Source organism: Franzmannia qiaohouensis, assembly GCF_031451695.1.
GTDB lineage: Bacteria > Pseudomonadota > Gammaproteobacteria > Pseudomonadales > Halomonadaceae > Franzmannia > Franzmannia qiaohouensis.
This window is the reverse complement of the sequence record NZ_JARWAM010000016.1, coordinates 57,672-109,496: the sequence shown is the minus strand read 5'-3', so window position 1 is coordinate 109,496 and position 51,825 is coordinate 57,672. Positions and strand designations below refer to the sequence as shown.

The window sequence follows — 51,825 nt, the reverse complement described above, 5'->3', positions numbered from 1 at the left end:
CTCACCCCGGCCATGGCGAATCGGGCTTGCACAACGGGACGGGTCCATATAAGCGAATTCATTCGCGATTGCAGCGCGCAGCGCTGCCGGGCAAGGCCAAGCCACCATGGCTTGCCCGTTCGTAGCGCCGAAAAAATCGCAGGCACACCCTAAAGTTCACTCTCCCCCCGCCGATGGCCCTACTCATAGAGAGGAAATACACGCGCTTCGGGAGTTGTTGTATGTCGAGTATCACCTCACTAGGGATTGGCTCAGGGCTCGACCTGAATGGCTTGCTCGGGCAGTTGGAAGAGGCCGAGCAGGCTAAGCTAGCGCCCATTGCACAGCAGGTCGAAGATCAGCAGGTAAAGATATCCGCCTATGGCGAGATGCAGAGCACGCTCTCGGCGTTCGATGACAGCGTTGCCGCACTCAATGACCCGGCGCTTTTTCAGAGCGTGACCTCCAACGTCACAGGCAGTGCCGTGCAGGCGGCGGCCGGCGCCGAGGCAAGTCCCGGGCGTTACGATGTGGAAGTCGGCCAGATTGCCACGGCGGGTAACCTGGCCACCGAGCGGGTAAGCGACCTGGAGACTGTCGTTTCCGAAGATGGCGGTACGCTCGAGCTCAGCTTCGCTAACGGCGAGCTGAATCATAACGTGGCGATCGAGGCGGATAGCACGCTGGAAGATGTGCGTGATGCCATCAACGCCGATCCTGAGGCTGCGGTAAATGCCTCGATCATCTTCGACGGCGAAGGTCATCGCCTGGCTCTGATGTCCGAAGAGACCGGCGAGCAGGCGTCGATCATCGGTACCAATTTTGACCAGCTGGCGGCGGGCAACCTTGCCGGCGATCCGGGTGGCACGGTGTCTCAGGCAGGCCAGGATGCCGAGCTGATGGTCAACGGCATCGATATCAATAGTGCCACCAACCAGATCGAAGATGCCATTCAAGGCGTTACCCTCGATCTGCAGGAGCCAGGCAGCAGTACCGTTGTAGTCGAGCGCGATAACGCTACCATTCGTGACAGCATCGTCGGTTTTGTCGACGCCTACAATGAGATGAAGAGCACCACCGGACAGCTGACCGCCTTCAACGGTGAAGAGGGTGAGGCTGGACCGCTGATTGGTGACAGCACGGTTCGCGCCATCGAGTCCAGCCTTCGTAACGACCTCGCTTCCGGTGTCACCCAGAATGGTGAGCTCGCGCTGCTCTCCGACATGGGCCTTTCACTTAGCGTGGACGGCACCCTCGAGCTTGACGAGCAGCAGCTGGATAGCGCCCTGGCCAATGACCCCGATGGTGTGGCCAGCTTCTTTGCAGGCGACGAGGCCACACCCGGCCTGGCCGGCCGCTTGGCGAGCACCACCGAGCAGCTGCTAAGCAGTAATGGCGCTCTCGAAGGATCCATCAATAGCGCCGAGACCCGCATTGGTAGCCTCGAGGATCGTTTCGAGCGCACTGAGCAGAGCATCGACCGGACACTTGACCGTTATCGTACCCAGTTTGCTCAGCTCGACGGCATGCTGGGCCAGATGCAGCAGACCAGTAACTATCTAACCGAGCAGCTCAATGGCCTGGGTGGCGGTCAGGGCGGGGGTGGCATGGGCGGCATGATGTAGTGCCACGTATGTCGCCAAGCTCGACCTTCTATACCCCGGCCCGCGCCGGGGTTTTTTGCGCCAGCGAAAAAATGGCATAAAGTTATCTGCCAAGCGGCCGATAATACCGCTATCAGTGTGAGGACTGCTCAAAGGGAGCTGATCGGTATGTCTACTATTACGTCGTTGGGAGTAGGGTCAGGGCTGGATCTGTCGGGGCTGCTCGACCAGCTGCGCGATGCCGAGCGCGGTAAGCTCGAGCCTATCAAACTGCAGCAAACCCAGCAGAAGGCCAAGATTTCTGCCTATGGACAGCTACAGTCGGCATTGACCAAGTTCCAGGACGCGGTAGCCAAGGTCAACGACCCCAAGCTGTTCGAGAGTCTCTCCACCAACGTTAGTGGAGGCGAGGGGGTAAAAGCATCCGCGTCTGCCGAGGCCAACCCTGGCCGCTATGAGGTGGAAGTGGTCAATGCCGCTCGGGCGGGCAGCCTGGCCACTAGCAGCGTGGCCGCCAACGACCAGGCACTGACCGGCGCCGATGCCACGCTCACCCTGACCTTTGGTAAAATCGACCCTGACACCGGCGAGCCCATCGCGCTTACCCTGGATCTCGAGGAAGGCGCCACGCTGATCGATATCCGTAACGCCATCAATGCATCCGAAGACGCTGGAGTCAGCGCCTCAATCGTCAACGATGGTACCGGCTTTCGCCTGGCGCTAAGTTCCAAGGAGACCGGTCAGGATGCCTCTATCCAGGGCCTGGAATTCACCGGCCTGGCCGGGGGCGTGACCCTGGATGCCGACCCGGCGACCCAGCGCGACGGGATCGATGCCGAGATCAACGTCAACGGCATTCGAATCACCAGCCCCAGCAATAGCATCGAAGGCGCTATTCAGGGCGTGACCCTGAACCTCGAGCAAGGCACCGAAGGCTCTACCTCCACCGTGGTGGTGGAGCAGAACACTCGCGCGGTGCGCGAAGCGGTTACCGGCTTCGTCGATGCCTTTAATGCTCTGAAGGGGTCTATTAGCAAGCTGACCGCCTACAACGCCGAGACCAACACGGCCGGCAATCTCAACGGCGACAGTATGGTGCGCACCATCGAGTCGCGCATGCGCAGTGTACTCAGTGGCGGCGTGGCCGGCGGTGAATTTGCCACACTCAACCAGGTCGGCATCTCGCTGCAGCGCGATGGCACCCTGAAGCTGGACAACGACCGTCTCGATGAGCTGGTCAGGTCTAATATGGCGGGTCTCAGCGACTTCTTTGCCGGCGACAAGAAAGACGCTGGCATGGCCGGGCAGCTCAACCAGACGCTTGGACAGATGCTCGGCACGAACGGCATCGTCAAGAACACCATTAGTGGCGCCGAGAGCCGCGTCGAGAGCCTCAACGAGCGCTATGCCCGCATGGAGCGCAGTATCGAGGGCACCATCTCGCGCTACCGCGTACAGTTCGGCCAGCTCGATGCCATGATCGCGCAGATGAACCAGACAAGCAGCTACCTTACCCAGCAGTTCGATGCACTGGATGCTCAGTTAGGCCGCGGGAGCAGGTAACGTTTAGTGTTGGTAACACCTGGCAAGGCGGCCCTGATGGCCGCCTTGCTTGTTTAAAATCCCCGTAAGTCAATTACTCCCCTAAAGTATCCTCGGAGGTTGCCGATAATCCTATCGTGCCGGCACGCAGAGCCCATGGTGGGCAACGACAGGGAGCCGGTGGTTACCTTACGAGGAACCTATCATGTCAGTGATCAACACCAACATCACGGCAATGATCGGTCAGGCTAATCTGACCAAATCGCAGAATGCACTACAAACCTCCATGGAGCGTCTCTCTTCTGGCCTGCGTATCAACAGTGCCAAGGACGATGCTGCTGGCCAGGCCATCGCCAATCGTATGACTGCGCAGATCACTGGTCTGTCCCAAGCGCAGCGTAACGCCAACGATGGTATCTCCGTGGCACAGACTGCTGAGGGGGCGTTGAATCAGATCAACGACAACCTGCAGCGTGTACGCGAGCTGAGCGTTCAGGCCGCCAACGGCACCAATAGCCAGAATGATCTGCAGTCCATACAGGATGAGATCGATCAGCGGCTAAACGAGATCGACCGTATCTCCAGCGAGACCAACTTCAACGGTGTTAGTGTCCTGGCCAGTGAGCGCGGCCTGCAGATTCAGGTTGGAGCGAACGACGGCGAAACCATTACCGTCAACCTCAAGGAGATCACGTCCGCGACGCTCAAGCTTGACGATTTTAACGTCAATGGCTACGTAGATGTGCCGGATGGTGCCACCGGAACCCTCGAAGAGGCACTGGGGCTGGAAGATGCCAGTTTCGCAACCGGTGATTTTGCCACAGCACTGGCTGCAGCTGATGTCAACGGCATTGATTTGCCGGACGGTTTCTCCACCACGGGTAACAGTCTGACCGTAGACAGCGAGGGTAACTACTTCATCCAGGGTACTCTGGATGGAGAAACGGCTTACGTCTCAGCTTCTGTCAATGTGACCAAGAACAGCGATGGAGAAGTGACCGGGCTGGACGTGACAGCAGGAAGCTTGGTCAAGGGGCAGCGTTCGGAAGGGCCTCTGGCCGCGCTCGATAGCGCCTTGAACCAGGTCGATAGCCTGCGCTCCGAGTTGGGTGCGGTGCAGAATCGCTTCGAGGATGCCATCACCAACCTCAATACCAATGCCACTAACCTGGCGGCGGCTCGCTCACGCATCGAAGATGCCGACTACGCAGTCGAAGTCAGCAACATGACGCGTGCTCAGATCCTGCAGCAAGCCGGTACCTCGGTGTTGGCCCAGGCCAACCAGATCCCGCAGAACGTCTTGTCGCTACTTGGCTGATGACACCTCGAGCTGCCACAGCAGGCCTCCTACGGGAGGCCTGCTGCGTTATGAGGCATCAGCTACACCGCTACAACTGCTGTTTCTGAGATAGTTTTACAGCCTTTTACAAAAAAAACGCTTATGGCCCTAAAGAACCGAGCAGGCCCGCCGTTAAAGAGTATAACGGCACACGAGGCCGTCGGGACGGCTCCAGTAGGGGTCATTAGACGAGAGCAAGGAGACATTACGATGTCAGTGATCAATACCAACATCACGGCCATGATCGGCCAGTCAAACCTCAACAAGAGCCAGAACAGCCTCCAGACATCCATGGAGCGTCTGTCCTCCGGCCTGCGTATCAACAGCGCCAAGGACGATGCCGCCGGTCAGGCCATCGCCAACCGCATGAGCAGCCAGATCACTGGCTTGGCTCAGGCGCAGCGGAATGCCAACGACGGCATCTCCATTGCCCAGACCGCCGAAGGCTCGCTGAACCAGGTTAACGATAACCTGCAGCGTATTCGTGAGCTGAGCGTGCAGGCTTCCAACGGCACTAACAGCCAGAACGACCTGCAGTCCATCCAGGACGAAATCACCCAGCGCCTCAACGAGATCGACCGTATCTCCGAAGAGACCAACTTCAACGGCGTCAGTGTGCTGGCCGATGAACAAGCGCTGCAGATCCAGGTTGGTGCCAACGACGGTGAAACCATTACCGTCAACTTACAAGAGATCAATGCCGAGACCCTGGGCCTGGATGACTTTAACGTCAATGGTTATGTGGGTGATCTGGATACCACTGACACCGCTAACTCTGGTGCCATGGCGACGGCTCTGGGGCTTGATGATAGTGACTTTTCTACCGCTGGTGCCGACTTTGGCGCAGCCTATGACGCAGTAGATGTCGATGGTTTGGATGGTCTGCCTGATGGGTTTACAGGCGGTGCGCTGGGCGTAGATGATAATGGCAACTTCTTCATCGAAGGTGATCTCAACGGCGAGACAGTGGTCTTCTCTGCGACCGTGGGAGTCGAGTTTAATGACGATGGTGAAGTAACAGCTCTTGGTGTAACTGCGGGTAGCCAGATCCCAGGCGATGGTTCTCGCTCCGAAGGCCCCATGGCGGCACTGGATAGTGCCCTGAACCAGGTCGATAGCCTGCGCTCCGAGCTGGGTGCGGTGCAGAACCGCTTCGAGGATGCCATCACCAACCTCAACACCAATGAGACCAATCTGGCTGCGGCTCGCTCGCGTATCGAAGATGCCGACTACGCTGTCGAAGTCTCCGACATGACCCGCGCGCAGATCCTGCAGCAAGCCGGTACCTCGGTACTGGCACAGGCCAACCAGATTCCCCAGAACGTGCTGTCTCTGCTGGGCTGATAATAACTGATCCATCGAGCGTTCTCGCTCGTTACCTAACGGGCCCTTCGGGGCCCGTTTTCATTCGTTTGCGTTGAATCACTCAATAGCCAGCCAAAATCCGGTTTCCTCGTTCCTTTGGTTCGACGCCACTAGCCGTAGGCTGACAGCATTGCCCACTACACCAAGTTGTCAGCCATGTCACGTAAGAAGCCTTCATCCTCACACCCTCAAGCCAAACAGGCACCGCTTACCCTGGCTCAGGCACGAAGCCTGACCCGTAAACGCCCCGACGATGCTGTCGCCTGGCAAACCCTGGGTAGGCTATTGGCCAGGGAGGCACAGTACGCCGAAGCCGGGGAGGCCCTCGAGCGCGCTATCGAACTAGCGCCGCAAGAGCCGAGCCACCATGACTGGCTTGGCTATATCGCCTATAAACGCCACGATACGCGCCAGGCGCTGTCGCATCTCGACCGAGCCGAGGAGCTGGCGCCCGCAAGTGTGCGCGCCCTGGTGACACGGGCCAAGATCTATTCCGACCATGCGGCATATCAGAGAGCCTTGGAGTATGCCCAGAGGGCCGAGCAATTGGCGCCACAGGATGTGCGCGTGCTCGACACCCTTGGCACCGTCTATAACGGGCTTTATCGCTATGAAGAGGCGCTGGCGATCTATGATCGGCTGACCCAGCTCGACCCTGGTAATTACGTCCACTGGAACAATGCTGGAAACGTGCGGCGTGATCTAGCGCTGCTGGAAGATGCTTACCGCTGCTACGAACGTGCCGAGACATGCGCCAAGGATAGCTCGGTAGCCTACTCCAACCGACTGACTGCGATGCATTACGATCCCGCCGCTACTCGTGCGGATATCGCCGAGCTGGCTCAGGCTTGGGAAGCCCGCTATGCACCAGACGTTGTCGCGTCGCGGCCGCAGCCGACCACTCGTCAACCGGGAAAGCGTCTGCGTCTCGGCATGTTTTCGGATGGTTTCCGCAAGCATCCCGTCGGCAAGATGATCGTACGCTGTTTGGAGAATCTGGATCCTGCTCAGTTCGAGCTGTTTGCATACACTTCCAGCGAAGTCACCGATGACCTGACGCGACGCATAAAGGCCACGACGCACCATTGGCGTTCCATGCGTCATCTGACCGACGCAGCCTTCGCACAGCAGGTACGGGATGATGGCATCGATATCCTGATCGATTTATCCGGCCATAATTCCGGCAACCGCATGCGCGCCGTCGCAATGCAGCCCGCCCCTTTACTGGTCAAATGGGTCGGCGGGTTGATCAACACCACTGGTGTGGCTGCCATGGATTATCTGATCAGCGATGCCATCGAGTCTCCCGAAGGCGAAGACGCTTACTATACCGAGAAGTTGATTCGCATGCCGGAGGACTACATCGTCTTCGATCCGCCTGCCAAGCTTCCGGAAGTGGGAGAGCTACCTGCCACTCGGAATGGCTATATTACTCTAGCCTGCTTCAATAACCCGACGAAGCTCAATAGCGCCACTTTAGCCCAATGGGCCGCGATAATGCACCAGTTGCCGGACTCACGGCTGCTTCTCAAGGGGCGCCCATATACCAGCGAAACCTTCTGCGAGCGGCTATATGCGATGCTGGAGGCAGAAGGCATCAAGCGCGAGCGTCTGATGATAGAAGGGCCGGGCACGAACTATGAGCTGCTGGAAGCCTACAACCGAGTCGATATTGCGCTTGACCCATGGCCCTACTCGGGCGGCTTGACGACCTGTGAGGCATTCCTGATGGGGGTGCCGGTCGTCACTATGCCAGGGCCTACCTTTGCGGGACGTCATAGCGCGACCCACCTGGCTCATGCCGGGATGCCGGAACTGGTGACCCATAGCTGGGAAGAGTATCACGCCCGGGTGCTCGAACTAGCCAGTGATTTGGATAGCCTGGCTACTATTCGCAGCCACCTCCGGGAAGTGCTGGTTCAGTCCCCGGTATGTGATGGCCCATGTTTTGCACGGCACTTCACTACCGCGATGCGCGCTATTTGGCAACGCTACTGCGCCGACGAGCTGCCGGCGGCATTGAGCATCGACAAAGAGGGTGGCGCCTACTTCGAAGGCGCTACGTTGCCAGTGCAATTGGTGGAACCTCAGCCGTTGATCGACGAGAATGACGAGCGTCAGGGAGGTTTTAACTGGGAGCTCGAAGGCAAGTTGATCGCCATCGACAATGGTGGGCAACTGCTGCACAACAAGGCCGTGCAGCAGCTACTGAAAAGTCGGGCCATGGAAGTCGTGATTTTCGACCCTGCCGGGGATGCCATCAACGACCCTGTCAAGAATCAAGAAGGCATTCACTACTATTCAGGTGCACTCTTGGGTGATGGCCAACCGACAACTCTCTACGCCTGCCTGGACCCTAAGCAGAGCGCTACCCTGAAACCGTTGCAGGAGCCTTGGCTACCGGAAGATGTCGCCAAGGGGAATCGGGTATTGACCGAACTGCCAGTCAATACGATCCCCTTGAACAAAATAGAAGGCCTACCATCCATTGATTGGTTGGTGTTGGATGCATCTCATGACAACAGCGCTATCCTCGAGCACGGAGCTGAAGCGCTAGAAAACACCCTGCTTATTCAGGTCAAAGTCGCTTTCCAGCCAACCCATGAAGGGCAGGCGAAACTTGGTGAGTTAGAAAACTGGGCGAATAATCATGGTTTTCGTTTGCATAATATTTATGAGATCCAGTGCCGGAGTCAAGTTTTAAATTCCATCTCGGTAAGCAGCGATAAGCACAATGATATTTTTATGGCCGATTTTATCTTTTTGCCTGATTATGTGATTCTTGAAAAGATGGATTATAAAGAAAAGGCAAAGTTATCTTTTTTGCTGCATACAATATTTAAATTTTATGATCTCTCCTTTTTCTTGATTGATTCAGTCGATAAGTATTTGGGTGGAAAATATTTTCGTTATTTTTTAAATAGCACTCCTGAACTATCTGAGGGGTTTGAGAATAAGCTTTCTTTTCTTAAGGCGGAGATATCTGAAAGTCAGGCTGAAAAATTAAACGCGCTGATTACTTCTTTCGTAAATTGCGACGAGCGAATTATTAACGAGTGGACTAAGGCTAGTGAACTCGTTCTTTATGAAGAAGAAAGGAATAATGCTGCTTTTTTTGTTCTTTCACACTCACTATGCAGTAGTGTAGATGTAGATAGCGACTATGAGCTAGGCTATAGGCTAAGGAAGTTTGGTTGGGAAAAAAAAGAAAGGCTATATAATCACTGGTTTGATTATGCTGTAAATAATTATGAGCATGAGTGCTGCAATGCTTCTGTAATCGTTATATCTAATGGTTTTAAAGAAAAGCTGTTTCATAACTTAAAGGAGATAAGAAGGCAGGGTGGAGATTTAGTGCAGATTATATTTGTTAACAATGGAAGAGATGATGGCGACTTTGAGTCAATTAATGATTATGTTGATACATGGGTGAGGTTGAAAAGTAATTCTGGTGCTTATTTGGCCAGAAATGTGGGTTTTTTGTTCTCACGCGCACCATTAAGTATTTTTATAGACGATGACGGCTATCCCGATGCTGGTTTTATAGATAGCCATTTAATAGCCCATAGTGTTAACAAAGTCATATGTGCCCGGGGTGTGTGCAAAAGTGATACAATTGAACAGCCAAAGCATTACTATCTCGGGAGTGAGATGATCTCATCTCCCCCAACACTGGAAGGTAATGTGTCAGTCAATAGCTCGGCGTTTGCTAAAGTCGGTGGATGGGGAGACTATATTTTATTTGGGCATGGCGGTTTTGACTTGTCTGTTAGATTTATGAATATGGGGTATGATGCGGGCAGCCAAATATATATACCTGATGCGGTATTGTTTCACGACTATGTGAGAAGCAAGGATCATGCGAAAGTGAAAACCTCTTTGCAAAAGGGATCTTGGCTAATCCTCGATAAGATGCATGGTGGTATCTCGGCTAAGATTAGAAACGGCTTTTTTAGTGGTGAAAGTGCTTCTGAAAAAATTAACTCTGTTGCAGAGAAGGAGTTGGAGCTTCCAGAGCACTCCTTTAGTGCTGAGTGTGAGAAATATTTACTTAGGTGTTATGAAAACGCTAGCGTTATTTTGGAATATGGTACAGGGGCTTCTACATTACTTGCTTCTCGTATGCTTGGAAAACATATTTATGGTGTGGAGAATGACTTTAATTGGGCAGAGCGAATGAAAGTTATTTTTAATCATCCGTCTTTCTGCTGTAGCTCTTCCCCTCATATATACCATGTTGATATTGGTAAGACGGGAGCATGGGCAAAGCCATTAGATAAAAAATTATGGGAGAGCTTTCCTGATTATCCAATGAGGATCTGGGATGAACCATGGTTTGAGGATCCTGATGTGGTGTTAATTGATGGCCGATTAAGGACTGCCTGTTTTCTGACAATCTTGCTTAAAGCGAGAAAAAAGACAACGGTTTTGTTTGATGATTATCGTGACAGGACCTATTATCATGTTGTTGAGAAGCTGCTAAAGCCTGTCGATTTTATCGATAGAATGGCGGTGTTCGAAATCTTCCCCGATAATGTAGAAATCAAGAAATCTGACTGGAGTTGGATAATACCTGAGTTTTATAAAGTAACTTTATCAGGTAGAGACGGGCGTTGAGGATTTAGAAAAAGTGTACAGTGATGGTTATCACCTGACACATGCCCCCGTTGTAATGACCCCCTGGTTTCTGCACACCCCGCATTAGCATCGAAGGGTGTGCAGAAACCGGGAGGCATTACAATGCGGGCGTTTTGTTTTGTAGGTGGCCAGATGCTCGATTGAGCTGTACCGGCTTTCACGGATCCCTGTGGTCTGAGTCGGATTGTTCTCTTGCCTGATCGTCTGCGGAGCCCTTCTTAAGTCACGATCTCCTGCATCGGTAGCTTAGATGAGGGCTCAAGTTTTCCTCCTACATGCCGATATGCTTATGAATATAACAAAAAGCTGGCACAACAACGTAGAGGGGATATCAGCACATGACCCATTTCGAGACCCTTCCCGCCGCCCTGGAAGTGGATGTCATTGATGGCCTGGAGCAGGCATTGAAGCGCTTGCAGGAACGCGATGCGGCGCTACTGGAAGCCCAGGCCAATGAGCGCAGTATCACTGCTCGACTGGGGTGCCATCTACAGGCAGTATTTCCCGACTGGGACGTCGATTGCGAGTTCAACTGCTGGCGCGGGCCACTGCAGAGCAGAGGCCATATCGTGGTGTCGACCACCAGTGCCACCACCGAGGCGCCGACCATCTTTCCCGACCTGCTGATTCATCGCCGTGGCAGCGGTGAAACCCTGGCGGTGATCGAAGTGCTGAAGAGCGATGCCCAGAGCGCACGGCACCGAGAAAGGCGAAAACTTCAACACTGTCTGAAAAGGCTCGGTTGTCCGCATGCGGCGATGATCGAGATCGGTGTCGGGGAGCGGCGTGGTCGACACCACTTGGAGATGCTGGCGACGCCGCTGCATGACGAGCAGAGCTTATAACCATCTGCACAGGTAGCGCTTTGCTCGATTATGCCCGCAAACGCCGTTTCTCTACGCTTTTCAGCAAATCGACGGTGTGGCCGGGCTTCTACAATGCAGCTATACCCTGCCATGCCGAGGCTTTTTTACCGTGACGCTCGACGAGTACCATCGGATCATCGAGGAGTTCGATAGCCTGATCCGCGACACCCGTGCGCTGATGCTGCGCTTTGAAGCCTCGGGTATGGATGAATCCCACGAGGCCGAGTACCTCGAGGTGCATGATATCTACGCCAAGGCGGTGGCCGATCAGCGTGCCTACACGCTGTCGATGCTCGATGAGGTCGCCTGAGAGGTGATCGCCTCTTGATCTGCGAATAAACGAGAGCTAAAGCTTTTTCCGCGCCGGCCGATACTCTGAGTAACCACCCCTGCGCGCCGCCCGGCGCGCCCTTGAGGGCTTGCCACGGTGCTGGTGCTCAATACTTCTATCATGTCGATGCTGGCGCGCCAGCATCTCCATAGCAGTCAGTCAGAGATGCAGACGGCGATGCAGCGGCTGTCGTCCGGTCTGCGTATCAACAGTGCCAAGGACGATGCCGCCGGTCAGGCGATTGCCAATCGCATGACCGCGCAGATCCGTGGCCTGGCCCAGGCACAGCGCAATGCCAATGACGGCATCTCGCTGGTGCAGACCGCTGAGGGTGCGCTTAATCAGGTCAACGACAATCTGCAGCGTATCCGCGAGCTCTCGGTTCAGGCGGCCAACGGCACGCTGAATGAGCGCGATCTGGCGTCGATTCAGAGTGAGATTGATGAGCGCCTCGACGAGATCAATCGCCTTACCGGCCAGACCGATTTCAACGGCGTCAAACCGCTGGGGCAGACTCGCTCGCTGTCGATTCAGGTGGGAGCCTACGACGGCCAGACGATCGATATCGCCTTGACAGCACTCAACCTCGACGGGCTGGGCCTTGAGGGCTTCAGCGTCGAGGAAGTGGACGAGGACCGCCTGGCGCGGCTCGATGAGGCACTAAAGCGAGTCGACCGCCAGCGTAGCTATCTGGGGGCGACGCATAATCGCCTCGAAGGGGTGGTCGATAATCTGGCTACCACTCAGATCAACCTGGCGGCCTCACGCTCGCGGATCATGGATGCCGACTACGCGGTCGAGGTGTCGCGGATGATCCGCGCGCAGATCCTGCAGCAGGCCAGCATCGCGGTGCTGGCTCAGGCCAATCAGCTGCCCAATATGATTCTCACACTGCTGCAGCGCTGATATCCCTCTGATTAGGTTGCTTTATTAAAGTTAGGCGAGTGCCTGCCGATAGCACTTTTGCGGGGTATGAAGCCCGCATCGGATCATTACGCAAGGGATATTCACAATGTACAAGTTGATGACTGCCGGTATGGCGGCACTGCTGTTGGGCGCTGGCGCAAGTAGCGTTCAGGCGTTCGAGGATCGCTACAGTGTTGGCGTGCTGGCGGGCACCACCGGGGTAGGGGCCGAGGTGTCATGGCGCTTTCATGAGCGTATGGGGGTGACGGCCCAGTACGCCGGTGGGCTGAGCTGGAGCGGCGACTTCGACACCGATGATGTGGATTACGACGGTGACCTGGATATCTCCGCTGGGGCCATCAAGTTTGACTACTACCCGTTTGCCGGACGCTTCTATCTCACCGCGGGTGCCATGCTGCCGGATATGGAAGCCAACGTTAGCGGGCGTTCCAAGCGCAACGATACGTTCGAATTTGATGGGCAGACTTATGCCGCCAGTGACATTGGCAGCGTACACGGCAAGCTGACCATCGCCGATGGTGTGCAGCCCTATGCCGGCCTGGGTTGGCGCTCGTCGCATCGGCAGGGCTTCGGGGTGTTTTCCGAGCTCGGGGTGATGGCGACCAGTATCGACGTGTCACTTAGTACGTCCGAGAATTACGAGGCACAGAGCGACCAGTTCCGCCGTGACTTGCGCCGCGAGGAGCAGCGTCTGAAGGATGAGGCCGACAAGCTGCCGTTCTATCCGGTGGCGGTGGTGGGTGTCTCCTACACCTTCTGAGGCTGCTTTATCACAGCACGCTGGTATCGCCCGGATTTTGTATCCGGACGTTGGTGTTTAGACGGGCGTTCAAGGCGTCGTCTCGGCACCGAGCCAGGCCTGCTGCCAGGCGCGGATCTCGCCGGCGGGCATCGGCCTGGCGATGCCGTAGCCCTGCACCAGGTGGCAGCCCAGCGCGCCCAGCGCCCGGGCGTGGGCCATGCTCTCTACGCCTTCGGCAAGCACCGGGCGTTTGAACTTGCCGGCCAGGAAGACCACGCTCTCGACGATGGCGTGGTCGTCGTCGTTCTCGAGCATCCGCGAGACGAAGCTGCGGTCGATCTTGATCAGGTCGACCGGCAGGTTGCGCAGGTAGGAGAGCGACGAGTAACCGGTGCCGAAGTCGTCCAGTGCCAGTTCGATGTCCAGCGCGTGGCAGCCTTTCATGACCTGCATGGCAGCGTCGATGTCATCCAGCGCGGCAGATTCCAGTACTTCGATCTTGAGGTCGCCGGGGCCGATCTGCGGATGGCGCTGCATGTGCTGGGCAAGCACGTCGAGAAACTCGCGCCGCACCAGCGACTGGGGGCTGAGATTGACGCTGACCGGCAGCGTCAAGCCGCTGTGTCGCCAGGTATCCGACTGTCGTAGGGCGGTTTCCACCACCCAGTCGTCGATGGCCTGCTCGAGCTCGGTGCCGGCCAGCTGCGGCAGGAACTCGCCGGGGGCCACCAGGCCGCGCTGCGGGTGGCGCCAGCGGATCAGCGCCTCGACGCCGACCAGGCGGTGTTCCGCCAGGTCGACCTGGGGCTGGTAGTAGAGTTCGAACTCGTCGCGCGCGAGGGCCAGTGCCAGCCGCGCCAGCTCCTCGCGTTGGCGGCGGATGCGCAGATCCTGGCCGGGGTCGAACAGCTGGTAGCAGTCGCCGCCGCGCTGCTTGGCCTGGTACATCGCTTGGGTGGCGTGGCGCAGCAGCATGTCGGCGTCGCTGTCGTCCTGGGGGTAGGTCGAGATGCCGATGCTGGCGGTCACGCTGAGTGACTCGCCGTCGATGACCAGCGGCTCGGCCAGGGCGTTGCGCAGGTGGTCGAGGCTTTCCAGGCCGTGATTCGTCTCGGGCAGCACCAGCGCGAATTCGTCGCCGCCCACTCGCGCCAGCTTGCCATGGTCGTTGAGCACGCGCTTGAAGCGCTCGGCGAGGATCATCAGTAGCCGGTCGGCTGCCTGATGACCGTGGCTCTGGTTGATATTGCCGAAGCGGTCGAGGTCGAGCATGCATACCGTCAGCGACTGGTCGAAGCCCTCGGCGTAGTCGAGCAGGTCTTGCAGTTGCTGGGCGAGGTGCTCGCGGTTGGCAAGGCCGGTGAGCTTGTCGAAGTTGGCGGCACGGTAGAGCTCCTCACTGTGGCGCTTGCTGCGGGTGAGGTCGGAAAACACCGCCACGTGGTTGATGACCTGACTCTGGTCGTCGTAGACCGACGAGACCGAGAGCAGGGCGGGGAAGCTCTCACCGTTCTTGCGGCGCCCGGCGAATTCGCCATGCCAGTCCTTGCCGCTGCCCAGGTGATCGATCACGGTGGGGGTGTCGGCGACCCCGGGCAGCGTCGAGCCCAACCGGATAGCATGCATGCCGATCAGCTCGTCGCGACTGTAACCGGTGATCGTGCAGCAGGCTGGATTGACGTCGACCACCCAGTGCTCGGCATCGGTGATCATGATGCCTTCCTGGGTGTTGTCGTAGACGCGTGCGGCGAGCTTGAGGCGCTCCTCGAAGGCCTTGCGCTCGCTGATGTCTGACTGGATGTCGATAAAGCCGGTCAGCTCGCCATTCTCGTTGTACAGTGCATCGCAGCGGATGTGCACCCAGTAGGGGGTGCCGTCGCGGCGATGGTGGATTACCTCCTCTTCGAAGCCCTCGCCTCGCGCCAGTGCCGCCTCGATGCGCGCGTTGGCGGCGCTGTCGGTGGCCGGGCCGCGTAGTAGCTCGCCGGGGCGTTTGCCCAGCGCTTCGTCGCTGGAGTAGCCGCTGAGCCGCTCGAACCCTTCGTTGACCCATTCGATACGGTCGTTGGCATCGCAGATGAACACGCTGTTGCTGGTGCGCTGGGCCACCTGCGACAGCCGCCCGATGCTCTGCTGGCTGGATTGGTGCTCGCGCCTTACCCTCAGAGTGTCGACCAACTGGGCGGTGGTGCTGAGCAGCGGAGTAAGGAACTCTACCAGCGCCGCATCGAAGCCCTCCGGGCGGTTGGCCAGCCCCAGCATGGCGACCATGCGATCATTGATACTGATCGGCACGCCCAGGAAACTCTGCAGCGGCGGATGCCCAGGCGGCAGTCCGCCCTTGCGTGGATCATTGGCGGGGTCGTTGCTGATCACCGTCTTCTGGGTGCGCAGGGCGTGGCCGAACAGGGTGTCGAGATTATGGAATTCGAGTCCGTCTGGGGCGTCCTCGAGCATTGCTCGAGAGGCCTTGTCCCAGGCGATATCGGTGATCGACTGCACCTTGAGGTAGGGGCGTTGCTCGGTATCGTGGAAGATTTCGCCGATAAAGCCGAACTCGCTGCTGGTTAGTGCCAGGATGTCATCGAGCAGCAGCGCAAAGGCCTGATGGCCGTCGCCGCTGGTTATGAAGCGCGACTGGGCCTTGACGATGACGCTGTCGAGCTGGTGCTGATACTGCAGGCGCTCTTCGGCGTGTTTTAGGCGATTGATATTGCGGATGGTGCCGAATACCTGCTTGGTGACGCCTTTGACCACCAGCGGTTCGCCGGTGAGTTGTACCCAGTCGTAGCTATCCTGGTGGGGTGGCCAGGCGCAGCACGGCTTCGAATCGTTGTTGTCGTTCGATGGCATCGTTCAGGCACTGACGTAGTCGCGGTTGGTCATCGGGATGGTAGCGGGAGATAGCGACTTCCGTCAGTGGCGGCTGGTCGTCGCCGATACCGAGTTGACGAAAGGCAGCCTGGCTTCGCACGACATCCCCGGAATCTGCGTTGAGTTCCCAGACGCCGATACCGGCGTGGTCCACGGCGTCAATGAATCGACTATCCAGGCGCTGTTCGAAATATTGCATCACCTGCTTGGCCAGTAGCACCAGCAGTTGGCGTTGAAGCGGGCTGGCTTGGCGCGGCTGGGTGTCGAGCACGCACAGCGAACCGAGGGCATAGCCGTCGCGGGTAATCAGCGGGGCACCCAGGTAGTAGCGCACGAAGGGCGCCTCGGTCACCTGTGGGTTGTCGGCAAAGCGCGGATCGAGGTGGGTATCGGCCACCTCCATCGGCTGGTCGTTGAGGAGGGTGTGCGCGCAGAACGAGATATCCCGTGGCGTTTGCGCGAAGGGCATGCCCTTCGCACTCTTGAACCACTGACAGCTCTCGTCGACCAGCGACAGGGTCGCCATGGGCGCTTCGAGCAGGTCGGCGGCCTGGCGTGTCAGATCGTCGAGGGCGACGTCGTGACGGCGGTCGTTGAGGGTATAGCGCCACAGCCGCTGCAGACGTTGCAACTCATTCCCGGGTACGGGGGGTGTCTGCATGGTTACTGCCTCCGCATCGATTTAGGCGTTGCCCGAGGGCGCTGCCACTCATAGGTGTAACATAATTTAGCTGTCAGAAGGACGTCCAATCGTCGGGCGCTTTAGACATGGTCTTGGCGCGCTGTGGGCGTGGTCTTGCAAGCTGCGCGGGCACTGCGATCTCGCGCTGGGTGGTGCCGGAAGCAAGGTCGATCTCGACCTGCAGTTCCTGGCCGCTGCCCTGGGTGCGGAAGGCCAGGATGGCATTGTTCAGCAACCAGGTCTCGTGCTGCAGCTGATGCGTCGCGCGGCTGCTCTCCTGCAGCTGGTTAGCGCTCTGCTGAACGGCTTGTTCCATCTGGCTGACCGCGTCGCTGATCTGCGTAATGCCGCTGCTCTGCTCGCGGGAGGCGGCGCTGATCTCTTCCATGATGTCATTGACCCGGTTGCTTGCCTCGACCACGCGGCCGATTGCCGACTCGGTGCGGGTGACCACCTCGGCGCCAGCCTCGATCTCGTGGTTGGCGTTGGCGATCAGCTGGTGGATCTCCTTGGCGGCGTCGGCGCTGCGCGAGGCGAGGCTGCGTACTTCGCTTGCTACCACCGCGAAGCCGCGGCCCTGCTCGCCGGCCCGTGCCGCCTCCACCGAGGCATTCAGGGCCAGGATGTTGGTCTGGAAGGCGATCGAGTCGATCAGCGAGACCACGTCGGACATCTGGCGCGAGCGCTCGGTAATGGTCGCCATGCGCTTGACCATCTCGGCGATGCCGCTGCCGGCGTTTTCGACCTCTCCGACGTTGGACAGTGCTAGTTGACTGGCCTGCTGGGCGTTATCGGCGTTCTGACGTACCGTGGAGGTCATCTGCTCCATGCTGGCTGCGGTCTGTTGGATCGAGGCTGCCTGGCTGTCGGTGCGCGCCGAAAGGGCATCGTTACCGTAGCGGATGGCGTCCACCGAGGGCCGCACGTGGGTTATCCCAGTGTTGACGTCGCCGACGATACCACTCAGGCCTTTCTTCATGGTCTCAAGGGCCTCTACCAACTGGCCCATGTCGTCCTTGCCGTGGGGTGGCACCGGCGCAGTGAGGTTGCCGGCTGCCACCTGCAGTGCGAAGCGCCGCGACAGGTAGAGCGTGCGGCTGATCGAGCGGCATACGCCAATGCCCAGCGCCAGCACGGCTACCAGCATCAGCGCGGCAAGCGCCAGCGGCAGGGCGCCGTCGGCACTGATCCCGACGCGCCACTGTTGGGTCATGAAAGCCAACAGCGGCACGCTGGCCAGCACCGCCAGCAGGGTGATGCGGGTGCGCGCGGAGCCCCACTGTATGCCCAGCAGGCGGTGGTGCCAGCCGCGGCGGCGAATCTCGCCACGCGCCAGGCGATAACTCCCTGCGCGGTTGTCCTTGAAGCGCTGATACACCGCGCTTGCCTGTTCGACCTCGGCGCGACCCGGGCAGGTGCGCAGCGAGGCGTAGCCGACGATCTTGCCGGCCTCGCGCACCGGTACCACGTTGGCGCGCACCCAGTAGTGGTCGCCGTTCTTGCGGCGGTTCTTGACCAGGCCGCTCCAGATCTGGCCCTGCTTGATGGTCGTCCAGAAGTTCTCGAAGGCCTCGACTGGCATGTCCGGGTGGCGTACCAGGTTGTGGTCGCTGCCCATCAATTCTTCGAGAGTAAACCCGCTGGCCTCGACGAACGCCGGGTTGGCGTAGGTGATCTTGCCCTGCAGGTTGGTGCGCGAGATCAGCAGATCCGCTTCGGCGAGACGGTACTCCTGCTGGGTAACCGGAGTATTGAGACGCATAGTCTCCCCTCTATGTGGTAACGCTTTATTAAGTTCCGATGTTTACGAGTGCTGCTCGCTGGCATCAGGTAGCCCCGCTTTAACACTCGTTACAGCGCTGGTGACAGGGTTGGAGTTCTCCTCTATCCACGTTATCGGCGCAGCCGTCAGCGACTTTAACTAACCGTGATAAAACAGTCGTTTGTAATAGTGCTGTGGAAAATATTGACCTGTATCAACATTCTGGCGCATCGCCTCGAAGGCTACTTAATCCTTGGAGCAGGCCGCTGCGGCCAGCAAGTCGCTGGATGAGCAGGCCGAGGAAATGGCGGCGCTGGTGGGGGGCTTCACGGTCAGCGAGCCTGATCTGACGCCACGCCTGACGTACGGCGTGGCGAGCTAGTAGTATGCGATGAACACCGTTCAGTGCCAATATGGCACTGTTTGGAAACGATAAAGTACATCTCGTGACACCTCTGGCGTGCAGGATGGGCTACAACACAGGGTGATAAAAATTATACTTTGGGGTGTACATGGATATTGACGGGGAACGGACGCTGCTAGGCGCCTTGCTATGGGCGGCGGCGGCGCTGTCGGCGCCTATTACGACGATGATGATACTGAGGGGCGGCGGTGTGCCGGCGCTAAGCGTCGGAGCACTGAGTGCGCTGCTTTTCGGTGCGGCCTTGCTGTGCACGCATGTCAACCAGCGACTCGACGATCAGGCGGATGACAGTGCGTCCGATACGGATGAGCATGCGCATTTCGCCGACGATGCCCCGCTGGAGTGCAGCGGCCTACGTGTATTGCGAATTGGCAAGGGTAGCCCGCTCAAGGGGCATCTCAGCGAAAAGTCGGTGATTCTCAAGATCAACGGGGTGTGCCCGGCCACGGCGGATGAAGCCAACCATGCGCTGATCGAGGGGCGCAACGAGATCGAGTGGATGGGCCGCAATCGCAAGCCTCTGGTGGCGTATATTACCATTCAGGAGCATGGGCATGACCTGCTGGCGCAGTTCGAGCAGTTGAATCCGCGTCCCGCGCCGCCTACCGAAGCGCCGGCTTGATCGCTCTGGGAAAATGTTCACCAGCAAAACGGCAAGCGCCAGGCGCTTGCCGTTCATCTACTGATACGCACTACCCATCGCGGGTCATACGGGATCAGTCGCTCTCGTACTCCTCGGCATCCTCGAGGGCGTCACGAGTGGCGTTCACACGCACGACGTAGTCGTCATCTTCCTGGCTCAGCTCAACGCTTTCCCATTCGATGGCAACGTTCTTGTCGCCAATGCCGAGGAATCCGCCGACGCTGACGATCAGGGCCTGGATCTGGCCGTCTTCGTCGAGCAGCAGGTTGTCGATGCTGCCGATCTCCTCATCGTCTTCGGCGGTGCTTCTCACATCCTTGTCGGTCAACTCGCTGGCGTGCAGGGTGTTGTCTGGCTGCTCGGTCAGGAAGATGGCATCGACACCGGCATGATCCGGTTCATCGACATGGTCATCGGCCAGGGCACTGCCCGCGGCAAACATCAGGGCGGGGGCCAGGGCGGCGCTCAGCAAAAAAGGCTTCATCGGTTTCATCACTTGCTCCTTGTGCATCGCATAATGAAGGTCAGCCGCTCTCGTCCAAGAGCGGCCTGCCATCATGGGAAGCAGCGAGGCAAGATTCGATAACCCAGGTTAGCCAGCATCCGCAATTCGAATGCCAACCGCGGGTCGAGCGCTCTAGAAACGCGCTACCCGCCTTACTCGATCGGCACGGGCATCAGCCACCGCGCGGCGAAGGCCTCGCCGGTCACCGGCTTGCCGAAATAGTAGCCCTGGGCCTGCCGGCAGCCCAGGGCGAGCAGCGCCTCGGCCTGCTCGACGCTCTCGACGCCCTCGGCCACGGTATCCATCTGCAGGCTGCGCGCCATGGCGATGATGGTGGTGACGATGGCGTGGTCGTTCTCGTTGTGCAGCATGTCGGCGACGAACGACATGTCGATCTTGATCTTGTCGGCGGCGAAGCGCTTGAGGTAGGCGAGCGACGAGTAGCCGGTGCCGAAGTCGTCGATGGAGAGCCCGAAGCCCAGCGTTTTGAGGGCCTCGGTCATGGCGATGGCCTGGTCGGGATCGCTCATGAAGCCGCTTTCGGTGAGTTCCAGGCCGAGCTGGCCGGCGGCGATGCCGTGTTCGCCACAGCTGCGCTGCAGGGTGGTGATCAACTGGTCGTCATCGAACTGCCGCGAGGCGACGTTGATCGCCAACTGGCCGGGCACCACCAGGCCAGCGGCCTGCCAGGCGGCGAGCTGGCGACAGGTAGCGTCGATCACCCAGTTGCCGAGGGGCACGATCATGCCGCGCTCTTCGGCCAGCGGGATGAAGTCGGCGGGGCTGACGACCCCCAGCTCGGGGTCGTGCCAGCGGCACAGCACCTCGGCGCCCACCAGGCGCAGCGTGGTCAGGTCGATCTGCGGCTGGAAATGCAGGCTCAGCGAGCCGTCGGCCAGCGCCGCACTGAGGCGCTTGGCCATATCCAGCCGCGAGGCGAGCGCCGCCCCCATGTGCGGCTCGAAGAAGCGGAAAGGGACGTCCTGCTGCTTGGCCTGATACATGGCGATGTCGGCGTGCTTGAGCAGCTCGCGGGCGCTGCCGGCATCGTCTGGGTAGAAGGCGATGCCGATGCTGACATCGAGCTCGAAGGCCTGCTCGTCGAGCTGCAGCGGGGCTGCCAGCGAGCCGAGCAGGCGCTCGGCGGTATCGGTGATGGTGTAGACATCGCTGGGGTCGACCAGCACCACGAACTCGTCGCCGCCTAGCCGCGCCAGGTATTCGTTGCCCACCAGTACGCCGGAGAAGCTGTTGGCCACGGCGGCCAGCACCTTGTCGCCGATATCGTGGCCGAGGGTGTCGTTGATGTCCTTAAAGCGATTGAGGTCGAGCAGCATCAGCCCCACCCGCGTGCCGTCGGCGCGTGCCAGGGCGCTATCGAGGCGTTGCATGAAGGCGGTGCGATTGGGCAGTCCGGTGCCCGGGTCGCGGTAGGCGAGGCGACGAATGCGCGCCTCGTCCTCCTGACGCTCCAACTCGGCAGCGACCCCGGCGGCAAAGATCTGCAGCACGCTGGTGACCAGCTCGGTGTCATGCAGCGGCTGGGCGAACATCACCCCGATCAGCCCGAACGGTTCGCCGTTGGCATCGTCGAGCCGACGCCCGGCGTAGGCGCGCACCCAACTAAGCACGTCACGGCCCTCCACCGGCAAGCGCTTGCCGGCATCGTCGTGGACGATGCATTCGGTCTCGAGCAGTACGTCCTCGCAGAGCGCGCCGGGCAGCGTATAGCTGAAGTTGGGCTGGCGCTGGCCGTCGATGACGATGGTCAGGGTGTTGGCTTTGGTGCGGTCGGCGTCGTCGATGCGCGCGATAAACGCCAGCTCGGCCTCCAGCGCCTCGGCCATATGGTGAGTGAGCTGGTCGAGAAACTCTTCGCCGCTGCGCGCGCTGACCGCCGAGGCGATCTTTAGTACCGCGCGCTGGATGCGCTGCTGGGCGAGACGCTGGCGCAGGGTGTCGATGCCGAAGGCCAGGTTGTCGGCCAGCTCGCACAGCAGCTGGCGCTCCTCGTCGCGGATTGGGTCGGTGGTCGACTGGTAGAGCCCGAGGAGGCCGAAGACCTGCCCCCCGCGTTTGAGCGGCAGGCAGATCATGCTCTGAAAGCCGTGCGCAAGGGCCATCTCTCGCCAGCTGATGAAGCTCGGATCCTTGGCCAGGTCGGCGATGATCACCGGCTCGCCGCTGCGCACCGTCCTGCCCGCCGGGCCGCGGCCGTTGTGGCGCTGCGCCGACCAGCTCAACGAGATCTGATCGAGGTAGCCTTCGACGATCCCCGCCGACGCCTGGGGCTCGATGCACTTGTCATCGTCATGCCTGGCGAAGCCGACCCAGGCCATGCGGTAGCCGCCCACGTCGACCGCCAGCTGGCAGATCGCCTCCAGCAGCTGCTGCTCCTGCTCGGCCTGGATCAGCGCCTCGTTGCAGCGGCTGAGCAGCTTGAGGGCGCGGTTGGTGCTCAGCAGTCGCTCGCGGTGGAAGTGCTCGCTCTCGCAGCGGGCGAGCTCTGCACCGGCCCGCGCGGCGGTGATGCGCAGCACCTCCTCTGCATGGCGCGACATATCGATGGGCTGGGTATGCAGGGCGGCGACCAGGCCCAGCGGGCGTCCGTCAGGGGCATACATCGGCACGCCGAGATAGGCCTCGGCGTCGAGATCGGCGAGCATCGGATCGTCGGGAAACAGCGAGCAGACGTGGCGGGGATAGTGGCAGGGGGCATGCCCGTTGACCTGCTCGCAGGGCGTGCCGGCCAGCGGATAGCGGATATTGTCGACTAATCGGCCGTGGGCCCATAGTGCCAGGCTGGTGGCTTGGCTGGCATCGGTGTCGACCCGGGCGACCATCACGTAATCGACGCCCAGGATACCTCCCAGCGCAGCTACCAGCTGCTCGAAGAAGGTCTCGTCGGTGGCCATCGACAGGCTGTCGGCCAGGCGCCGGAAGACGTCGTGAGAGGTCACCAGGTCATTCAATCGTGAGATCCTCCCGACGGTAGATGGGCGTGATGCCTTGCAGGGAATATCGGCAATTCAGGTATTTGCTTGAGCGACCTGGTATGTCCCGAGTCAGTATCAGTATAGCGATGTCATGCTATCGGCTGAATGTGCCACTGCCAACGTCGCATGGCGGCGTGATGCGGCGCGGTTGTTGCTGGTACGTATGCCAGTAGTTGCCGGACTGTGTCGAGCGCGACAATACTGTTCACGTCGTGATACTACCGGCTCGAGGTAGGAGGAGAAATGGGTCAGCCGGTCGAAAGTGTCACCAGGCGCGCTACTGTCGAATTGGTGCGGATGGGGAGACTTGAACTCCCACGCCCGAAGGCACCAGAACCTAAATCTGGCGTGTCTACCAATTCCACCACATCCGCATTTGCTGCAGCAGCGACTATCCAAGCCGCACATATTCTACGTATGGACGTAACCAAGTCAACGCGTTATTGCGGCAGGCGCAGATGGTCCGCCACCTGCGCCGGCGTGGGATGAGTCAGGTAGGGCACCTGGCCGAGACAGGGCGCATCCAACAGCTGGGCGAGGGTGGCCAGGTTGGCGCTGGTCTCCTGCATGCGCGGCTCGAGCAGGTTGGCGACCCAGCCGGCGACGCGAACGCCGTCGCGGCGTATCGCTTCCAGGCTCAGGCGGGCGTGATTGATCGCCCCGAGTCGCACACCCACCACCAGGATTGCCGGCAGGTTCAGCAGTTGGGCGAGGCCGGCGAGGTCCTCGTCGGCGTTGAGCGGTACCCGCCAGCCGCCGGCGCCCTCCACCAGGGTCAGGTCGCGACCCTCGGCCAGCCGCGGGGCGAGCCGTTGTGCAAGACCAGCAAGAGTGAGTGAGACTGCGTCGCGCTGGGCGGCGAGGTGCGGGGCAATGGCCGGAGCGAAGGCGTAGGGATTGACCTCGTGGTAGCCAAGCGGCGGGTGGCAGCCCGCCTGCAGGTCGAGGGCATCGCGGTTACGCAGACCATCGGCTGTCACGTCGCAACCCGAGGCGACGGGTTTGAGCCCCTGAGTAGTGAGGCCGTGGCGGCGGGCAAGGGCCAGCAGGCCGCTGGCGATCAGGGTCTTGCCGGCGTCGGTATCGGTGCCGGTGATGAAGTAGGCGCTCATGGACAAGTCTCACTCGGGGGCGCTGGCCGGGGCCCGCGCTGCAGGATCAGGGTCAGGCGCTGGTAGGTGACCGGCAGGCCTGCGGTCTCGCGGAAACGTTCGTAGCGCTGGCGGGCGCACTGCAGGTCGCGACGGGTCAGCGGCGCCTGCCCCGGTGGGGCTGGGCGCTGCGCACCGACACCCTTGATCGACGCCATGACCGCGCCGAAGTCCGGATAGTGAAAGCGCTCGGTGACCTGCTCGACGACGACCCCGAGGCCGGCACTCCGGCAGACAGCAACGACCCGCGCCGGCGCCGCGAAGTCGAGGACCGCCCCCGGCCGCGGCCAGGCCTCGGCCACTTCGGCCAGGGTGCCGGGGGCCAGGGTGTTGATCAGTGCGGTGCCGCCGGGGGCTAGCGCCCGGTGGAGTTCACGGAACGTTTGATCCAGATTCGGGCACCACTGCAGCGCCAGGTTGGAGAACACCAGGTCGAGGCTGGCATTGGCCAGCGGCAGGCGAGCGGCATCGCCGCACAGCCAGTGGCAGCGTTGGCCGCGCTGGAGATGACGTCGTTGGTGATCAAGATAGCGGCACTGGGCCTCGGCAAGCATGCCCGGGGCCAGGTCGAGGCCGAGGGCGATGGTCCGGTAGTGCGTAGCGAGGCGCAGGGTCCAGTGTCCGGGGCCGCAGCCCAGATCTAGGATGGACGTGGCGCGACGCGGGAGGTGCTGCCAGAGTGCCTCGCCCATCTGCTGCTGGGCGCCGGCCAGGGCCAGGTAGCGGGGCGCGGCGCGGCTGAAGCTTTGCGCCACGTTGCGCTGCCAGCTGGGGGCAGCAACGGGGGCTGGCATGTTCACTGGCGCTCCATGGTGCTGGTGTGACTGACGCCGTCAGCCAGCCGCTGCAGCGCACAGGCCAGCGCGGCAGGCTGCGAGAGCATCGGGCAGTGGCCGCTGTCGGACAGTGCCTCGGCGCCAGGCGGCAGGCTGTCCGGCGCGAGCAGCGGATCGTGGGCGCCGTATAGCCAGGCCACCGGGCAGGGTGGCGCTGACGCCAGGTGCTGGGCATCGAGTTCGCCAAGCTGGGCCAGGCCGGCGCTCAGGGTCGGCAGCGCCGCCGGCGGTGTGTCGCCGAGCAGGGTGGTGAGCTGCCGGTAGATCACCCGCGGTGACGGTTCGCCGCCGGCCTGCCAGCGCAGGAAGTGGCGCCAGCGGGTCTCGGGTGCGCGGGCGAAGGCGCGGCGGAAGTCGTTGAGCGTCGCATCGCTCACCGCCGCCGGGTGGCAGAAGCGCGGCCCCATGCCGAGCATGATCAGGCCGCGCGGCGCGCTCAGCCTTTGGCTGAGCGCGGCAGCCAGCAGCCCGCCCAGCGACCAGCCGACCCACACGGCATCGGCGGGCAGCGACTCTGCCATGGCGTCAGCCAGAGCGCCGAGGTGCTGGGGAGCGCTCAGCGCCGGGCAAGCACCGTAGCCAGGCCAATCAGGGCTGGCGACCTGGCAGTCGGCCCGCCAGTACGGTGCCAGGGGCTGCCAGATGCGCGCATCCACCCCCCAGCCGTGCAACAGGATCAAGCGTGGCATGGCGCGCTAAGCTCCTGTTCCTGGCAGGCTACCAGCGCCGTGACCAGCTGCTCGATCATCCCCGGGGTATGTGCGGCAGAGAGTGTGATGCGCAGGCGTGCCGCACCGGCTGCCACGGTAGGTGGGCGAATCGCACCGACCTGGCAGCCACGCGCGGCGAGGCTGGCCTGCCACCTCATGGCTCGGTCCGACTCGCCCAGCAGCAGCGGCTGGATCGGCGTGTGGCTGTCGAGCAGCGGCAGCGCCGCGGCGTCAGCCAGCTGCCGGAAGTGGCGAATATTGGCCTGCAGCCGGGCTCGCCGCTGGGGCTCTGCGGCGAGGATGTCCAGCGCGGCAAGGCTTGCGGCGGCGACTCCCGGGGGGAGCGCCGTGGTGTAGATATAGGGCCGTGCGAACTGGATCAGCGCCTCGATCAGCCGCGGCTCACCGGCGACGAAGGCGCCGAAGCTGCCTAGCGCCTTGCCCAGGGTGCCGACCAGGATCGGCACCTGATCAGAGCCGAAGGCGCGACCCACGCAGCCGTCGCCGTTTTCGCCCAGCACGCCGATGCCGTGGGCGTCGTCGATCATCAGTGCCGCCGAGTGGCGGTGGGCCAGCGTCGCCAGTGCGTCGATATCGGCGATGTCGCCGTCCATGCTGAATACGCCGTCACTGACGACCAGCGCTTCGCTTGCGGCGGGGCGCCGCGCCAGCATGGCTGCCAGGTCGTCGAGGTCGCGGTGGTGGAAGCGCCGCGAGCGAGCGCCGGACAGCGCCGCTCCGTCGAGCAGCGAGGCGTGGTTGAGGCGGTCGTGAAAGAGCCGTGTCCGGGCGCTGCACAGCGTCTGGATGACCGCCAGGTTGGCCATGTAGCCGGTGGAGAACAGCAGCGCCCGCGGCCGGCCGACCAGCGCGGCCAGGCGCTGCTCCAGCGCCTCGTGGACCTCGCGGTGGCCGCTGACCAGATGCGAGGCGCCGCTGCCGGCGCCCAGGCGGCGGGCCGCCACGGCCTGGGCCTCGGCCAGGCGCGGATCTCGGGCCAGTCCCAGGTAGTCGTTGCCGGCAAAGTCCAGCAGTCCGGCCGCGTGGCCGGCGCGCTGTCGCCACAGGCCGCGCTGATGCTGCTCTGCCAGGCGCTGTTCTAGCCGCTGCCACAGCCCCATCGCTAGGCGGGCTCGGCGGCGCGTGCCGCGCTGGCATCGTAGTAGAGCGGGCGTTCCGGGTGCAGGCCGAGCTTGTCGAACAGCGCCCGGTCGCGGGCCACGGCGGGATTCTCGGTGGTCAGCAGGGTGTCGCCGTGGAAGATCGAATTGGCCCCGGCCAGGAAAGCCAGCGCCTGGGTCGACTCGCTCATCTGCTCGCGACCGGCGGAGAGCCGCACATGGCTCTTGGGCATCAGGATGCGCGCCACGGCGATGGCGCGGATGAATTCTATCGGGTCCAGGTCGTCGACGTTTTCGAGTGGCGTGCCGGGCACCTTGACCAGCATGTTGATCGGTACCGACTCGGGGTGCGGGTCGAGCCGCGCCAGCTGCTGCAGCAGCCCGGCGCGATCGGAAGGTGCCTCGCCCATGCCGAGGATGCCGCCGGAGCAGATCTTCATCCCCGCCTGGCGCACGCTACCCAGGGTCTCGAGGCGCTCGGCGTAGCCGCGGGTGGTGATGATCTCGCCGTAGTACTCCGGCGAAGTGTCGAGGTTGTGGTTGTAGTAGTCGAGCCCCGCCGCGGCCAGCCGGTCGGCCTGCTCGCCGTCGAGCATGCCCAGTGTCATGCAGGTCTCCAGGCCCAGCGCCTTGACCCGCTTGACCATCTCCAGCACCACGTCGAGGTCGCGCTCGCGGGGGCTACGCCAGGCCGCGCCCATGCAGAAGCGGCTGGCGCCGGCGGCCTTGGCGGCGGCCGCCTGCTCCACCACCCGCTCGACCTCCATCAGTTTTTCCTTGCCCAGGCCAGTATTGTAGTGGCCCGACTGCGGGCAGTACTTGCAGTCTTCCGGGCAGGCACCGGTCTTGATCGAGAGCAGGGTGGCGACCTGCACGGCGTTGGCGTCGAAGTAGGCACGGTGTACCTGCTGGGCGCGAAACAGCAGGTCGTTGAAGGGTAGCGCGAACAGCGCCTGGATCTCGTCGAGGCGCCAGTCGTGGCGCGGAGCGGTATCGCTGGCTAGGGTCATGGTAGGGTCCGCTGGGACTGATGGCTCAGTCAATATGGAGTCAGTGATGAGTTAACAGGGGTGTGTGCCTGATGATAGGGACTATGTCGACACTGTCAACTCGTTGGTTGGTTAGGGTTGACCAGATGCTGCGCGGCGCGCTGCCCGGGCGTTGTCACTTCTGCCGGGGGCCCGCGGCGCCGGATGCGCCCTGGTGCGAGGCGTGCCTGGTGGCGCTGCCGTGGAACCTGCCGGCCTGCCCGCGCTGCGCTGAACCGCTACCGCCGCTGTCGCCGTCCGGCCTGGCCTGCGGTGCCTGCCTTAGCCAGCCGCCGAGTTTCGTGCGTGCGCGGGTGGCACTGTGCTACCGCGAGGAGGTGGCGCTGTTGGTCCAGGGCTTCAAGTTTTCGGCGTCGCCGCGGGCGGGGGCGGTGCTGCTGGCGCTTCTCGAGCACCAGCTGCGCAGCGCGGAGCAGCTACCCGAGGCGCTGGTGGCGGTGCCGCTGCACCCGCGGCGTGCCAGAGAACGCGGCTTCGATCAGGTCGCCTGGCTGGCCGAGCGCCTGGCTCGGCGGCTGGGGCTGCCGTTGGTCAAGGCGCAGCGGCTGCGGCATACGCCGAGCCAGGTGGGCCTGAGCCGCAAGGCACGGCGCCACAACCTCAAGGGGGCCTTCAGCGTCGAGCAGACGCTGCCGGCGCATGTCGCCATCCTCGATGACATCGTCACCACCGGGGCGACCTGCGAGGCCTTGGCCCGGGCCTGCCAGGCCCGCGGCGCGACGCTGATCGAGATATGGGCAGTGGCACGCACGCCGCGACAGTGAGGGGATTGGGTGACTGCCATAACTTCACAGCGAGGGACGCCGGGCCACCGATAAGCCTGGCGCCGCTCGGGACTGATCCGTCGGCAGGTCTACGAGGGGGCGCTGTAAACCATCCCTGGGCGCTACCGATGCCCTACTGCGCTCTCGCGTCCTGCTTCGCTTGCAGGGCCGGTGCTGGCCATCCATGGCCAGCCCGTTCGGAGCAATGCTCCTCACCCATGGCATCGAAACCCCCTCTTCGACCTGCCCCCGGCGTCCCTCGCTGGCAGTGGCGATCGGCTCCAAGGTCAATGAATGCCACCTCGGCAGGCACGGCCAGCGACTGCTAAGATGCCAGGCTTTCCCCCTCAGGAGCCGAGCATGCCGGACACCCCTCACCCCTTCGAACGGCTCAGCCCGGCGCGCATCGTGGCGGCGGTGGAGTCGCTGGGCCTGTGGTTGCCCGGCGAACCCTTCGCGCTCAACAGCTACGAAAACCGGGTATTTCTGTTGAGCGACGACGAGCGCCGCCGCTGGGTGGCCAAGTTCTACCGCCCGGGGCGCTGGAGCGATGCCCAGATCCAGGAGGAGCACGACTTCCTGCTCGAACTGGCCGAGGCCGGCGTGCCGGTGGCCGCACCCTGGTCCAATGCCGCCGGGGAGACGCTGCATCACTGGGAGGGTTTTCGCCTGACGCTGTTTCCCCAGGTACCGGGGCAGGCCCCGGAGCTCGAGAATCCCGAGCACCTGTTTGCACTGGGTGAGCTGATCGGCAAGGTGCACGCCGTAGGCGCGCGGCGCGCTTTCACAGCCCGCCTGAGTCTCAACCTGACCGAGATGGTCGAGGAGGGGCGCGCCACCGTGTTGAGCGGCCCCTGGCTGACGCGCCGCCAGCGCGACGCCTATGCACGCATCAGCGCTGAGCTGGCCAAGCTGCTGCGCGATCACACCTGGCCGGCGCAGTCGGCCATTCGTCTACACGGTGACTGCCACCTCGGTAATATGCTGGGGCGCGACGCTGACTTCAGCCTGGTCGACTTCGACGATGCGCTGATGGGGCCGCGGGTACAGGATCTATGGATGCTGCTCACCGCCCAGACGCCGGAAGAGCTGCAGTGGCAGCTCTCGGAGATCGTCGAAGGCTATGAGCAGGAGGCGGACTTTCCGCGAGGCGAGCTTGCGCTGATCGAGCCGCTGCGCACGCTGCGGCTGCTGCGCCACAGCGCCTGGCTCACTGCGCGCTGGGAAGATCCGGCGTTTCCGCGGGCCTTCCCCTGGGCTGCCGAGGAGGGCTACTGGGACCAGCATATCCGTAGCCTGGAGCAGCAGCGCCAGGCGCTGGAACAGCACCCGCGCTGGTTGGCCGATTACTGAGCGTCGGGGTCGGGGCGCTCGCCGGGCACCGGGTTGGCAACGCCTTCGCCGTTGGCCTGGCGGCGACGCTCGTTGATCTGCGCCGAGGGATTCTCCTGGGCCTCCAGGGCGAGCTCGCCGCGCAGGCGCAGTTGGAAGGCCTCGCCGGGAACGAGTTCGGCGCGCTGGCAGTCGCTGCCACTGCCCTCGACGCAGGCGGGTACGCCGATATTGCCGTCGAGATCCTCGGCGGTGGCCGAGAGGTCGCCGCTGAAGATCTCGCTGTCGTCAGCGCTGGCCTCGATGCAGGTCAGGGTGCTGGCGCTGAGACGGATTCGCTCGCCGTCTAGTCTCGCATCGGCGGTGATCAGGCAGTGGTTGGGCAGGTCGTACTCGCCGCTGGCAGCCGCAGTGGGCTTGAGCAGGACGTCGGACTGGCTGGTGTTATTGACATCGAGGGACGTGGTATCGATGACTTCCACGGCCACGCTGGCGCCGGCGGGTAGCGATAGCGTGCCGGCCTGGGTGGCTAGCGGCAGGCTCATGGCGACGGCGAACAGGGCCAGCGTGGCGCGCGTTGACTTGATCATTCCCGGTAAACTCGCTTGAACTCATGGCAGGGTGGCAGAAGTCTACCACAGCCAGGTTCGGCTGCAGCCGGGCGGGGCGTGACATGATGTCACTGCATCTCGGCAAGTCCGGCCAGCGCACCCCATTTATCCCGTTGAAGGACATCGGGAATAGGCTGGAGAGGGGGTTTGCGCCATGGATGGCGCAAGGTAGCGCCCAAGGATGGGTTTACAGCGCCCCCTCGTAGGCCTATCCCCGGGTCCTTTAGGGCCTTGTACTGTTTATCTGCTATAACCCTGCGCCGCCGCGGCTCGACGGGTCTGGTCCCAGGGCTTAGAATTGGTCGCTATGCATCATGGTGTTGTACAGGACACAATTGATGTATATATTTTGTACATCACAGCGGTGCAACACACCCTCGACGACCCAGGGTGATACCAGCATATAGGCCCCCTCATGACCGAAGAGCTCGCCAATCACTATCGCCACATCATCTCCGGGCTGGGCGAAGACCCTCAGCGCGAAGGCCTGCGCGATACCCCCAAGCGGGCCGCCAAGGCCATGCAGTTCCTGACTCGCGGCTACCATCAGTCGCTCGAAGAGTTGATCAACGGTGCGGTGTTCGAATCGGAAACCGACGAGATGGTGCTGGTCAAGGATATCGAGCTCTACTCGATGTGCGAGCACCACCTGCTGCCGTTCATCGGCAAGTGCCACATCGCCTACCTGCCCAACGGCCGGGTGTTGGGGCTATCCAAGTTTGCCCGCATCGTCGACATGTATGCACGGCGCATGCAGATACAGGAGAACCTCACCCGCCAGATTGCCGAAGCGGTGCTGCAGGTGACCGAGGCCCGCGGGGTGGCGGTGGTCATCGAAGCCAAGCACATGTGCATGATGATGCGCGGGGTCGAGAAGCAGAACTCGAGCATGACCAGTTCGGTGATGCTGGGCGCCTTCCGTGAGAATCAGCCGACGCGTCAGGAGTTTCTTACCCTGGTCAACGGACGCTGAAACGCCCAGCCGCTATCCTGCGCTGCATCAATCCGAGTTTCGCTACTGGCCCGAGGAGGACCGCCCATGGCACTGCACGCGCTCGACGACCAGCATCTTGATCACGACTTGGCGAGTATTCGCATCAAGAACCTGCGACTGCGTACCCATATCGGCATCAAGGAAGACGAGATCAAGAACCGTCAGGATGTGGTGATCAATGCCACCATTCGCTATCGGGCCGATCGCGCGGTGCAGTTCAATCATATCGACCAGGCGCTCAATTACCGCACCATTACCAAGCACGTCATCGCCCACGTCGAAGAGAATCGCTTTTTGCTGCTGGAACGCATGACCCGCGAAGTACTCGACATCATCATGTCCTACCAGCAGGTGCTGACTGCCCAGGTCGAGATCGACAAGCCCCATGCGCTGCGCTTCGCCGACTCGGTATCGATCACGTTGTCGGACACCCGCGAGATCCGCCGCAGCCAGTAAACCCGTCTGCGTGTCGCCGCGGGGTTGGTTTCCGGGAGTCAGTCGGCTTAGCATGGAGCCTTCACCGCTGCCCGGAGACGCTGGCTTGTCAGACGCCGAGACCCCCGCCGAGTCCCACCCGCCCCGCAAACGCTATGCCGGCTTTGCGGTGGCGGCGATCATTACCGCCTTCGTGGCCCTATTCTTCGAAGGGCGCCTGCCGCCGCTGAACATCGCCGCCGCGGTGCTGGCGCTGATAGGGCTGCGCCAGATTCGGCGCGATCCGCTACGCTATAAAGGACGTGCGTTCTGCTGGCTGGCGGTGGCGCTGGCCATCATCGTCGCGACCTTGGCGGCGCTGGTCGAGCCGTCTCTCGCAACGTGATGCCCCATGCTTCAAGCCACCCCTGCGTGCCCCGTTTCGCATCATCCCGTGCGCCGCATACGCGGCGCAATGATGGAAAGGAGAACATCATGTCATCTCTGCAAGACAGTCCGTTATATCGCCCCTTTGCCTATATCGATGGCAGCTGGGTCGCCGCCGATAGCGGCGAACAGATCGACGTCATCAACCCGGCCAGCGGCGAGGCCATCGGTCGCGTGCCGCGCCTGGGGCGCGCCGAAACCGAGCGGGCAATCACGGCCGCCGAGGCCGCCTTTCCCGCCTGGCGGGCGCTGACTGCGCTCGAGCGCGCCGATATTCTGATGAAGTGGCACGACCTGATGCACGAGCATCAGCAGGAGCTGGCCACCATCATGACCCTCGAGCAGGGCAAGCCGCTCAAGGAGGCCGCCGGCGAGATTGCCTACGCGGCCAGCTTCCTGCGCTGGTTTGCCGAGGAGGCGCGGCGCATCTACGGCGAGACGATCCCTGCCGCCAGCGCCAACCAGCGGGTGGTGGTCACCAAGCAGCCGGTGGGTGTGGTCGGCGCCATCACGCCGTGGAACTTCCCGGCGGCGATGATCACCCGCAAGGCCGGTGCGGCGCTCGCCGCCGGCTGTCCGATCGTGGTCAAGCCGGCCAGCCAGACACCGTTCTCGGCAACCGCGCTGGCGCTGCTGGCTGAGCGCGCCGGGGTGCCGCGCGGGGTATTCAACGTGGTGCCCGGCCGCGCCTCGGAGATCGCCGCGGCGCTCACCGAGTCGTCGGTGGTACGCAAGATCACCTTTACCGGCTCCACTGAAGTCGGCCGTACGCTGATGGCCCAGGCAGCCCAGCACATCCAGAAGATCTCGCTGGAGCTGGGTGGCAATGCGCCGTTCATCGTGTTCGAGGATGCCGACCTCGATGCCGCCGTCGACGGCGCCATGGCCGCCAAGTTCCGCAACGCCGGCCAGACCTGCGTGTGCACCAACCGTTTCCTGGTCCAGTCGAGCGTGGTCAACGCCTTCTGCGAGAAGCTGGCGGTGGCCATGAACAGCGAGCTGCACGTCGGCGACGGGACTCAGGAGGGCATCAATATCGGCCCGCTGATCGACCGCGACGGCGTCGACAAGGTCAGCGATCACGTCCACGATGCGGTCGATAAGGGCGCCGAGCTGCTGCTGGGTGGCAACCCCCACCCGCTGGGCGGCAACTTCTTCACCCCGACCCTGATCAGTGCCGCCAACGACAGCATGAAAGTCGCCCACGAAGAGACCTTCGGGCCGCTGGCCGCGGTGTTCCCCTTCGATGACGAAGAGGACGCCATCACCATGGCCAACGACACCGAGTACGGCCTGGCGGCCTACTTCTATTCCCGCGACCTGGGCCGCGTATGGCGCGTCGCCGAGGCGCTCGAGTACGGCATGGTGGGCATCAACACCGGCCTGATCTCCAACCCGGCAACGCCGTTTGGCGGTGTCAAGGCCTCCGGCCTGGGCCGCGAAGGCGGCCGCCAGGGGCTGGAGGAGTTCGTCGAAACCAAGTACCTGTGTATCGATCTCGGCTGACCGGGCTCCGCCCGGAGCTGGAAGCCATAGTTCATAAGCTTTAAGAACAGAAAACCCCATTGGCCTAGGCCAATGGGGTTTTCTAATTAAGCACTGTTCGAGAAAACCGCTGGGCGATGGTCAGGCTAGGCGAAAGTCGGCGAAAGAGCGGAGTTTGCTGTTGCAAATGAGCATCTTGATGCCGACTTTCAACGACGCATGACCGAGATCCAGCGTTTTCATCTCCTCAGTGCTTGAAGTGGCGCATACCGGTAAACACCATGGCAATCCCCGCTTCGTTGGCGGCATCGATCACCTCCTGGTCGCGCATCGAGCCGCCGGGCTGGATCACCGCGGTAATGCCGGCGGCGGCGGCGGCGTCGATGCCGTCGCGGAACGGGAAGAAGGCGTCGCTGGCCATCACAGAACCGGGTACCGAGAGGCCCTCGTCGGCGGCCTTGATACCGGCGATGCGCGCCGAGTAGACGCGGCTCATCTGCCCGGCGCCGACGCCGACGGTCTGGCCGTGCTTGGCGTAGACGATGGCGTTGGACTTGACGTACTTGGCGACCTTCCAGGCGAACGCCAGGTCGCGCAGTTCCTGCTCGCTGGGCACCCGCTCGCTGACCACGCTGAGTTCGTCGCGGCCGACCATGCCCAGGTCGCGGTCCTGGACCAGCAGGCCGCCGGTGACGCGCTTTAGGTCGTGGGCATGCTCGCGCTCACCGGGCCAGTGGTCGGCCACGTCGAGCAGGCGCACATTGGCCTTTTCGGCGACGATGGCGCGGGCCTCTTCGCTGACCCCGGGGGCGATGATCACCTCGACGAACTGGCGGTCGATGATGGCGCGGGCGGTGTCGGCGTCGAGCGCCACGTTGAAGGCGATGATGCCGCCAAAGGCGCTGGTGGGGTCGGTGGCGAAGGCCTTGTCGTAGGCCTCCAGTGGCGTTGCACCCACCGCCACGCCGCAGGGGTTGGCGTGCTTGACGATCACGCAGGCGGTGTCGGTGAAGGCCTTGACGCACTCGAAGGCGGCGTCGGTGTCGGCGACGTTGTTGAACGACAGCGCCTTGCCCTGCAGCTGGGTAGCGGTGGCGACGCTCGCCTCGCTGGCGTCGGTCTCGACGTAGAAGGCCGCGTTCTGGTGCGGGTTCTCGCCGTAGCGCATGCTCTGCTTCTTGTGGAACTGCAGGTTATAGGTGCGCGGGAAGCCATCCTCGCCGCCGGGTACCCGGCGGCCCAGGTAGTCGGCGATGGCGGCGTCGTAGCCGGCGGTATGCTCGAAGGCACGCACCGCCAGGTCGAAGCGGGTCTCTTCGCTCACCGCGCCGCGGTGGGCGGCCAGCTCGCCGAGCACTCGGGCATAGTCCTCGGCGTTGACCACGATGGTGGTGTGGGCGTGGTTCTTGGCGCAGGCGCGGACCATGGTCGGGCCGCCGATATCGATATTCTCGATGGCATCCGTCAGCGTGCAGTCGGGCTTGGCGACGGTGCTGGCGAAGGGGTAGAGGTTGACCACCACCATGTCGATGGGATCGATGCCGTGCTCGGCCATCACCGCGTCGTCCTGGCCGCGGCGGCCCAGGATGCCGCCATGAATCTTGGGATGCAGGGTCTTTACCCGGCCGTCCATGATCTCGGGGAAGCCGGTGTGGGCCGAGACTTCGGTGACCGCGATACCGCTCTCCTGCAGCAGGCGGTAGGTGCCGCCGGTGGAGAGCAGCTCGACGCCGTGTTCGCTCAGCCCACGGGCGAAGTCGACGATACCGGTCTTGTCGGAGACGCTGAGCAGGGCGCGGCGAACGGCAAGCGAGGAGGCGGAGTGGGGCATGGGAGTACTCTCAACTTAGTGAATCGTTAAACAGCGAGGGAGCCGCGTGGGGCTCCCTCAGGATCTCAGATCAGGTCGTACTGCTTGAGCTTCTTGCGCAGCGTGCCGCGGTTGAGGCCCAGCATGTCGGCGGCGCGGGTCTGGTTGCCGTCGACGTGGTCCATCACCGCAGTGAGCAGCGGCGCCTCGACCTCGGCCAGCACCATGGCGTAGAGGTCGGTGACCGATTCGCCGTCGAGGTGGGCGAAGTAGCGTCGCATGGCGACGTCTACCGCCTCGCGCAGCGGCCGGTCGGTGGGCGTGGCGGCAAGCGCGCGCTCGTTATCGCTGGGCAGCGCCGCGGCGAGGTCGAGGGATTCCTGGGCCGCGGCCATCAGTGAGCCTGGCTGTGTGGGTTGCCTGCTGGTCATGCTGCGCTGATTCCATTCGACGTCATCGACCGCGCGGCGGCGGGATGACGAAACAGTTGGTCCACGAAGTCTCGCTGTGCCTGGGGGCTCTCCAGGGCATTGAAATGCGCACGCTGACGCTTGACGGTGGAGGCGTCCGGCGCATGCCGGGCCAGGTACCAGCCGAGGTGCTTGCGCGCAATGCGCACGCCCATGTGCTCGCCGTAGAAATCGTGCAGGCTGACGAGGTGGTCAAGCATCACCGCGCGGCGTTCCACGGCGCTAGGTGCAGCGAGCCGCTGGCCGTGGCGCAGGTAGTGGTCGATCTCGGCGAACAGCCAGGGATTGCCCTGGGCGCCGCGACCCACCATCACCGCATCCGCACCAGTATAGTCGATGATTCGGGCGGCTTTCTCGGGCGAGTCGATATCGCCGTTGGCGAACACCGGGATCGACACCGCGGCCTTGATGGCGGCGATGGTGTCGTACTCGGCGTGGCCGTTATAGCGCTGCTCGCGGGTGCGGCCGTGTACCGCCAGCGCCTGGATGCCAGCGTCCTCGGCAAGCCGCGCGACGCGCTCGCCGTTGCGGCTCTCGGCACACCAGCCGGTGCGGATCTTGAGCGTCACCGGCACCTCCACTGCGGCGACCACGGCGTCGAGGATCTCGGCCACCAGCCGCTCATCGCGCAGCAGCGCCGAGCCGGCGGCCTTGTTGCATACCTTCTTGGCCGGGCAGCCCATGTTGATATCGATGATCTCGGCGCCCTGGGCGGCATTGAGGCGTGCCGCCTCGGCCAGCATGGCGGCATCGCCGCCGGCGATCTGCACCGCGCGAGGGCCGGGTTCGCCGCGATGGTCCATGCGCAGCTGCGACTTGCGGGTGTGCCACAGGCTGGGGTCGGAGGTGACCATCTCGCCGACCACCAGCCCGGCGCCCAGCCGCCGGCATAGCTGCCGGAAGGGGCGGTCGGTAACCCCGGCCATGGGGGCCAGGATAACGCGGTTGGGCAGGCGGTGGCGGCCGATGGACGGCAGCGCCGAGGCGTCAATGGGCATCGGGGCTCGTTCGATCATGGTCAATCGTCATCAAGGGGGGCATATCATACCCACCCCCCGCCCGCGGGTGAAGATGGACATTCAGCCAGGCCGGCGGCGCAGCGATCAAGCGGGCCGCTGGCCGCTGAGCCTCACCCAGCCGTCGCGGATCGCCGGTTCATCCATTACCAGGCCCTGGGCAAGGTAGGCATCGAGCACCTCGTCGGCCTGCTGGGCGAGGATCCCGGACAGCGCCAGGCGCCCGCCCGGCGCGACGTGGCCGGCGATCATCGCCGCCAGTTCGACCAGCGGCCCGGCGAGGATATTGGCCACCACCACATCGAAGTGTCGCGCGTCGTCGAGCTGCTCGGGGTAGTGCAGGGCGAAACGCGCTTCGTCGACGGCGTTGCGTGCGGCGTTGTCGCGGCTGGCGGTCAGCGCCTGGGGGTCAATATCGGTGCCCACGGCGTGCGCGGCGCCGAGCTTGAGCGCGGCAATGGCCAGGATGCCCGAGCCGCAGCCGACGTCGAGCACCTCGCGAGCGTCGAGCCCGCCGTCCATCGCCAGCTCATCCAGCCACGCCAGGCAGAGTGCCGTGGTGGGGTGTGTGCCGGTGCCAAAGGCCAGCCCCGGGTCGAGCAGCAGGTTGACGGCATCGGGATCCGGTGCGGCGTGCCAGCTGGGCACGATCCACAGCCGCTGGCCCATCTGCAGCGGGGTGAAGCCGTCCATCCACTCGCGCTCCCAGTCGCGGTCGGCGAGCAGCTCGACCTCGATCTCCGGGCACGGCTCGTCGGGCAGCTCGATTGCCCACGCCTCGCGGACCCGCTCGAGCATGGCGTCGACCCCTTCGAGGTCGTCATACAGGCCGGTAAGCACCGTCTCGTTCCACAGCGGGGTGGTGCCGCGGTCGGGCTCGAACACCGGGTCGTCGTGGGCATCCTCCAGGGTGATGGCGCTGGCACCCTCATCGAGCAGCAGCTCCTCGAGCCGTTCGGCGTGCTCGGGGGCGGTATGGGCCTTGAGTTGCAGCCAGGGCATGGGTATGCCTCCTGAATGAGCGGTAAGCGGTGCCAGCTACACGCAAACGGGGCGGCCAGTGGCCGCCCCGTCCAGCACGCCAGCGGTTACTGGGCGAGCTTCTTCTCGAGATAGTGGATATTGACCCCACCCTGCTGGAAGTGGCTGTCGCGCACCAGATCCTTGTGCAGGTCGATATTGGTCTTGATGCCTTCCACCAGCAGTTCGTCGAGGGCGATGCGCATACGCGTCAGGGCGATCTCACGGCTGGCGCCCCAGGTGATCAGCTTGCCGATCAGCGAGTCGTAGTGGGGCGGTACGGTATACCCGGTGTAGAGGTGCGAGTCCATGCGTACGCCGAGCCCGCCGGGGGCGTGGTAGAGCGTGACCTTGCCCGGCGAGGGCATGAAGGTGCGCGAATCCTCGGCGTTGATGCGGCATTCGAAGGCGTGGCCGTTGAGCTGCACGTCGTCCTGGGTGATCGACAGCGGCATGCCGGCGGCGATGCGCAGCTGCTCCTTGACGATGTCGACGCCGGTGACCATCTCGGTGACCGGATGCTCGACCTGGACGCGGGTGTTCATCTCGATGAAGAAGAACTGGCCGTTCTCGTAGAGGAACTCGAAGGTGCCAGCGCCGCGGTAGTTGATCGTCAGGCAGGCGTCGGTGCACGCCTTGAGTACGCGCGCGCGGGCCTCCTGATCGAGATGCGGCGCGGGGGCCTCCTCGAGGACCTTCTGGTGGCGGCGCTGCAGCGAGCAGTCGCGATCATAGAGATGCACGGCGTTGCCCTGGCCGTCGGCCAGCACCTGCACCTCGACATGGCGCGGTTGCTCGAGAAACTTCTCCATGTAGACGGTGCCGTCGCCGAATGCCGCGTTGGCCTCGTTCTGGGTCACGCTGATCGACGACAGCAGGTGCGCTTCGCTGTGCACCACGCGCATGCCGCGACCGCCGCCGCCGGCGGCGGCCTTGATGATCACCGGATAGCCGATGCGCCGGGCGATGGCCAGCGTCTGCTGGGGATCGTCGGGTACCGGCCCGTCGGAGCCGGGTACGGTGGGCACGCCGGCTTTCTTCATCGCCTCGATGGCGCTGACCTTGTCACCCATCAAGCGAATGGTCTCGGCGCGCGGCCCGATGAACACGAATCCGGAGCGCTCGACCTGTTCGGCGAAATTGGCGTTTTCGGATAGGAAGCCGTAGCCGGGGTGGATGGCGCTGGCGTCGGTGACCTCGGCGGCGCTGATCAGCGCCGGGATGTTGAGATAGGACTGCGCCGAGGAGGCCGGGCCGATGCACACCGCTTCATCGGCCAGGCGCACGTGCATCAGCTCGCGGTCGGCCTTGGAGTGGACCGCGACGGTCTTGATGCCCAGCTCCTTGCAGGCGCGCAGTATGCGCAGGGCGATCTCGCCGCGGTTGGCGATGAGTACCTTGTCCAACATGATAGTTGCGCCCCTTGGAGGTTAGCTGATGATGAGCATCGGCTGGTCGAACTCGACCGGTTCACCGTCCTCGACCAGAATGGCTTCAATGACGCCGTCCTGGTCGGCTTCGATCTGGTTCATCATCTTCATGGCCTCGACGATGCAGATGGCATCGCCTTTCTTGACGCTCTGGCCGACTTCGACGAACGGCTTGGCGCCCGGCGCCGAGGCGCGGTAGAAGGTGCCGACCATCGGCGAGGCCACCGCGTGGCCGCTATGCTGCGCCGGGGCGCTGCTCTCTTCGGCGCTGGCGGCGGGTGCCGGCTGAGGGGCGGCAGGCGGTGCGTAGCCGGTCGGCGGCATGGCGTACTGCGGCATGCTGTGCTGGTAAGCGGCGCCATTGGGGTGGCGGCTGATACGGACCGACTCTTCGCCTTCCTGAATTTCAATCTCGCTGATGTTGGACTCTTCCAGCAGCTCGATCAGCTTCTTGACCTTGCGAATATCCATGAATCTGTCTCGATCAGGGGTGGTGTACGTGGCCGGTCGGCGACGCTGTCAACCTTCGCCGACTCTGTCTAGATAACGACACGATGATGAAAAATATCGTGATATTGGCCGTTGAAAACAGTGTTCGAGGAGTGTGCCGAAAAAACTCAGGCTTGTCCAGCGCGCCACGGCGATGGCCGCCGAAGCCCGCTGTTGAACAGATGTTAGACGATGATCACGTCGTGGCGGCGTGCTGCTGCTCGAGCCAGCCGATCAGCTGCTCGAGGTGCTGGGCGAAGTCGCGGCGCCCCACCTCGCCGAGGATGCGCGCCTCGCGGATCTCGTGCTCGCCGTCGAAGAATAGCAGGCTGGGCGGCCCGAACAGGCCGAAGTGGTCGAGCAGCTCGCGGCTCGCATCGGTGGTCTCGGTGACATCGATCTGGATGCGCTGGAAGTTGGCCAGCTGGCCCGCCACGCTGGGGTAGACGTTGCGCTCCATCTGCTTGCAGGAGATGCACCAGTCGGCGGTGACGTCGACGAAGACCGGCCGGCCATCGCGGCTGGCATCGGCCAGCGCCAGTTGGAGATCCTCCAGCCGGGTCACGCTGACCGGCGTCGGCAGTTCGGCGCCGCCGCGTTCGGCCAGTACGCCCGGCGGCACGGCCAGCGGGCGCAGCGGGTCCTGGGCGCCACGCGCGGCGCCGATCACCAGCGCGATGCCCCAGATCAGCAGCATCAGCCCGGCGGCCTGGCGCAATTGCGGCCAGCCACGCGGGGCACCGAGGCGCAGCGCGCCGAGGGTCAGGGCGGTGCCGATGGCCAGCGCCGACCACAGCAGTAGTGCCACCGCGGGGGGGAGCAGGCGCTCGATCAGCCAGATCGCCACCCCCAGCAGCAGTATGCCGAAGGCGATCTTGACGCCGTTCATCCAGGCGCCGGTGCGCGGCATCAGGGTGGTGCCGAAGGTTCCCACCAGCAGCAGGGGAATGCCCATGCCCAGCGCCAGCGCCAGCAGCGCGGCCCCGCCCAGCAGGGCGTCGCCGGTGGTCGAGATGAACACCAGCGCACCGGCCAGCGGCGCCGATACGCAGGGCGATACCACCAGCACCGAGAGCGCGCCGGCGAGTGCCAGGCCGGGCGGTCCGCTGCGCTGGGCGTGCGCCTGCCAGGCGTCGATGCGCCCGGCCAGGGCGGGCGACAGGCGCAGATTGAAGGCCCCGAGCATGGCCAGTGCAAAGATCACGAACAGCGCACTGAAGCCGATCAGCACCGGCGCCGACTGCAGCCGTGCCTGGAGGTTGAGTCCGGCCCCGAACAGGCCCATCAGCACGCCGACCGCGGCGTAGGTAGCGGCCATGCCGGCCACATAGCTGGCCGAGAGCACGAAGGCGCGCCCGCGGCTGGGGTTCTGGCCAACGATGATCGATGACAGGATCGGTACCATCGGCAGCACGCAAGGGGTGAAGGTCAGGCCCAGCCCGGCGAGAAAGAACAGCCCCACCATCAGCAGTGGACTGGCCTCGGCCAGCAACGCATTGAAGCGGCCGTCGGCACTCTGCAGGCTGGGGGCGGCAGTCGTCGTGGTGGAAGGCTCGCTGCCGTCGGCCAGGGCATTGGCAAACACGCCTGGCGGTGAACCGGGCATCGCCTCGAGCGTGATACGTTCCGGCGGATAGCAGAGGCCGGCATCGGCGCAGCCCTGAAAGGTCAGGGCGAACGCCAGTGACTCGGGGCTGCCGTTCTCCAAGGGGATCTCCAGCACCACCGGCTGGTAGAAGACGTAGACGTCACCGAAGAACTCGTCGCTGTGCGCTTCCCCAGGAGGTATCAGCGGCTCACCCAGGGTCACGTCGTCATCGAGGCTCTCTATCTCGAAGCGGTGGCGATAAAGGTAGTAGTCGTCGGCGCTCTGCATGCCGACATAGAGGGTATCGTCATCCAGCCAGGCGCTGGCCTCGAAGGCTTCGTGAACGGGCAGGAAGTCGCGCCCCGAAGAGCCACCGGAGGAGAACCACTGCGCCTGGGCGAGGGCCGGCAGCAGCAGGAGCCAGGCGAGGGTGAGGCGGAGAGCGAGAGCGGCGACACGCGATGTCACAGGGTTTAATCCTTAACGCTGGGGCTGGCGGGGTCAATACGCCGCCAATCGAGACGCTGGCGCTACTGACAAGGCCCGATGGCGTTCGATGCGGCAACCACATGCTAGGATAACTCAATCGGGCGCTTGCGTTCATACGCTGCGGCCATTTGTCCCCTCTCATCAAGGAAGCACTGCCATGCCACTGCTGGGAAGACGCAAAGCCACCACCGATGCCCGCCATCGTGAGTTGGAGCGGCCCGACTATGGGTGGATCTGGAAGCCACTGCTGGCGTTGCTACTGCTTTATCTTCTGGTGACGCTGGCGTTGGGTATCTGGTGGAGTCGTGAGCCACCGCAGTTCGACGTCGAACTTGCCACCGCTGAGCAGCGTCAGGCCCTGGATGGCGACCAATCGGGTTTGCCGGGGGCGCGTGGCACGGTGATCACCGCCACCCTCAAGCAGGTCGTGGACACTCTGACAGATAAGCCCGGTGGCTATCTGCGCAACGATATCGCGCCGCCTGGGGTGTGGCTCGACAATATGCCCAACTGGGAGCTCGGGGTGCTGCGGCAGTCGCGTGATATGTCAGCGAGCGTGCTGAGGATGGCTGGTGGCGATGATGCCAATCTCGAGGAAGCTGAACGGCGTCTTCAGGTGGGCAGTCGCGACTGGCTCTATCCTGCGGCCGAGCAGCGTTTTGGTCAGGCCTCCGAGGTGCTGGCGGCCTACTTGAGTGAGCTGGGCGGTGAGGGCGCCGAGGGGCTCGCGCCGCAGGGCGAGCCATTGGCCGCTTGGCTGCTGCAGGTCGAGGCGCGTCTCGCCGACCTGACTCGGCGGTTGTCGGCCAGCATTGGCGAGCGTGACGCCAGTCGGCAACTGGGGATCGATGCCGACGAACGGCCGGAGACCACGCCCTGGTACCGCGTTGACGATATCTTCTTCGAAGCACGCGGCAGTGGCTGGGCACTGCTGCACTTCCTGCGTGGCGTGGAGCGCGACTACGCCGATCTTCTCCAGGCCGCCGAGGCGCGTGACGAGTGGCACCAACTGATCGCCGAACTGGAAATGACCCAGCGGAGGATCTGGAGCCCGGTGATTCTTAACGGCTCGGGGTTCGGGCTGTTCGCCAACCACTCGCTGGTGATGGCCAACTACACTGTGCGTGCCCGCGACCTGGCGGGGTCTTTGGCATCACGGCTTGCCGAGGTCGAGGTGGCCGAGGTGCATGCCGCCGAGGAGCAGCAGGCCGTCGAGCCGTTGGTAGATGAGGTGGTGGAAGACGACCGGGCCGCCAGTGAGGAGGCGACCTCTGATGAGATCGGCGATGAGTCTGATGACGACGAGGAGGTCGACGAGGCTCAGGAGGCGGGGCCAGAGGCTGACGAAGGTGAGTCGACACAGTAGCGCGCAGTGGATTAAATGCCAGCGGGCCGCCCATGGGTGGCCCGCTGGCGTTGCAAGGCTGTGCGTGTATCAGGCCTTAGTATAGGCCGCGGCAGCTTTCTCGATCGCCGCACGGGCGGCATCGGCGCCTTCCCAGGACTCGACCTTGACCCACTTGCCTTTCTCGAGATCCTTGTAGTTCTCGAAGAAGTGGGCAATCTGTTGACGCAGCAGTTCGGGTAGATCAGTGACTTCCTGTACGTCGTCGTAGAGGGCGGACAGTTTCTGGTGCGGCACGCATACCAGCTTGGCGTCTTCGCCGGCCTCGTCGGTCATGTTGAGTACACCCACCGGCCGTGCGCGGATCACGCTGCCTGGCTGGACCGGGTAGGGGGTGACCACCAGCGCGTCGAGGGCGTCGCCGTCGTCGGCCAGGGTGTCGGGAATGAAGCCGTAGTTGGCCGGGTAGAACATCGGCGTGGCCATGAAGCGGTCGACCAGCAGCGCATCCATGTCCTTGTCGATTTCGTACTTGATGGGTGCGTGGTTGGCGGGTATCTCGATCGCCACGTAGATGTCGTTGGGGAGATCCTTGCCGGCGGGAATCTTGTCGAAACTCATGCTGCAGTCCTTTATCAACGTAGGGGAAATGCGGAGTGCTGGCGCAGGCCAGGACACTGGCATTTATTGCAATGCGGCGAATTATACGAAGAGCCTTCGACGATTACCAATGCTGGGCTTTCTCCTTTGGTTGACAAGTGCTTGTCGCATAAGCGGTGTATGATGGAGAGCGCTGGCGCCAGTGCGGCGTTCAGACGACCAATGAGGTGTCATGGGAGGAGCAGTGGGTTCTGAATTGTCGCTGAGCATCGGCCAGGCTTTCGTCGCCCCTGATCGCCGCCATCACCGTAGTTCCATGTCGGTACGCGTGCCCGCCGAGCGCACCCTGCTCGAGGCCAAGGGGGCTAGCGCGCTGATCAGCGACTCCAGTTCGCGCAATGCCATTGCCAAGCAGGCCGGCGACCTCAGCGTGCGCGGCTTTCTTGCCGACTACTACTCGACTCCCGACCACTGGGACGTCAAGACCTCGGCGACCCGAGTACTGCGCGCGCTCAACGGTTGGTGCTACAGCCAGAGTGGGCATGTTCAGAACGGCAGCTACATGGCCTCGCTGTCGGCGATGGTCTATCGCGGTCGCGACGGGCATCTCTTCCACATGGGCGATACCTTGGTGTTTCGCCTGCGCGGCGCCGAGTTCGAGCAGCTCTCGCGTGACCATGTCACCGACCTTGGCGGCTATCGCTACCCGTCACGGGCGCTGGGGCTGGATGGCAATATCGACATTGACTACGTCTCGGTGCCGCTCAAGCAGGGTGATATCTTTCTTTTTACCACCCAAGCGGTGCGTGGCACGCTGATGCCCTCGGACTATGTGCAGTTGATCCGTGCCGATGCCAGCGACCTCAACGCCGCCTGCGAGCGCCTGGCCGAGGCCGCCACCAGTCGTGCACAGTCGCGCGGCTATGGCGGCGAGCCATTCTGTTTCCAACTGGTGCGTATCGACCACTTGCCCGAAGCCGAGCGCGACCATCCTGGGCGTCTCTACGGTGACCTGCCAGTGCCCCCCGAGCTCAGCCCCGGGGAGCGCCTCGACGGCCTCGAGGTGCGGGAGGTGTTGTCGCGCACCGCTCAGTCGCGGGTCTACCGTGTGCGCGACACCTACACCGAGCGTGAGATGGTGATGAAGGCGCCGAGCCCCGAGCTCTCCAGCCTCAACTCCTATCTGGAGCACTTCCTGCTTCAGCAGTGGGTAGTGGAGCGCGTCAACTCGCCGTTCGTGGCGCGGGTCATGGAGTCATCGCGGCCGCGCCGCTACCTCTATTACCTGATGGCCTACATCGACGGCGAACGGCTCTCTGACTGGTCACGGCGCCACCCCCAGGCCAGCCTGGCTCAGCGTCTGGATATCGCCCGCCAACTGGGCAAGGCGGTACAGGCATTGCACCGGCGGGATCTGCTGCATCAGCAGATCCATCCCGACAACATCCTCATCGATCGCCACGGTCAGGTGGTGCTGGCGGACTTCAGCGCCTGCCGGCTGCGCGAGGGCGATGGCCACAAGCACTCCCGCGAGCTGGCTCGGCAGCTCGGCCTGACCGAGCACAGTGCGCCGGAATATGCCCTCGACACCGACGTGGGGCGGCGTAGCGATCAGTATGCGCTGGCCTCGACGGTCTACTGGCTGCTCACCGGCGTGCTGCCCTATGCGCTTCCCCCGCATGAGCTGCGCAGCCATACCGATCTCGAGCAGCTGGCCTATCGCAGCGCACGCACTCACAATCCGGAAATCAGCCCGGCGCTGGATGAAGCGCTGCGCCGCGCACTCGACCCGCAGCGGGCGCTGCGCTTCCGGCGGCTGTCGGAGTTCCTCTATGCGCTGCGCGACCCTGCCGGAGAGCGCCGTGAGCGCACCAGCCACCGGCTGCTCAAGGAGCCGGTCAACTTCTGGCAGGGCGTGGCGGGTATCCTGCTGCTGCTGCTGGTGCTGTCATGGCTGCTGCGCTGAGGGTGGTTGCCAACCCCATCGCGACTGAAGTCGCTCCTACATTTGCCTTGGCACAATGCCCATGTGGGAGCGGTTTCAACCGCGATGCAGCGCGCAGCGCTGCCGAATATGCCGTGTTACAGCGTAAACGTCGCCAGCTTGCGCTCGACCTTTGCCAGTTTGAGATGGGCGACCTTGGGCAGGCCGTTTTCGAACGGCGGGAAGTCTTCGCCCTGGATCAGCGGCGACAGGTACTGACGGCACGCCTCAGTGATGCCGAAGCCATCCTCGCGAATGAAATCACGTGGCATGAACTTCTCGCGATTGGCGACCTCGGCCAGCGGCGCGGCCTCGATGCGCCACTCGTAGGGGTGATCGGAGACACGCTTGATCGCCGGCATCATGGCATTCTTGCCTTCCAAGGCCAGCTCGACGGCCTTCTTGCCTACCGCATAGGCCTGATCGACGTCGGTCTTCGACGCCAGATGGCGCGCGGCGCGCTGCAGATAGTCGGCGACCGCCCAGTGGTATTTGTAGCCCAGGTCCTGCTTGACCATGCCGGCCAGGGTCGGCGCCACGCCGCCCAGCTGGCGGTGACCGAAGGCGTCGGTATTGCCGGAGTCGGCGAGGAAGGTGCCGTCTTCGTAGCGCGCACCCTCGGATACCACGATCACGCAGTAACCATACTTCTTGACCGCTTCATCCACGCGCTTCATCACCGCGGCGCGATTGAAGTGAATCTCGGGAAAGATCACCAGGTGCGGCGGTTCGCCTTCGCCCTTGCCAGCAAGCGCGCCCGCAGCGGCGATCCAGCCGGCGTGACGACCCATCACCTCGAGCACGAAGACCTTGGTCGAGGTTGCGCACATCGAGGCGATATCCAGCGAGGCCTCTTGGGTAGAGGTGGCGATATACTTGGCCACGCTGCCGAATCCCGGCGAGTTATCGGTGATCGGCAGGTCGTTGTCTACGGTCTTGGGTACGTGGATGGCGGTCAGCGGGTAGCCGAGTTTCTCGGAGAGCTGCGAGACCTTGAGGCAGGTGTCGGCGCTGTCGCCGCCACCGTTATAGAAGAAGTAGCGGATGTCGTGGGCCTTGAAGACCTCGATCAGCCGCTCGTACTGGGTGCGGTGGGTCTCGATGTCCTTGAGCTTGTAGCGACACGAGCCGAAGGCGCCGCCCGGGGTGTGGCGCAGTGCGGCGATGGCGTCGTCCGACTCCTGGGATACATCGATGAGGTCTTCGGTCAGGGCGCCGATGATGCCGTTGTGGCCTGCGTATACCTTGCCGATCCGGTCGGACTCGCGGCGGCAAGCTTCGATCACCCCGCAGGCACTGGCGTTGATGACGGCGGTGACGCCACCGGATTGGGCATAGAAGGCGTTGTGCTGGGCCATGGAGTTGCGTCGCTCCTGATCTGTCGAGTCGTCGAAGGGTGTAGGAAGTGGTCGAACATCTTAGTCGAAAGTGACGGGAGCTGCATCCTGTTACTTTATGTTAACAAACGGTCGTGGCGTTGGGGTGGGGCTGTGGTGGCGGCTCGGGCAGCGTGCTAGTCTCGCAGCGACTGTGGCAGGAGGCACGCGATGCACGTTCATGTTGTTGGAATCTGTGGCACTTTCATGGGCAGCCTGGCGCTGCTGGCCCGCGAACTCGGCCATCGCGTCAGCGGCTCGGATGCCAATGTCTATCCGCCGATGAGCACCCAGCTGGCCGAGGCCGGCATCGCCCTCAGCGAGGGTTTCGCCGCGGCAAACCTCACGCCGCGCCCGGACCTGGTGGTGGTGGGCAATGCGCTGTCGCGGGGCAACCCCGAGGTCGAGGCGGTGCTCGATGAGGGGCTGCCCTATGTCTCCGGGCCCCAGTGGCTGGCCGAGCAGGTGCTGCCCGGGCGCCCGGTCATCGCCATTGCCGGCACCCACGGCAAGACTACCACCGCGAGCCTCACCGCCTGGCTGCTCGACGCCGCCGGCCTTCAGCCGGGCTTCTTGATCGGCGGGGTGCCGCGCAATTTCGGCGTCTCCGCGCGACTCGGAGGTGAGGGGGCGCCGTTCGTGGTCGAGGCCGATGAGTACGATACCGCCTTCTTCGACAAGCGCTCCAAGTTCGTTCACTACCGTCCGCTGGTTGCGGTGCTGGGTAACCTGGAGTTCGATCACGCCGATATCTTTCCCGACCTGGCCGCCATCGAGCGCCAGTTCCACCACCTGGTGCGCACCGTGCCGGGCCGTGGCCAGCTGCTGGTCGGCGACGACCAGCCGGCGCTCGAGCGGGTCCTGGAGCAGGGCTGCTGGACGCCGGTGGCGCGCCTGGGGCGTGAGCAGGCGAGCGACTGGCGGATCGAGCTGGAACGCGACGACGCGTCGCGCTTTCGGGTCATCCAGCGCCACAACGACGGTGGGGAAGAGGATGCAGTGGTCGACTGGGCGCTCAACGGCGAGTACAACGCCCGCAATGCGCTGGCCGCGCTGGCCGCGGCGCATGCCTTTGGCGTCGACCTGGCGCGTGGCTGCGCGGCGCTGGCGCGCTTCGAGAACCCGCGTCGGCGTCAGGAGGTCCGCGGCGAGATCGCGCATATCCAGGTCATCGACGATTTCGCTCACCACCCCACGGCGATTGCCGCCACCCTCGGCGGGCTGCGCGCCGCGACCCCCAAGGGGCGGCTGCTGGCGGTGATCGAGCCGCGCTCCAACACCATGCGCCTGGGCACGCTGCGCAGCCGGCTGGCGGCGAGCGTCAACGATGCCGACGCGGTGTGGTGGTACCAGCCGCCGGGGCTCGACTGGTCGCTGGACGAGGTGCTCGCCGAGTGTCGGCCACCGACCCAGCTCGCCGATGATCTCGATGCCCTGGTGGCGGCGGTAGTCGCCGAGGCGCGACCGCTGGATCGTATCGTGGTGATGTCCAACGGCGGTTTCGGCGGTATCCACGACAAGCTGCTGGCGGCACTGGAGGTGGCGCATGGCGAATGACTTCAAGCCCCCGGTCACGGTGGCGCTGACCGGTGCCTCCGGCGCCCAGTACGGCCTGCGTCTGATCGAGTGCCTGGTGGCCGCCGACCACGAGGTGTGGGTAATGATCTCCAAGGCCGCGCACCTGGTGATCGACACCGAGACCGAGATCTCGCTCCCGGCGCGTCCCGAGCGGCTGGTCGAAGCGCTTGGCGAGATGAGCGGCGCACGCACGGGGCAGATCCGCTGCTTCGCCCGCGAGGACTGGATGGCGCCGGTGGCCTCGGGTTCCGGTGCGCCGGCCTCGATGGTGATCTGCCCCTGTTCTACCGGCACCCTGTCGGCGGTGGCCACCGGGGCCAGCAACAACCTGATCGAGCGCGCCGCCGACGTGGCCCTCAAGGAGCGCCGCCAGCTTATCCTGGTGCCCCGCGAGACGCCGTTCTCGGCGATTCATCTCGAGCACATGCTGAGCCTGACGCGCATGGGGGCGGTGATCCTGCCCGCGGCGCCGGGCTTCTATCACCAGCCATCGAGCATCGACGATCTGATCGACTTCATCGTGGCGAGGATTCTCAACCAGCTGGGCATCGAGCACCGGCTGATGCCGCGCTGGGGCGAGTCGCCGGCTGGTGACAAGTGATCGTCACCTGACGGTCATCGCGCGAGTGGCACTCTATCTATCAAGCGTTGGGCATTTACCTTCACGGAGGTTGGCGTGATCAAGCTGTCGCTGCTGTCGGTGTTCGTGCCGACCTTCTTCATGGTCTCGTTGACCCCGGGCATGTGCATGACCCTGGCGATGATCCTCGGCATGACCCAGGGGGTCAAACGCACCCTGTGGATGATGCTCGGCGAGCTTGCCGGCGTGGCGCTGGTGGCGGTTGCCGCCGGCGCCGGGGTGGCGGCCTTGATGTTGCGCCAGCCGGAGCTGTTTGCGCTGTTCAAGTGGGTCGGTGGCGCCTACCTGGCCTACCTCGGGGTCATGATGTGGCGCTCCCGGGGGCGCATGGCGATTCCCCTGGAGAGCGTCGAGCTGCCGCGCGCCACGCGTACCCAGCTGGCCATGCAGGGCTTCGTCACCGCGGTGGCCAATCCCAAGGGCTGGGCCTTCTTCGTCGCGCTGCTGCCGCCGTTCCTCGACGCCAGCCTGGCGCTGGGGCCACAGCTGGCGGCGCTGGTGGCGGTGATCCTGCTCATCGAGTTCATCTGCCTGCTGCTCTACGCCGGCGGCGGCCGCACGGCGCGCAAGCTGCTCGGCGAGAGCGGAAACGTACGGCTGCTCAACCGCATCGCCGGGTCGATGATGGTGGGGGTCGGCGTCTGGCTCGCGTTAGGCTAGCAACCAGCTCAGGTGGGTGGCAGCCAGGCCAGGCGCATGGCCAGCAGCACCAGCGAGGCCGCGGCCAGGCTGATCCAGGGGGCCGGGGCCAGCGAGCGGTGGGCGAAACGGTGATAGCTGATGCGCACCAGTGCGCAGACCACCAGCCCCAGCAGCGCACCGCCGATCAGGTCGCTGGCCCAGTGCACGCCCAGCGTCAGGCGTGAAAGCGCCATCGGCACTGCCAGCACGATCGCCACCCAGTAGGCCCACACGCGGTGGCGTGACGGCAGTTCCTGGGCGACAAAGGCGGCCGCCAGGCCGAACAGCACCACGGCGGTGGAGGCGTGGGCGCTGGGATAGGCCAGCGAGCCGGCCAGGTACTCCGGGAAGTCCGGTCGCTCGCGCCCGGCCAGCTGCTTGAAGAGGGTGTTGGCCACGGCGATCCCGCCGAGGCCGGCGCTGAGGTGCAGGAAGGCCGAGAAGTGTCGCGCCCACAGCAGCCATAGCCCCCAGGGCAGGAACAGCGCCAGTACACCGTAGGTGTCGCCGGTACGGGCCATCAGCTCGCTGGCGGTGGCGACCCAGGCCATGTCGAGTGCCGCGGCCATGCCCTGGATCTGGATGTCCATCACCATCGGCCCCTGGTGGTCGAGCACGATCAGCGTCCAGGTGCATAGCGCCGTCAGCGACACGACCAGCAGGCACAGCGAACCCAGCGGGAACTCGCCGCGTGGCCGCCGGGCGCGCAGGCGCATCCACAGCCGGCGTCGCCAGGCCGCGCCGCGGGCCAGCCGTGCGAAGGCGAAGTAGACGCGGCCGCCGCGGGCCAACTGGTGACGCAGCCACGAAAAAACCAGCGCCAATACCGCGATCACCGCCGCCAGGGCCAGTAGCCACTGCTGGGTGCCGGGGGGAATGTCGAGTAGCTGCTGCCAGGTGCGGCCCAGCAGGTAGCCGGGCAGCACATAGGCCGGTGCCCACAGCAGCGCCGACAGCAGTGAAGCCCACAAGAACGCGAGCGGCGACATGTGCAGCATGCCGGCAATCATCGGGATCACCGGGCGCACCGGTCCGACGAAGCGGGCAAAGATCACCGACAGGGTGCCGTAGCGTTGAAAGAAGCGCGCGCCGCGGGCCAGCCACTCCGGATGACGATAGAACGGCCACAGTCGCGGCACGCGCTCGCGCTGGGTATGGCCAAGCGCGAAGCTCAGG

Annotated in this window: 43 protein-coding genes and 1 tRNA gene (1 of these 44 cut by a window edge); 22 read left to right on the top strand and 22 right to left on the bottom strand. The window is 63.4% G+C overall.

Annotated elements, in window-relative coordinates; genetic code table 11:
* Positions 1-221 precede the first annotated feature (221 nt).
* The 9 genes from fliD (QC821_RS18875) to QC821_RS18835 all read left to right on the top strand — a co-directional run bounded on the left by fliD (QC821_RS18875) (position 222) and on the right by QC821_RS18835 (position 13,351).
* Positions 222-1,604, top strand: coding sequence for a flagellar filament capping protein FliD (gene fliD / locus QC821_RS18875; protein WP_309724629.1), 1,383 nt, complete (start codon positions 222-224; stop codon positions 1,602-1,604).
* Positions 1,605-1,751: 147 nt separating this feature from the next.
* On the top strand, positions 1,752-3,146 hold the full coding sequence (gene fliD / locus QC821_RS18870) for a flagellar filament capping protein FliD (protein WP_309724628.1): 1,395 nt from the start codon (positions 1,752-1,754) through the stop codon (positions 3,144-3,146).
* Between the two features lie 184 nt (positions 3,147-3,330).
* The gene (locus tag QC821_RS18865) at positions 3,331-4,443 is read left to right on the top strand and encodes a FliC/FljB family flagellin (protein ID WP_309724627.1); all 1,113 of its coding nucleotides are present in this window, start codon (positions 3,331-3,333) and stop codon (positions 4,441-4,443) included.
* Positions 4,444-4,674: 231 nt separating this feature from the next.
* The gene (locus tag QC821_RS18860; RefSeq protein ID WP_309724626.1) at positions 4,675-5,808 is read left to right on the top strand and encodes a FliC/FljB family flagellin; all 1,134 of its coding nucleotides are present in this window, start codon (positions 4,675-4,677) and stop codon (positions 5,806-5,808) included.
* Positions 5,809-5,985: 177 nt separating this feature from the next.
* Complete coding sequence (locus QC821_RS18855) at positions 5,986-10,446, top strand: O-linked N-acetylglucosamine transferase family protein (protein ID WP_309724625.1); 4,461 nt, start codon at positions 5,986-5,988, stop codon at positions 10,444-10,446.
* Between the two features lie 359 nt (positions 10,447-10,805).
* Positions 10,806-11,312: a hypothetical protein gene (locus tag QC821_RS18850; protein ID WP_309724622.1), complete on the top strand. Its 507-nt coding sequence runs from the start codon at positions 10,806-10,808 to the stop codon at positions 11,310-11,312.
* A gap of 130 nt (positions 11,313-11,442) precedes the next feature.
* Entirely contained in the window at positions 11,443-11,643 is a 201-nt protein-coding gene (locus QC821_RS18845; RefSeq protein ID WP_309724620.1) for a hypothetical protein, read from the top strand.
* A gap of 117 nt (positions 11,644-11,760) precedes the next feature.
* On the top strand, positions 11,761-12,570 hold the full coding sequence (locus QC821_RS18840) for a flagellin N-terminal helical domain-containing protein (RefSeq protein WP_309724619.1): 810 nt from the start codon (positions 11,761-11,763) through the stop codon (positions 12,568-12,570).
* 106 nt (positions 12,571-12,676) lie between these two features.
* Positions 12,677-13,351 carry a hypothetical protein gene (locus tag QC821_RS18835; protein WP_309724617.1) on the top strand — a complete coding sequence of 225 codons (675 nt, stop codon included), beginning with the start codon at positions 12,677-12,679 and terminating at the stop codon, positions 13,349-13,351.
* Positions 13,352-13,420: 69 nt separating this feature from the next.
* Here the strand turns inward: QC821_RS18835 and QC821_RS18830 are convergent, their stop codons facing one another.
* The 3 genes from QC821_RS18830 to QC821_RS18820 all read right to left on the bottom strand — a co-directional run bounded on the left by QC821_RS18830 (position 13,421) and on the right by QC821_RS18820 (position 18,651).
* Positions 13,421-16,186, bottom strand: coding sequence for a bifunctional diguanylate cyclase/phosphodiesterase (locus QC821_RS18830; RefSeq protein WP_309724615.1), 2,766 nt, complete (start codon positions 16,184-16,186; stop codon positions 13,421-13,423).
* On the bottom strand, positions 16,125-16,868 hold the full coding sequence (locus tag QC821_RS18825) for a GAF domain-containing protein (RefSeq protein ID WP_309724613.1): 744 nt from the start codon (positions 16,866-16,868) through the stop codon (positions 16,125-16,127). Before QC821_RS18825 ends, QC821_RS18830 begins: the two co-directional genes overlap by 62 nt.
* Positions 16,869-16,941: 73 nt before the next feature.
* Positions 16,942-18,651 carry a methyl-accepting chemotaxis protein gene (locus QC821_RS18820; RefSeq protein ID WP_309724612.1) on the bottom strand — a complete coding sequence of 570 codons (1,710 nt, stop codon included), beginning with the start codon at positions 18,649-18,651 and terminating at the stop codon, positions 16,942-16,944.
* A 253-nt stretch (positions 18,652-18,904) separates the two neighbouring features.
* On the opposite strand from QC821_RS18820, the gene QC821_RS18815 reads away from it, so the two are divergent.
* Together QC821_RS18815 and QC821_RS18810 are read left to right on the top strand one after the other, a co-directional pair.
* Positions 18,905-19,033 (top strand): hypothetical protein, encoded by a 129-nt coding sequence (locus tag QC821_RS18815; RefSeq protein ID WP_309724610.1) that lies wholly within the window; start codon positions 18,905-18,907, stop codon positions 19,031-19,033.
* A gap of 130 nt (positions 19,034-19,163) precedes the next feature.
* The gene (locus QC821_RS18810) at positions 19,164-19,697 is read left to right on the top strand and encodes a hypothetical protein (protein WP_309724608.1); all 534 of its coding nucleotides are present in this window, start codon (positions 19,164-19,166) and stop codon (positions 19,695-19,697) included.
* Between the two features lie 94 nt (positions 19,698-19,791).
* Here QC821_RS18810 and QC821_RS18805 read toward each other — a convergent pair whose 3' ends face one another.
* From QC821_RS18805 to bioB, 8 genes are all read right to left on the bottom strand, one after another.
* The gene (locus QC821_RS18805; protein ID WP_309724607.1) at positions 19,792-20,211 is read right to left on the bottom strand and encodes a PRC-barrel domain-containing protein; all 420 of its coding nucleotides are present in this window, start codon (positions 20,209-20,211) and stop codon (positions 19,792-19,794) included.
* A gap of 164 nt (positions 20,212-20,375) precedes the next feature.
* Positions 20,376-23,195, bottom strand: a complete 2,820-nt coding sequence (locus QC821_RS18800) for a bifunctional diguanylate cyclase/phosphodiesterase (RefSeq protein WP_309724606.1) — start codon at positions 23,193-23,195, stop codon at positions 20,376-20,378.
* A 313-nt stretch (positions 23,196-23,508) separates the two neighbouring features.
* Positions 23,509-23,593 (bottom strand) — tRNA-Leu (locus QC821_RS18795).
* Positions 23,594-23,659: 66 nt separating this feature from the next.
* Positions 23,660-24,331, bottom strand: a complete 672-nt coding sequence (gene bioD / locus QC821_RS18790) for a dethiobiotin synthase (protein WP_309724604.1) — start codon at positions 24,329-24,331, stop codon at positions 23,660-23,662.
* A complete protein-coding gene (locus QC821_RS18785; RefSeq protein ID WP_309724602.1) occupies positions 24,328-25,164 on the bottom strand; it encodes a methyltransferase domain-containing protein in 837 nt (278 codons plus the stop codon). The genes bioD and QC821_RS18785 overlap by 4 nt, the downstream gene beginning before the upstream one ends.
* Before the next feature lie 2 nt (positions 25,165-25,166).
* Entirely contained in the window at positions 25,167-25,895 is a 729-nt protein-coding gene (locus QC821_RS18780; protein WP_309724600.1) for an alpha/beta fold hydrolase, read from the bottom strand.
* Positions 25,883-27,037 (bottom strand): 8-amino-7-oxononanoate synthase, encoded by a 1,155-nt coding sequence (gene bioF, locus QC821_RS18775; protein ID WP_309724598.1) that lies wholly within the window; start codon positions 27,035-27,037, stop codon positions 25,883-25,885. Before bioF ends, QC821_RS18780 begins: the two co-directional genes overlap by 13 nt.
* A 2-nt stretch (positions 27,038-27,039) precedes the next feature.
* The gene (gene bioB / locus QC821_RS18770) at positions 27,040-28,047 is read right to left on the bottom strand and encodes a biotin synthase BioB (RefSeq protein WP_309724597.1); all 1,008 of its coding nucleotides are present in this window, start codon (positions 28,045-28,047) and stop codon (positions 27,040-27,042) included.
* 83 nt (positions 28,048-28,130) lie between these two features.
* Here bioB and QC821_RS18765 point away from each other — a divergent pair, with 83 nt between their 5' ends.
* Positions 28,131-28,850, top strand: a complete 720-nt coding sequence (locus QC821_RS18765) for a ComF family protein (RefSeq protein ID WP_309724595.1) — start codon at positions 28,131-28,133, stop codon at positions 28,848-28,850.
* Between the two features lie 360 nt (positions 28,851-29,210).
* Complete coding sequence (locus tag QC821_RS18760; protein ID WP_309724593.1) at positions 29,211-30,203, top strand: serine/threonine protein kinase; 993 nt, start codon at positions 29,211-29,213, stop codon at positions 30,201-30,203.
* On the opposite strand, the gene QC821_RS18755 is transcribed toward QC821_RS18760, so the two are convergent.
* Complete coding sequence (locus QC821_RS18755; RefSeq protein WP_309724591.1) at positions 30,197-30,772, bottom strand: hypothetical protein; 576 nt, start codon at positions 30,770-30,772, stop codon at positions 30,197-30,199. The two genes, QC821_RS18760 and QC821_RS18755, sit on opposite strands and share 7 nt — an antisense overlap.
* Before the next feature lie 436 nt (positions 30,773-31,208).
* On the opposite strand from QC821_RS18755, the gene folE reads away from it, so the two are divergent.
* The 4 genes from folE to QC821_RS18735 all read left to right on the top strand — a co-directional run bounded on the left by folE (position 31,209) and on the right by QC821_RS18735 (position 34,154).
* Positions 31,209-31,766, top strand: coding sequence for a GTP cyclohydrolase I FolE (gene folE, locus QC821_RS18750; protein WP_163503575.1), 558 nt, complete (start codon positions 31,209-31,211; stop codon positions 31,764-31,766).
* Positions 31,767-31,832: 66 nt separating this feature from the next.
* Positions 31,833-32,243, top strand: a complete 411-nt coding sequence (gene folX / locus QC821_RS18745; protein ID WP_309724587.1) for a dihydroneopterin triphosphate 2'-epimerase — start codon at positions 31,833-31,835, stop codon at positions 32,241-32,243.
* Between the two features lie 85 nt (positions 32,244-32,328).
* The gene (locus tag QC821_RS18740) at positions 32,329-32,607 is read left to right on the top strand and encodes a hypothetical protein (RefSeq protein ID WP_309724585.1); all 279 of its coding nucleotides are present in this window, start codon (positions 32,329-32,331) and stop codon (positions 32,605-32,607) included.
* 89 nt (positions 32,608-32,696) lie between these two features.
* Positions 32,697-34,154, top strand: a complete 1,458-nt coding sequence (locus QC821_RS18735) for an NAD-dependent succinate-semialdehyde dehydrogenase (protein WP_309724583.1) — start codon at positions 32,697-32,699, stop codon at positions 34,152-34,154.
* 226 nt (positions 34,155-34,380) lie between these two features.
* Here the strand turns inward: QC821_RS18735 and purH are convergent, their stop codons facing one another.
* From purH to dsbD, 7 genes are all read right to left on the bottom strand, one after another.
* Positions 34,381-35,964 (bottom strand): bifunctional phosphoribosylaminoimidazolecarboxamide formyltransferase/IMP cyclohydrolase, encoded by a 1,584-nt coding sequence (gene purH, locus QC821_RS18730; protein ID WP_309724581.1) that lies wholly within the window; start codon positions 35,962-35,964, stop codon positions 34,381-34,383.
* Between the two features lie 65 nt (positions 35,965-36,029).
* Positions 36,030-36,374 (bottom strand): DNA-binding transcriptional regulator Fis, encoded by a 345-nt coding sequence (gene fis / locus QC821_RS18725; protein WP_309724579.1) that lies wholly within the window; start codon positions 36,372-36,374, stop codon positions 36,030-36,032.
* A complete protein-coding gene (gene dusB, locus QC821_RS18720; RefSeq protein WP_309724578.1) occupies positions 36,371-37,411 on the bottom strand; it encodes a tRNA dihydrouridine synthase DusB in 1,041 nt (346 codons plus the stop codon). The genes fis and dusB overlap by 4 nt, the downstream gene beginning before the upstream one ends.
* A 105-nt stretch (positions 37,412-37,516) precedes the next feature.
* Positions 37,517-38,431 carry a 50S ribosomal protein L11 methyltransferase gene (gene prmA / locus QC821_RS18715; protein ID WP_309724577.1) on the bottom strand — a complete coding sequence of 305 codons (915 nt, stop codon included), beginning with the start codon at positions 38,429-38,431 and terminating at the stop codon, positions 37,517-37,519.
* An 86-nt stretch (positions 38,432-38,517) separates the two neighbouring features.
* On the bottom strand, positions 38,518-39,858 hold the full coding sequence (accC, locus tag QC821_RS18710; protein WP_309724575.1) for an acetyl-CoA carboxylase biotin carboxylase subunit: 1,341 nt from the start codon (positions 39,856-39,858) through the stop codon (positions 38,518-38,520).
* A 21-nt stretch (positions 39,859-39,879) separates the two neighbouring features.
* Positions 39,880-40,350, bottom strand: a complete 471-nt coding sequence (gene accB / locus QC821_RS18705; RefSeq protein ID WP_309724573.1) for an acetyl-CoA carboxylase biotin carboxyl carrier protein — start codon at positions 40,348-40,350, stop codon at positions 39,880-39,882.
* Positions 40,351-40,564: 214 nt separating this feature from the next.
* The gene (gene dsbD / locus QC821_RS18700; RefSeq protein ID WP_309724571.1) at positions 40,565-42,424 is read right to left on the bottom strand and encodes a protein-disulfide reductase DsbD; all 1,860 of its coding nucleotides are present in this window, start codon (positions 42,422-42,424) and stop codon (positions 40,565-40,567) included.
* 178 nt (positions 42,425-42,602) lie between these two features.
* On the opposite strand from dsbD, the gene QC821_RS18695 reads away from it, so the two are divergent.
* A complete protein-coding gene (locus QC821_RS18695) occupies positions 42,603-43,811 on the top strand; it encodes a DUF2333 family protein (protein WP_309724569.1) in 1,209 nt (402 codons plus the stop codon).
* Positions 43,812-43,880: 69 nt separating this feature from the next.
* Here the strand turns inward: QC821_RS18695 and ppa are convergent, their stop codons facing one another.
* Positions 43,881-44,411, bottom strand: a complete 531-nt coding sequence (ppa, locus tag QC821_RS18690; RefSeq protein WP_309724568.1) for an inorganic diphosphatase — start codon at positions 44,409-44,411, stop codon at positions 43,881-43,883.
* A 211-nt stretch (positions 44,412-44,622) separates the two neighbouring features.
* Here ppa and QC821_RS18685 point away from each other — a divergent pair, with 211 nt between their 5' ends.
* The gene (locus QC821_RS18685; RefSeq protein WP_309724566.1) at positions 44,623-46,356 is read left to right on the top strand and encodes a protein kinase domain-containing protein; all 1,734 of its coding nucleotides are present in this window, start codon (positions 44,623-44,625) and stop codon (positions 46,354-46,356) included.
* Between the two features lie 116 nt (positions 46,357-46,472).
* On the opposite strand, the gene QC821_RS18680 is transcribed toward QC821_RS18685, so the two are convergent.
* Entirely contained in the window at positions 46,473-47,732 is a 1,260-nt protein-coding gene (locus QC821_RS18680) for a 6-phosphofructokinase (protein WP_309724564.1), read from the bottom strand.
* Positions 47,733-47,921: 189 nt separating this feature from the next.
* Between QC821_RS18680 and mpl the strand changes: the two genes are divergently transcribed.
* From mpl to QC821_RS18665, 3 genes are all read left to right on the top strand, one after another.
* Positions 47,922-49,307, top strand: coding sequence for a UDP-N-acetylmuramate:L-alanyl-gamma-D-glutamyl-meso-diaminopimelate ligase (gene mpl, locus QC821_RS18675; RefSeq protein WP_309724562.1), 1,386 nt, complete (start codon positions 47,922-47,924; stop codon positions 49,305-49,307).
* Positions 49,297-49,929 (top strand): flavin prenyltransferase UbiX, encoded by a 633-nt coding sequence (locus QC821_RS18670; RefSeq protein ID WP_309724560.1) that lies wholly within the window; start codon positions 49,297-49,299, stop codon positions 49,927-49,929. The genes mpl and QC821_RS18670 overlap by 11 nt, the downstream gene beginning before the upstream one ends.
* A gap of 120 nt (positions 49,930-50,049) precedes the next feature.
* Complete coding sequence (locus QC821_RS18665) at positions 50,050-50,628, top strand: LysE family translocator (protein WP_422720129.1); 579 nt, start codon at positions 50,050-50,052, stop codon at positions 50,626-50,628.
* Between the two features lie 8 nt (positions 50,629-50,636).
* Here the strand turns inward: QC821_RS18665 and QC821_RS18660 are convergent, their stop codons facing one another.
* Positions 50,637-51,825, bottom strand: partial view of a bifunctional DedA family/phosphatase PAP2 family protein gene (locus tag QC821_RS18660; protein ID WP_309724557.1) — the 3' portion only. The gene runs 218 nt beyond the window's last position; 1,189 of the gene's 1,407 nt are visible here — the last part of the coding sequence; the start codon falls outside the window, past its right edge — the gene reads right to left on this strand; it ends in the stop codon at positions 50,637-50,639.

Excerpts from the sequence above, each read along its gene's own strand:
- accB (WP_309724573.1), bottom strand. The coding sequence starts at position 40,350 with ATGGATATTCGCAAGGTCAAGAAGCTGATCGAGCTGCTGGAAGAGTCC.
- QC821_RS18805 (WP_309724607.1), bottom strand. The coding sequence starts at position 20,211 with ATGAAACCGATGAAGCCTTTTTTGCTGAGCGCCGCCCTGGCCCCCGCC.
- QC821_RS18735 (WP_309724583.1), top strand. The coding sequence starts at position 32,697 with ATGTCATCTCTGCAAGACAGTCCGTTATATCGCCCCTTTGCCTATATC.
- QC821_RS18865 (WP_309724627.1), top strand. The coding sequence starts at position 3,331 with ATGTCAGTGATCAACACCAACATCACGGCAATGATCGGTCAGGCTAAT.
- bioF (WP_309724598.1), bottom strand. The coding sequence starts at position 27,037 with ATGGGGCTGTGGCAGCGGCTAGAACAGCGCCTGGCAGAGCAGCATCAG.
- ppa (WP_309724568.1), bottom strand. The coding sequence starts at position 44,411 with ATGAGTTTCGACAAGATTCCCGCCGGCAAGGATCTCCCCAACGACATC.
- QC821_RS18855 (WP_309724625.1), top strand. The coding sequence starts at position 5,986 with ATGTCACGTAAGAAGCCTTCATCCTCACACCCTCAAGCCAAACAGGCA.
- dusB (WP_309724578.1), bottom strand. The coding sequence starts at position 37,411 with ATGCCCATTGACGCCTCGGCGCTGCCGTCCATCGGCCGCCACCGCCTG.
- fliD (WP_309724629.1), top strand. The coding sequence starts at position 222 with ATGTCGAGTATCACCTCACTAGGGATTGGCTCAGGGCTCGACCTGAAT.
- QC821_RS18810 (WP_309724608.1), top strand. The coding sequence starts at position 19,164 with ATGGATATTGACGGGGAACGGACGCTGCTAGGCGCCTTGCTATGGGCG.
- QC821_RS18850 (WP_309724622.1), top strand. The coding sequence starts at position 10,806 with ATGACCCATTTCGAGACCCTTCCCGCCGCCCTGGAAGTGGATGTCATT.
- QC821_RS18780 (WP_309724600.1), bottom strand. The coding sequence starts at position 25,895 with ATGCCACGCTTGATCCTGTTGCACGGCTGGGGGGTGGATGCGCGCATC.
- QC821_RS18670 (WP_309724560.1), top strand. The coding sequence starts at position 49,297 with ATGGCGAATGACTTCAAGCCCCCGGTCACGGTGGCGCTGACCGGTGCC.
- QC821_RS18820 (WP_309724612.1), bottom strand. The coding sequence starts at position 18,651 with ATGCGTCTCAATACTCCGGTTACCCAGCAGGAGTACCGTCTCGCCGAA.
- folE (WP_163503575.1), top strand. The coding sequence starts at position 31,209 with ATGACCGAAGAGCTCGCCAATCACTATCGCCACATCATCTCCGGGCTG.
- bioB (WP_309724597.1), bottom strand. The coding sequence starts at position 28,047 with ATGACCCTAGCCAGCGATACCGCTCCGCGCCACGACTGGCGCCTCGAC.
- bioD (WP_309724604.1), bottom strand. The coding sequence starts at position 24,331 with ATGAGCGCCTACTTCATCACCGGCACCGATACCGACGCCGGCAAGACC.
- QC821_RS18785 (WP_309724602.1), bottom strand. The coding sequence starts at position 25,164 with ATGCCAGCCCCCGTTGCTGCCCCCAGCTGGCAGCGCAACGTGGCGCAA.
- QC821_RS18685 (WP_309724566.1), top strand. The coding sequence starts at position 44,623 with ATGGGAGGAGCAGTGGGTTCTGAATTGTCGCTGAGCATCGGCCAGGCT.
- QC821_RS18755 (WP_309724591.1), bottom strand. The coding sequence starts at position 30,772 with ATGATCAAGTCAACGCGCGCCACGCTGGCCCTGTTCGCCGTCGCCATG.
- purH (WP_309724581.1), bottom strand. The coding sequence starts at position 35,964 with ATGCCCCACTCCGCCTCCTCGCTTGCCGTTCGCCGCGCCCTGCTCAGC.
- QC821_RS18830 (WP_309724615.1), bottom strand. The coding sequence starts at position 16,186 with ATGCCATCGAACGACAACAACGATTCGAAGCCGTGCTGCGCCTGGCCA.
- QC821_RS18765 (WP_309724595.1), top strand. The coding sequence starts at position 28,131 with ATGTCGACACTGTCAACTCGTTGGTTGGTTAGGGTTGACCAGATGCTG.
- QC821_RS18825 (WP_309724613.1), bottom strand. The coding sequence starts at position 16,868 with ATGCAGACACCCCCCGTACCCGGGAATGAGTTGCAACGTCTGCAGCGG.
- folX (WP_309724587.1), top strand. The coding sequence starts at position 31,833 with ATGGCACTGCACGCGCTCGACGACCAGCATCTTGATCACGACTTGGCG.
- accC (WP_309724575.1), bottom strand. The coding sequence starts at position 39,858 with ATGTTGGACAAGGTACTCATCGCCAACCGCGGCGAGATCGCCCTGCGC.
- QC821_RS18695 (WP_309724569.1), top strand. The coding sequence starts at position 42,603 with ATGCCACTGCTGGGAAGACGCAAAGCCACCACCGATGCCCGCCATCGT.
- QC821_RS18760 (WP_309724593.1), top strand. The coding sequence starts at position 29,211 with ATGCCGGACACCCCTCACCCCTTCGAACGGCTCAGCCCGGCGCGCATC.
- prmA (WP_309724577.1), bottom strand. The coding sequence starts at position 38,431 with ATGCCCTGGCTGCAACTCAAGGCCCATACCGCCCCCGAGCACGCCGAA.
- QC821_RS18665 (WP_422720129.1), top strand. The coding sequence starts at position 50,050 with ATGGTCTCGTTGACCCCGGGCATGTGCATGACCCTGGCGATGATCCTC.
- mpl (WP_309724562.1), top strand. The coding sequence starts at position 47,922 with ATGCACGTTCATGTTGTTGGAATCTGTGGCACTTTCATGGGCAGCCTG.
- fliD (WP_309724628.1), top strand. The coding sequence starts at position 1,752 with ATGTCTACTATTACGTCGTTGGGAGTAGGGTCAGGGCTGGATCTGTCG.
- fis (WP_309724579.1), bottom strand. The coding sequence starts at position 36,374 with ATGACCAGCAGGCAACCCACACAGCCAGGCTCACTGATGGCCGCGGCC.
- QC821_RS18680 (WP_309724564.1), bottom strand. The coding sequence starts at position 47,732 with ATGGCCCAGCACAACGCCTTCTATGCCCAATCCGGTGGCGTCACCGCC.
- QC821_RS18835 (WP_309724617.1), top strand. The coding sequence starts at position 12,677 with ATGTACAAGTTGATGACTGCCGGTATGGCGGCACTGCTGTTGGGCGCT.
- QC821_RS18860 (WP_309724626.1), top strand. The coding sequence starts at position 4,675 with ATGTCAGTGATCAATACCAACATCACGGCCATGATCGGCCAGTCAAAC.